The organism is Olleya sp. AS48, from assembly GCF_038900355.1.
GTDB lineage: Bacteria > Bacteroidota > Bacteroidia > Flavobacteriales > Flavobacteriaceae > Olleya.
Genome location: NZ_JBBMRD010000005.1, coordinates 169,529 through 227,199 on the forward strand (window position 1 = coordinate 169,529; position 57,671 = coordinate 227,199).

The 57,671-nt window shown below is 30.5% G+C and carries 60 protein-coding genes and 1 riboswitch (2 of these 61 running past the window's edge); of the genes, 26 read left to right on the top strand and 34 right to left on the bottom strand.

From position 1 onward, the window contains the following. The 5 genes from WNY60_RS08215 to WNY60_RS08235 all read left to right on the top strand — a co-directional run. Positions 1–901 carry the 3' portion of a YHYH protein gene (locus tag WNY60_RS08215; protein ID WP_342862074.1) on the top strand. The gene continues 242 nt to the left of window position 1, outside the view, so 901 of the gene's 1,143 nt are visible here — the last part of the coding sequence; the start codon falls outside the window, past its left edge; its stop codon occupies positions 899–901. Between the two features lie 74 nt (positions 902–975). Continuing rightward, the gene (locus WNY60_RS08220) at positions 976–1,773 is read left to right on the top strand and encodes a YHYH protein (protein ID WP_342862075.1); all 798 of its coding nucleotides are present in this window, start codon (positions 976–978) and stop codon (positions 1,771–1,773) included. Positions 1,774–1,784: 11 nt separating this feature from the next. Then, a complete protein-coding gene (locus tag WNY60_RS08225; protein ID WP_342862076.1) occupies positions 1,785–2,411 on the top strand; it encodes a toxin-antitoxin system YwqK family antitoxin in 627 nt (208 codons plus the stop codon). Then, positions 2,408–3,076, top strand: a complete 669-nt coding sequence (locus WNY60_RS08230) for an SCO family protein (RefSeq protein ID WP_342862077.1) — start codon at positions 2,408–2,410, stop codon at positions 3,074–3,076. The genes WNY60_RS08225 and WNY60_RS08230 overlap by 4 nt, the downstream gene beginning before the upstream one ends. Before the next feature lie 79 nt (positions 3,077–3,155). Further along, positions 3,156–4,253 carry an oxidoreductase gene (locus WNY60_RS08235; protein ID WP_342862078.1) on the top strand — a complete coding sequence of 366 codons (1,098 nt, stop codon included), beginning with the start codon at positions 3,156–3,158 and terminating at the stop codon, positions 4,251–4,253. A gap of 130 nt (positions 4,254–4,383) precedes the next feature. Here WNY60_RS08235 and WNY60_RS08240 read toward each other — a convergent pair whose 3' ends face one another. From WNY60_RS08240 to WNY60_RS08270, 7 genes are all read right to left on the bottom strand, one after another. Beyond that, positions 4,384–4,833, bottom strand: a complete 450-nt coding sequence (locus WNY60_RS08240; RefSeq protein WP_145002160.1) for a glycosyl transferase family 90 — start codon at positions 4,831–4,833, stop codon at positions 4,384–4,386. Positions 4,834–4,844: 11 nt separating this feature from the next. After that, positions 4,845–5,327, bottom strand: coding sequence for a hypothetical protein (locus WNY60_RS08245; RefSeq protein ID WP_342862079.1), 483 nt, complete (start codon positions 5,325–5,327; stop codon positions 4,845–4,847). 33 nt (positions 5,328–5,360) lie between these two features. Continuing rightward, positions 5,361–5,906 (bottom strand): RNA polymerase sigma factor, encoded by a 546-nt coding sequence (locus WNY60_RS08250; protein WP_145002158.1) that lies wholly within the window; start codon positions 5,904–5,906, stop codon positions 5,361–5,363. 274 nt (positions 5,907–6,180) lie between these two features. Further along, a complete protein-coding gene (locus WNY60_RS08255) occupies positions 6,181–8,019 on the bottom strand; it encodes an ABC transporter ATP-binding protein (RefSeq protein WP_339808799.1) in 1,839 nt (612 codons plus the stop codon). A gap of 4 nt (positions 8,020–8,023) precedes the next feature. Then, positions 8,024–9,751 (bottom strand): phospho-sugar mutase, encoded by a 1,728-nt coding sequence (locus WNY60_RS08260; RefSeq protein ID WP_342862081.1) that lies wholly within the window; start codon positions 9,749–9,751, stop codon positions 8,024–8,026. Positions 9,752–9,822: 71 nt separating this feature from the next. Then, entirely contained in the window at positions 9,823–10,776 is a 954-nt protein-coding gene (locus WNY60_RS08265) for a glycosyltransferase family 2 protein (protein WP_342862082.1), read from the bottom strand. A 36-nt stretch (positions 10,777–10,812) separates the two neighbouring features. Next, entirely contained in the window at positions 10,813–11,343 is a 531-nt protein-coding gene (locus WNY60_RS08270) for a DUF4199 domain-containing protein (RefSeq protein WP_342862083.1), read from the bottom strand. Positions 11,344–11,503: 160 nt separating this feature from the next. Here WNY60_RS08270 and WNY60_RS08275 point away from each other — a divergent pair, with 160 nt between their 5' ends. The 4 genes from WNY60_RS08275 to WNY60_RS08290 all read left to right on the top strand — a co-directional run bounded on the left by WNY60_RS08275 (position 11,504) and on the right by WNY60_RS08290 (position 14,615). Continuing rightward, complete coding sequence (locus WNY60_RS08275; protein ID WP_145002153.1) at positions 11,504–11,755, top strand: type B 50S ribosomal protein L31; 252 nt, start codon at positions 11,504–11,506, stop codon at positions 11,753–11,755. Positions 11,756–11,899: 144 nt separating this feature from the next. Continuing rightward, positions 11,900–13,075 carry a GlmU family protein gene (locus WNY60_RS08280; RefSeq protein ID WP_145002152.1) on the top strand — a complete coding sequence of 392 codons (1,176 nt, stop codon included), beginning with the start codon at positions 11,900–11,902 and terminating at the stop codon, positions 13,073–13,075. 110 nt (positions 13,076–13,185) lie between these two features. Beyond that, positions 13,186–13,908, top strand: coding sequence for a lysoplasmalogenase family protein (locus WNY60_RS08285; RefSeq protein WP_342862084.1), 723 nt, complete (start codon positions 13,186–13,188; stop codon positions 13,906–13,908). 2 nt (positions 13,909–13,910) lie between these two features. Next, on the top strand, positions 13,911–14,615 hold the full coding sequence (locus WNY60_RS08290) for a lysoplasmalogenase (RefSeq protein WP_339808800.1): 705 nt from the start codon (positions 13,911–13,913) through the stop codon (positions 14,613–14,615). A gap of 16 nt (positions 14,616–14,631) precedes the next feature. Here the strand turns inward: WNY60_RS08290 and WNY60_RS08295 are convergent, their stop codons facing one another. Together WNY60_RS08295 and WNY60_RS08300 are read right to left on the bottom strand one after the other, a co-directional pair. Continuing rightward, entirely contained in the window at positions 14,632–16,200 is a 1,569-nt protein-coding gene (locus WNY60_RS08295; RefSeq protein WP_342862108.1) for an ABC transporter substrate-binding protein, read from the bottom strand. Positions 16,201–16,474: 274 nt separating this feature from the next. Then, positions 16,475–16,771 carry an N-acetyltransferase gene (locus WNY60_RS08300; protein WP_186439197.1) on the bottom strand — a complete coding sequence of 99 codons (297 nt, stop codon included), beginning with the start codon at positions 16,769–16,771 and terminating at the stop codon, positions 16,475–16,477. 124 nt (positions 16,772–16,895) lie between these two features. On the opposite strand from WNY60_RS08300, the gene WNY60_RS08305 reads away from it, so the two are divergent. From WNY60_RS08305 to cls, 3 genes are read left to right on the top strand one after another with little or no spacing between them, the layout of a single operon-like run. Then, positions 16,896–17,555, top strand: coding sequence for an alpha/beta hydrolase (locus WNY60_RS08305; protein WP_342862085.1), 660 nt, complete (start codon positions 16,896–16,898; stop codon positions 17,553–17,555). 51 nt (positions 17,556–17,606) lie between these two features. Continuing rightward, the gene (locus tag WNY60_RS08310) at positions 17,607–18,536 is read left to right on the top strand and encodes a lytic transglycosylase domain-containing protein (RefSeq protein ID WP_145002147.1); all 930 of its coding nucleotides are present in this window, start codon (positions 17,607–17,609) and stop codon (positions 18,534–18,536) included. Next, positions 18,537–19,994, top strand: a complete 1,458-nt coding sequence (gene cls / locus WNY60_RS08315) for a cardiolipin synthase (RefSeq protein WP_292946552.1) — start codon at positions 18,537–18,539, stop codon at positions 19,992–19,994. A gap of 59 nt (positions 19,995–20,053) precedes the next feature. Here cls and WNY60_RS08320 read toward each other — a convergent pair whose 3' ends face one another. Then, complete coding sequence (locus WNY60_RS08320) at positions 20,054–20,632, bottom strand: DUF2892 domain-containing protein (protein WP_145002145.1); 579 nt, start codon at positions 20,630–20,632, stop codon at positions 20,054–20,056. 211 nt (positions 20,633–20,843) lie between these two features. Between WNY60_RS08320 and rpmH the strand changes: the two genes are divergently transcribed. From rpmH to WNY60_RS08335, 3 genes are all read left to right on the top strand, one after another. Then, complete coding sequence (rpmH, locus tag WNY60_RS08325) at positions 20,844–21,005, top strand: 50S ribosomal protein L34 (RefSeq protein WP_028281753.1); 162 nt, start codon at positions 20,844–20,846, stop codon at positions 21,003–21,005. Between the two features lie 101 nt (positions 21,006–21,106). Beyond that, positions 21,107–23,959 (top strand): carbamoyl-phosphate synthase large subunit, encoded by a 2,853-nt coding sequence (gene carB, locus WNY60_RS08330; RefSeq protein WP_342862086.1) that lies wholly within the window; start codon positions 21,107–21,109, stop codon positions 23,957–23,959. 65 nt (positions 23,960–24,024) lie between these two features. Further along, positions 24,025–24,654 (top strand): T9SS type A sorting domain-containing protein, encoded by a 630-nt coding sequence (locus tag WNY60_RS08335; RefSeq protein WP_145002143.1) that lies wholly within the window; start codon positions 24,025–24,027, stop codon positions 24,652–24,654. A gap of 52 nt (positions 24,655–24,706) precedes the next feature. Here the strand turns inward: WNY60_RS08335 and WNY60_RS08340 are convergent, their stop codons facing one another. From WNY60_RS08340 to WNY60_RS08370, 7 genes are all read right to left on the bottom strand, one after another. Then, positions 24,707–25,261: an acyl-CoA thioesterase gene (locus WNY60_RS08340; protein ID WP_145002142.1), complete on the bottom strand. Its 555-nt coding sequence runs from the start codon at positions 25,259–25,261 to the stop codon at positions 24,707–24,709. Next, a complete protein-coding gene (locus WNY60_RS08345; protein WP_145002141.1) occupies positions 25,261–25,512 on the bottom strand; it encodes a hypothetical protein in 252 nt (83 codons plus the stop codon). Before WNY60_RS08345 ends, WNY60_RS08340 begins: the two co-directional genes overlap by 1 nt. 2 nt (positions 25,513–25,514) lie before the next feature. Continuing rightward, positions 25,515–25,880 (bottom strand): 6-phosphogluconate dehydrogenase, encoded by a 366-nt coding sequence (locus WNY60_RS08350; RefSeq protein WP_145002140.1) that lies wholly within the window; start codon positions 25,878–25,880, stop codon positions 25,515–25,517. A 12-nt stretch (positions 25,881–25,892) separates the two neighbouring features. Continuing rightward, a complete protein-coding gene (rmuC, locus tag WNY60_RS08355; protein ID WP_342862087.1) occupies positions 25,893–27,278 on the bottom strand; it encodes a DNA recombination protein RmuC in 1,386 nt (461 codons plus the stop codon). Positions 27,279–27,499: 221 nt separating this feature from the next. Next, positions 27,500–28,294 (bottom strand): ABC transporter ATP-binding protein, encoded by a 795-nt coding sequence (locus tag WNY60_RS08360; protein WP_342862088.1) that lies wholly within the window; start codon positions 28,292–28,294, stop codon positions 27,500–27,502. A 1-nt stretch (position 28,295) separates the two neighbouring features. Continuing rightward, the gene (locus tag WNY60_RS08365) at positions 28,296–29,327 is read right to left on the bottom strand and encodes an iron ABC transporter permease (protein ID WP_099569681.1); all 1,032 of its coding nucleotides are present in this window, start codon (positions 29,325–29,327) and stop codon (positions 28,296–28,298) included. Then, a complete protein-coding gene (locus tag WNY60_RS08370) occupies positions 29,324–30,481 on the bottom strand; it encodes an ABC transporter substrate-binding protein (protein ID WP_342862109.1) in 1,158 nt (385 codons plus the stop codon). The genes WNY60_RS08365 and WNY60_RS08370 overlap by 4 nt, the downstream gene beginning before the upstream one ends. A 182-nt stretch (positions 30,482–30,663) precedes the next feature. After that, a riboswitch (cobalamin riboswitch) is annotated at positions 30,664–30,888 on the top strand. Positions 30,889–30,918: 30 nt separating this feature from the next. On the opposite strand from WNY60_RS08370, the gene WNY60_RS08375 reads away from it, so the two are divergent. Further along, positions 30,919–32,769, top strand: coding sequence for a TonB-dependent receptor (locus WNY60_RS08375; protein ID WP_342862089.1), 1,851 nt, complete (start codon positions 30,919–30,921; stop codon positions 32,767–32,769). An 8-nt stretch (positions 32,770–32,777) separates the two neighbouring features. Next, positions 32,778–33,824 carry a YncE family protein gene (locus tag WNY60_RS08380; protein WP_342862090.1) on the top strand — a complete coding sequence of 349 codons (1,047 nt, stop codon included), beginning with the start codon at positions 32,778–32,780 and terminating at the stop codon, positions 33,822–33,824. A gap of 89 nt (positions 33,825–33,913) precedes the next feature. On the opposite strand, the gene WNY60_RS08385 is transcribed toward WNY60_RS08380, so the two are convergent. Further along, complete coding sequence (locus WNY60_RS08385) at positions 33,914–34,633, bottom strand: ATP-binding protein (RefSeq protein WP_342862091.1); 720 nt, start codon at positions 34,631–34,633, stop codon at positions 33,914–33,916. 16 nt (positions 34,634–34,649) lie between these two features. Continuing rightward, on the bottom strand, positions 34,650–36,086 hold the full coding sequence (locus WNY60_RS08390; protein WP_342862092.1) for a S41 family peptidase: 1,437 nt from the start codon (positions 36,084–36,086) through the stop codon (positions 34,650–34,652). Between the two features lie 109 nt (positions 36,087–36,195). On the opposite strand from WNY60_RS08390, the gene WNY60_RS08395 reads away from it, so the two are divergent. The 4 genes from WNY60_RS08395 to WNY60_RS08410 are packed head-to-tail and all read left to right on the top strand — an operon-like array spanning position 36,196 to position 38,306. Next, positions 36,196–36,705, top strand: coding sequence for an RNA polymerase sigma factor (locus tag WNY60_RS08395; RefSeq protein WP_145002130.1), 510 nt, complete (start codon positions 36,196–36,198; stop codon positions 36,703–36,705). Beyond that, positions 36,692–37,168: a hypothetical protein gene (locus WNY60_RS08400; RefSeq protein WP_145002129.1), complete on the top strand. Its 477-nt coding sequence runs from the start codon at positions 36,692–36,694 to the stop codon at positions 37,166–37,168. The genes WNY60_RS08395 and WNY60_RS08400 overlap by 14 nt, the downstream gene beginning before the upstream one ends. 24 nt (positions 37,169–37,192) lie before the next feature. Further along, positions 37,193–37,759: a DUF4252 domain-containing protein gene (locus WNY60_RS08405; RefSeq protein WP_145002128.1), complete on the top strand. Its 567-nt coding sequence runs from the start codon at positions 37,193–37,195 to the stop codon at positions 37,757–37,759. 4 nt (positions 37,760–37,763) lie between these two features. Next, positions 37,764–38,306 carry a DUF4252 domain-containing protein gene (locus WNY60_RS08410; protein WP_342862093.1) on the top strand — a complete coding sequence of 181 codons (543 nt, stop codon included), beginning with the start codon at positions 37,764–37,766 and terminating at the stop codon, positions 38,304–38,306. A gap of 51 nt (positions 38,307–38,357) precedes the next feature. Here the strand turns inward: WNY60_RS08410 and WNY60_RS08415 are convergent, their stop codons facing one another. From WNY60_RS08415 to WNY60_RS08440, 6 genes are all read right to left on the bottom strand, one after another. Next, positions 38,358–40,994, bottom strand: coding sequence for a carboxypeptidase-like regulatory domain-containing protein (locus WNY60_RS08415; protein ID WP_342862094.1), 2,637 nt, complete (start codon positions 40,992–40,994; stop codon positions 38,358–38,360). A gap of 2 nt (positions 40,995–40,996) precedes the next feature. Continuing rightward, positions 40,997–41,761, bottom strand: a complete 765-nt coding sequence (locus WNY60_RS08420) for a GLPGLI family protein (RefSeq protein WP_342862095.1) — start codon at positions 41,759–41,761, stop codon at positions 40,997–40,999. 54 nt (positions 41,762–41,815) lie between these two features. After that, on the bottom strand, positions 41,816–42,115 hold the full coding sequence (locus tag WNY60_RS08425; RefSeq protein WP_342862096.1) for a hypothetical protein: 300 nt from the start codon (positions 42,113–42,115) through the stop codon (positions 41,816–41,818). Between the two features lie 271 nt (positions 42,116–42,386). Beyond that, on the bottom strand, positions 42,387–42,590 hold the full coding sequence (locus WNY60_RS08430) for a hypothetical protein (RefSeq protein WP_339808813.1): 204 nt from the start codon (positions 42,588–42,590) through the stop codon (positions 42,387–42,389). Position 42,591: 1 nt separating this feature from the next. Next, positions 42,592–43,935 carry an adenylosuccinate lyase gene (gene purB, locus WNY60_RS08435; RefSeq protein ID WP_145002122.1) on the bottom strand — a complete coding sequence of 448 codons (1,344 nt, stop codon included), beginning with the start codon at positions 43,933–43,935 and terminating at the stop codon, positions 42,592–42,594. A 93-nt stretch (positions 43,936–44,028) separates the two neighbouring features. Further along, positions 44,029–44,592 carry an adenylosuccinate lyase gene (locus WNY60_RS08440; protein WP_342862097.1) on the bottom strand — a complete coding sequence of 188 codons (564 nt, stop codon included), beginning with the start codon at positions 44,590–44,592 and terminating at the stop codon, positions 44,029–44,031. A 35-nt stretch (positions 44,593–44,627) separates the two neighbouring features. Here WNY60_RS08440 and WNY60_RS08445 point away from each other — a divergent pair, with 35 nt between their 5' ends. Beyond that, positions 44,628–45,101: a heme-binding domain-containing protein gene (locus WNY60_RS08445; RefSeq protein ID WP_292946610.1), complete on the top strand. Its 474-nt coding sequence runs from the start codon at positions 44,628–44,630 to the stop codon at positions 45,099–45,101. A gap of 26 nt (positions 45,102–45,127) precedes the next feature. After that, positions 45,128–46,372 carry a glycosyltransferase family 4 protein gene (locus WNY60_RS08450; protein ID WP_342862099.1) on the top strand — a complete coding sequence of 415 codons (1,245 nt, stop codon included), beginning with the start codon at positions 45,128–45,130 and terminating at the stop codon, positions 46,370–46,372. Between the two features lie 100 nt (positions 46,373–46,472). On the opposite strand, the gene WNY60_RS08455 is transcribed toward WNY60_RS08450, so the two are convergent. The 3 genes from WNY60_RS08455 to WNY60_RS08465 all read right to left on the bottom strand — a co-directional run bounded on the left by WNY60_RS08455 (position 46,473) and on the right by WNY60_RS08465 (position 48,131). Continuing rightward, the gene (locus WNY60_RS08455) at positions 46,473–46,919 is read right to left on the bottom strand and encodes a KTSC domain-containing protein (protein WP_145002118.1); all 447 of its coding nucleotides are present in this window, start codon (positions 46,917–46,919) and stop codon (positions 46,473–46,475) included. Positions 46,920–47,044: 125 nt separating this feature from the next. Then, a complete protein-coding gene (locus WNY60_RS08460; protein WP_342862100.1) occupies positions 47,045–47,233 on the bottom strand; it encodes a hypothetical protein in 189 nt (62 codons plus the stop codon). A gap of 34 nt (positions 47,234–47,267) precedes the next feature. Next, a complete protein-coding gene (locus WNY60_RS08465) occupies positions 47,268–48,131 on the bottom strand; it encodes an RluA family pseudouridine synthase (protein ID WP_342862110.1) in 864 nt (287 codons plus the stop codon). A 124-nt stretch (positions 48,132–48,255) separates the two neighbouring features. Here WNY60_RS08465 and WNY60_RS08470 point away from each other — a divergent pair, with 124 nt between their 5' ends. Further along, complete coding sequence (locus tag WNY60_RS08470) at positions 48,256–49,893, top strand: ABC-F family ATP-binding cassette domain-containing protein (protein WP_339808817.1); 1,638 nt, start codon at positions 48,256–48,258, stop codon at positions 49,891–49,893. Here the strand turns inward: WNY60_RS08470 and WNY60_RS08475 are convergent, their stop codons facing one another. From WNY60_RS08475 to WNY60_RS08485, 3 genes are all read right to left on the bottom strand, one after another. Next, positions 49,894–50,901, bottom strand: a complete 1,008-nt coding sequence (locus WNY60_RS08475) for a hypothetical protein (protein ID WP_342862101.1) — start codon at positions 50,899–50,901, stop codon at positions 49,894–49,896. 117 nt (positions 50,902–51,018) lie between these two features. Next, on the bottom strand, positions 51,019–51,945 hold the full coding sequence (locus tag WNY60_RS08480) for a DUF4421 family protein (protein ID WP_339808818.1): 927 nt from the start codon (positions 51,943–51,945) through the stop codon (positions 51,019–51,021). Between the two features lie 2 nt (positions 51,946–51,947). Beyond that, positions 51,948–52,619, bottom strand: a complete 672-nt coding sequence (locus WNY60_RS08485; protein ID WP_145002112.1) for an NAD-dependent deacylase — start codon at positions 52,617–52,619, stop codon at positions 51,948–51,950. A gap of 105 nt (positions 52,620–52,724) precedes the next feature. Here WNY60_RS08485 and WNY60_RS08490 point away from each other — a divergent pair, with 105 nt between their 5' ends. Both WNY60_RS08490 and WNY60_RS08495 read left to right on the top strand, forming a co-directional pair. Beyond that, on the top strand, positions 52,725–53,552 hold the full coding sequence (locus tag WNY60_RS08490) for a hypothetical protein (RefSeq protein ID WP_339808819.1): 828 nt from the start codon (positions 52,725–52,727) through the stop codon (positions 53,550–53,552). 62 nt (positions 53,553–53,614) lie between these two features. Next, positions 53,615–54,274 (top strand): RNA methyltransferase, encoded by a 660-nt coding sequence (locus tag WNY60_RS08495; RefSeq protein WP_339808820.1) that lies wholly within the window; start codon positions 53,615–53,617, stop codon positions 54,272–54,274. Between the two features lie 79 nt (positions 54,275–54,353). Here WNY60_RS08495 and WNY60_RS08500 read toward each other — a convergent pair whose 3' ends face one another. The 3 genes from WNY60_RS08500 to WNY60_RS08510 all read right to left on the bottom strand — a co-directional run. After that, positions 54,354–55,199 (bottom strand): carboxypeptidase-like regulatory domain-containing protein, encoded by an 846-nt coding sequence (locus WNY60_RS08500; protein ID WP_145002109.1) that lies wholly within the window; start codon positions 55,197–55,199, stop codon positions 54,354–54,356. 114 nt (positions 55,200–55,313) lie between these two features. After that, positions 55,314–57,191 (bottom strand): DEAD/DEAH box helicase, encoded by a 1,878-nt coding sequence (locus WNY60_RS08505; RefSeq protein WP_342862102.1) that lies wholly within the window; start codon positions 57,189–57,191, stop codon positions 55,314–55,316. Between the two features lie 318 nt (positions 57,192–57,509). Then, positions 57,510–57,671: the 3' portion of a non-canonical purine NTP diphosphatase gene (locus tag WNY60_RS08510; protein ID WP_339808821.1), read on the bottom strand. The gene runs 414 nt beyond the window's last position; only the last 162 of its 576 coding nucleotides appear in the window; its start codon lies off the right edge, out of view; the stop codon is at positions 57,510–57,512.

Here is a 57,671-nt window from a genome sequence, read left to right on the forward strand (position 1 = left end):
ACCAAACCATGACACAGGAGCTTTTCCTAATCCAGGTAATCCAAATACTATCGCGCCTCAGGATATCACTTATTCATTTCCGGTAACACCAAAGTATACAGGAAAAGCGCAATGGATGAGAGAACCAGGAATAGCTTTAAACGGAATTAAGTTTGAACCTCAAACAGCAGAGGTGGTTGTTTGTGATACGGGAGAAAATTACCGTGTAGAGGCTATTCAAAATGTTATAGATCTTGGTTTAGATTTTAATCATGCACATGTACAACCAACCGGAGCGTATCATTATCATGGGACACCAACATCAATGATATCTAAATTTGATAGCGGACAAGATTTAGTTCATATTGGTTTTGCACATGATGGTTTTCCTATGTACTATTCTAAAAGCGGACAATACAAGCCAAGCTTTAAGTTATTAGATGGAACAAGAGCAGGAGAAGATTGTTCTTATGATAATCCTCATCAACATATGGATATTGCTGTTGGTGGTCATCATGATGGGACATATGGATCTGATTACGAGTATGTAGCTGGTTATGGAGATTTAGACGAGTGTAATGGTATTACTGTTGATGGTAAATACATGTATTTAGTAACTAATCAGTTTCCTTATGTTGGTCGTTGTGTTATGGGAGAAGTAGAAGCAGAACAACAAGGACCGCCAAATGGACAACCAAATGGTCAAGGAGAACGACTAGATCCATCTCAAATAATAGAAAAGATGGATGCTAATAATGATGGTAAATTATCTGTTAACGAAGCTAAAGGGCCTTTAAAAGAAGACTTTTCTAAAATTGATAGTAATAGTGATGGTTTTATTACAAAAGAAGAATTAGAAAAAGCCTCAAAAAATGGAGGACAAAGACCACAAGGCGGACGTCCTCAAGGCGGAAGAAATTAATTTATATAAAATAAAAAGCAAGTTTTTTTGATAACACGCATCTAAACTTTAAATAACCTTAAAACGCTAATAGTATGAAACTTATATTTAAACCTTTAACGTACATTTCAATTGTTGCTTTAGCATTATTTGCTTGTAATAGTGATGATTCAGTAAGTGACGTTTCAGTAATTAATGGTACTAATGATGATGAGGAGGTAGCTGTAACAGAATTACATGCAGCGTTTTCAGCATTTAATTCGGATGCTGTTACAGTACTACTATCTGATGATGGTACTCAAGTAAATATTGAAACGACAGGGTTTCCTGATCATACTTCAATTTATTGGGAACCTGATAATGCACTTTATATTGATGAACCTGGCGTAACTAAAACAACTCAAAACACATATATTGGCGGAGGCCAAGGAGAAGCTGCAAGTTTTACAGTGGATGCGACACCAAATTTAACAGGTGCCTCCGTTACTACACAATTAAACACTATTGGTATTGCTGTTAGTGGTGCGTCTATTTTTAATGATCAGGAAGGCATGGGAGATTTAGATCAAGCAGCTGGAAGTTTAGATTGGGCTGGCGCACATAAAGGTCCTGGTGTATATCACTATCATTTAGAGCCTACACCAATTACTAGCAACGACGATAGTTTAGTTGGAATATTATTGGATGGTGTGTTTATTTATGGTAGACAATGTAGTGCTACAGGTACACATCCTACAGATTTAGATGCTTCTGGTGGTCATACATCTACTACACAATACACAAATGGAGTAGAGGAGTATCATTACCATATAATAAACGAAGTATATCCGGCTAGCAATTATGCATACGCACCAGCATATGTATTATTTGCAGGACCATTCCAAGGTTACTAAAATATAAAAGCATGAGACCAATTCTTTTTTTTATAGTTATAGTATTTACAATATCAGGTTGTAAAGACGCTTCTGATAGTACAAGTAGTAATACCGTCACTAAAGAGGAACAGCTAATAGTTATAGGTAATGTAGAATTATTAAAGGAAGCATTGGTGCTTAATGGTAATAAAGGAAGATGGTATTACAAAGACAAACCGTATACTGGTTATTCTTTAAAATATTATCCAAATGGCGTTTTAGAAGAAAAATTAGGTTTTTTTAATGGAAGAAGAGAAGGTGTAGCAAAACGTTGGACTAAAAATAAAAAACTACAACTAGAATCTTATTATAAAAATAATAAGTTAGACGGTGTTTATAAAACATGGTGGGAAAATGGTGAGTTATCTGGGCAGTCGTTTTATGAAAACGGTGTAAAGCAAGGTGAAGAAAAACAATGGTTTCCTGATGGGCAAATGTTTAAATTAAGAAATTTTGCGGATGGAAAAGAGCATGGTTTTCAAAAAGCGTGGTTAGCTAATGGCAAATTATATGTTAATTACGAAGCAAAAAATGGACGTATTTTTGGTATGAGACGGGCTAGTTCATGTGTTAGATTAGAAGATGAAGTTGTAATCAGAAAAAAAATAGTTTTATGAAATACTTATGCATCATAGTAGTGTTAATTTTTACTAGTTGTAAGAAGGACGTTAAAAAAGAAAACATTAAAGTAATTGAAAACAGCAGAGTAGAGTATCTGCCATATTACAAAGATGACTCGTTTACACCGCACTGGTTAACACCTAATACTAAAGAGGAAAGTGCGTTTCATAAAATCCCTGACTTTTCTTTACAAAACCAATTAGGAGAAACGGTAACGCAAAGCACGTTTGATAATAAAATATATATTACCGATTTCTTTTTTACAACCTGCCCAGGTATTTGTCCTAAAATGACAGGTAATATGGCCAAAATTCAGGAAGAATTTAAAAACGATCAGGACGTTTTATTATTATCTCATTCGGTAATGCCAAGTACAGATTCAGTTTCTGTTTTAAATGCTTATGCTACCAATAATAACGTTATAGCTAATAAATGGCATTTAGTAACAGGCGATAGACAACAAATATATGATCTGGGAAGAGATCACTATTTTGTAGAAAGTGATTTAGGAGAAATAAAAAGTATTGATGACTTTTTACACACCGAAAATTTTTTACTAATAGATAAAAATAAACACATAAGAGGTATCTATAATGGATTAAATAGAGCTTCCATAGCGCAATTAATTATAGATATAAAAGCATTAAAAATAGAAGGGTAAATAATTTTGGTTGATTATTTTTCAGGAAAGCTTCGCTGTAATGGTGGAGCTTTTCTATTTTTATAGAAAATTAATAATCATGAAAAAAATAATATATCTAATATTTAATATTTCGCTTATAATTGGATTAGGTAGTTGTGGTATTGGTAAATATAAAACGGTACCAAAACCAATCAAAACCACTTTTACAACTGTTGAGATAGAAACATTAATAGAAGATGATGCTTTAAATGTAAGAGCTATTGAAATTATTGATACTGTTGGTTTAGCCTACTTAACTTCTGAAGGTAAATTTGGTATGTATTTTCATAGTGATTTACCAGGAATTAATGCGATTAAAAAGGTATTCCCCATTCAAATAAAACACGATAGCATTATTCCAAATTTTAGAGCATTAGCTGTTACTAGTAATAAAGGTTATGGGTTAAGTATAGGGTCACCTGCTTTGATTTTTAATTTAGATGTTGATTTACATAAAAACACAGTCGTGTATCAAGAAAATCATGAAAAAGCTTTCTACGATGCTATGGAATTTTGGAATGACCAAGAAGGTATTGCAATTGGAGATCCAACAGATGATTGTTTAAGTGTAATTATAACACGAGATGGAGGAGAGTCTTGGACAAAACTATCTTGTGATGTGTTACCAAAAGCAAAAGATGGCGAAGCTGCATTTGCTGCAAGTGATACTAATATAGCTATTGTAGGCGATAAAACGTGGGTAGCTACAGGAGGTAAATCTAGTCGTATTTTATATTCTCCAGATAAAGGAAACACTTGGGAGGTCTTTGAAACACCAATTATACAAGGCTTAGAAACTACAGGTATTTATAGTATAGATTTTTATGATGAAAACAATGGTTTTGCAGTAGGAGGAGATTACACCAAAGCAGATGATAATGTGGCTAATAAAATAAAGACTATTGATGGCGGAAAAACATGGCAACTTATGTCTGATGGTACTGGACCTGGTTACAGAAGCTGTGTGCAATACGTGCCAAATAGCAATGCGCAACAATTAGTTGCAATTGGATTTAAAGGAATAGATTACAGTAGTGACGCTGGTAATACGTGGACGCATTTAAGTGATGATGGGTATTATACTATTAGGTTTATAGATGAAACAACAGCGTATGCTGCAGGAAATAAAAAGATTAGTAAATTAACCTTTAAATAGATTGTTTTAATAGTAGAAATAGCGTCATTCTGAATTTATTTCAGAATCTCATAATTATTCAATCAAAGAATTTAAAATCAAAACAAGTTAAGTTTTATGCAAAAAAAAGAAGCCTATTGGCTTCTTTTTTTTAGTCTTTTTTATTGTCTTTGTGTCTTCCTCTAAACTCTTCAATCATTTTTCTTTTAAAGGAGCGCTCAGCATTAAATAGTAATACAATTTTTTTGTAACTAATTATTTTTGAAAGCTTATCAACGTATATTTTATAGCTTTTTACTCTAGCGTCTTCCAAATCTTGCATGTCCTTAATTAGGGTTTCAGCTTCTTTGTTAGTTAATTTTGTAACATCAATATCCTTACGTTTGATGTCAGATGCTTCTCTTAATTTGCTTTTTTGTTCTTCAAAGTCATTGTAAATAGGCCAAAAAGCTTCTGCTTCCTTGGAGGAAAAATCTAATTGCTCTGTAATGTGTGCTACTTTTAAAGCTTTAAGTTTTTCGTGTTGTTTTATTTTTTCTTTTTGTGCAATTGCACTAAAAGAAAACACTAAAACTAGTAATGTTATAATATGTTTTTTCATTGTAATATGTTTTATTCTTGGTATAAGTCGTTTAAATCTATATCGTCAATATAGTCTTCAACTTCAATTAAATTATAATCTATAAAATCTGTTTGTGATAATTCCGAGTCATTAATTAACATATTAAGATCGTTAATTTCTATTTCATCTAAAATATAGTTTTCTACGGTATCTGTATCTAAGCTGTCTAATGTAGGAGCTGCTTTAAATAGGTTTAAATTAAATAATAGTACTATGGCTGCAGCAACGCTAGATAATGATACAATAGTTTTTTTGTTAAACAGATTAAATACTTTAGGTTCTGGCTTATCTAATTTAGATAAAATATTGTTTTCTAAAGTTTCAAAATAACCATCTGGAACCTTAAAACCAGACGTTTTCGGAAGCCCTTCTAATGTTGCTTGCGCTAGAATGGCATCTTCTAATCCTTCAAAGTAGTCCTTAGGGATTTTAAATCCTGAAGTCTTGATTGTATTTAAGCTTTCTTTTTTCATTGTATAGTTAAGACTAAAAAAAACGTAAATGGTTTAATGTTCTTTTAAATAGGCTTCTATTTTTTTAGAAGCTAAATGGTAGGATGCCTTTAAAGCTCCTTCACTGGTGTCAAGTATTTCTGATAGTTCGCTGTATTTTAAATCTTGAAAATATTTCATATTAAACACTAATTGTTGTTTTTCAGGAAGTGTTGCTATTGCTTTTTGAAGTTTAAGCTGTATGGCTTCTCCTTCAAAGTAAACGTCCGATTGTAAATTGTTTATTGCTAAATCCTGAGTATCGTGACTAGCAGTGTTTTTTAATTTTGCGTTTCTTTTTAAATGCGTTAAAGCTTCGTTAGTTGCTATTCTATAAATCCAAGAGTATAATTGGCTGTCGCCTTTAAATTTATTAATGTTTTTAAAAACCTTTATAAACGTATTTTGTAAAACGTCATCCGCATCGTCATGAGATTTTACTATATGTCTAATGTGCCAATACAATCGCTCTTTGTATAGCGTGATTAGTGTTTTAAAAGCAGCGTTTTTTTCTGATTCAGATTGTAATTGCTGCACTAAAAGTGTTTCGTTCTCTGACATATTAATTATTAGACTCTAATTTAAGCTAATAGTTTAAAAGTTTTATTAGAATTTTTAATGATTATTAAAAGTCTGTAAATCATGGTTTTACACAAAAATAAACGATTAAATGTATGTTTTATCGGTTTAAAAACAAATTTTACTTGTTTTTTAGTATTATTTGCGTTAGATTTATATTATTAAATTTAGTTATGTTGTTGGCCCCAAATCTAGCAATGCACAAAAAAAAGGATAAACCAAGTTTATCCTTTTTTTAATTTATTTATTGTTTTAATTATTCAAAGCTTTGCATTTCTACTAGTTTTTTATACATACCGTTTTTTTCTAATAGTTCTGTGTGTGTACCTTGTTCTACAATTTCACCTTTTTGCATTACAATAATTTGATCTGCATTTTGAATAGTAGATAGTCTATGCGCAATTACAATAGATGTTCTGTTTTTCATCATGTTTTCTAATGCAACTTGCACTAAACGCTCGCTTTCAGTATCTAAAGCTGAGGTTGCCTCATCCAAAATCATAATAGGAGGGTTTTTAAGTACAGCTCTAGCAATACTTAGACGTTGTTTTTGTCCACCTGAAAAATTGTTCCCTGCATCTCCAACATTGGTTTCAATACCTTTTGGTAACTCACTAACAAACTCCCAAGCATTTGCAATTTTTAAAGCGTCGATAATTTGGTCTTCGGTTGCATCAGGTTTACCTATTAAAATATTATTTTTTATGGTGTCATTAAATAGTATAGAATCTTGTGTTACTAATCCCATTAGATTACGTAAAGACTTTTTTGTGACTGTTTTTATGTCATTACCATCAATAGTAATATTACCTTCATTTACATCATAAAAACGGGTCAGTAAATTAGCTATTGTACTTTTTCCACTTCCAGATTGTCCTACAAGAGCAACAGATTTTCCTTTAGGTACTTTTAAGCTGAATTTTTTAAGCACATTTTCTTCTTCGTATCTAAAATTGATGTTTTCGATATTGATTTCGTGTGAAAAGCTTGTTAAGTCAATAGCATCACTGTTTGAAGTTATAGTTTCTTCTTGTTCTAAGATTTCAAATACACGCTCTGCAGCTGCTAGTCCATTTTTTACAGAGTAGGATGCTTTAGATATTGCTTTTGCTGGTGTTAAAATATTATATGCTAATAGTAGATATACTAAAAATAATTCGCCTTCTAGTGTTTTTTCAACTAATACTAGATTACCTCCATACCATAAAAGAATAGCAATTGTAACAATACCCATAAATTCACTCATTGGTGAGGCTAGGTTGTTTTTGTTACCTATACTATTTGATAATTTTAATAAACGGTCAACAGAATTATTGAATTTTTTTGTAAAACTAGATTCTGCATTGTAGCTTTTAACAACCTTTAATCCTGTTAGGCTTTCTTCTACAATTGATATGAGTTTTCCTGATTCTTCTTGAGCTTTTGTTGATTTTGATTTTAAATTTTTACCGATTCTAGAAATTATAAAACCAGAAATAGGCATGAAAACAAAAACAAAAAGTGTAAGATTTACACTAATTTTTAGCATGGCATAAATCGTAAATAGTATTGTTAAAGGCTCTCTAACAATAAGTTCTAAAATAACAAAAAATGACGATTGTACTTGGCTAATATCACCTAACATTCTAGCCATTATATCTCCTTTTGTGCGATTTGAATAAAAAGGTATTGATAAGCTTATAATTTTTTGATACATTTTTTTACGCAGATCACTTAAAACTCCATTTTTTAAATGCATCATATGAAAGGACGCTAAATAGTTAAATAAGTTTTTAAGTAAAAATGTAGTAATTACTAAACCAACAGCTAACAATAATGAATATTGAGGACCATGGATTTCATTAAGGTTACCAATTTCATAGAAAAATAAATCTTTTAAATAATCAGTAATATTCCAAATGTCAGTGTACACAGGTTTTTTTAGAATAGTTGTAGGCTCTGCGTTTTTTTGAAATAGCACTTCTAACAACGGAAACATTGTTATAAATGATAATGTGCTAAAAAGCGCGTATAGAATATTAAAAATAACATTCATCACTATATTAAACTTATAAGGTTTAATATATGGGATTATTTTTTTTAGGTTTTGATCCATTTAATTATAACTGCATATCTTTTAATATAGCATCAATCTTGCTTTCCAATTTCTGTTCCGTAGCTTCAAATTCTGACACATTGTCTAAAGTTGTATTAACGCTAATGTAGAATTTTATTTTAGGCTCTGTACCACTTGGTCTTAAGGCTATTTTACTTCCGTCTTCCGTATAATAAATTAATACATTAGATTTAGGTACATTAATAGTACTTGTAGTATTGTCTATTGTATTTTTTGCTTCAGATAATTGATAGTCTTCAATCTTGATAACTTTTGACCCATTAACTGTTGTTAGCGGGTTTTCTCTTGCATCAATCATCATTTGTTTGATTTCTTGGGCACCTTCTATACCTTTTTTAGTCATGGATATTAAACGTTCTTTATAAAAACCATGTTTAGTGTACAGTTGTATTAATTCTTTGTAAAAACTACTGCCTTTAGCTTTTGCTTGAGCTGCAATTTCGCAAGCAAGTAAAGCAGATGTTACAGCATCTTTGTCACGTACAAAATCACCAACCATAAACCCAAAACTTTCTTCTCCACCACCAATAAACTCTTGGTTTGGAAAGTCTTTAATCATTTTAGCAATCCATTTAAATCCAGTCAGACCAATTTTACATTCTACCTTAAAGGCATCTGCTAAAGCAGTCATCATTGGCGTAGATACAATGGTGCTTCCTATAAATTGATTGTCATTTATTTTGTTGTTATTTTTCCATTGTTGTAATAAAAAATTAGTCATCATGACCATGGTTTGATTTCCGTTTAATAAAATCATTTTATTATCTAAACCTCTAACAGCAATACCAACTCTGTCGCTATCAGGATCTGTACCTATAACAATATCTCCATCTACTTTTTCTGCTAATTCTAAAGCCATCTTAAGTGCTTCAGGTTCTTCTGGATTTGGAGATTTTACAGTTGGGAAATCGCCATTAGGCTCACGTTGTTCTTCAACAATATTTACATTATTGTAACCTGCACGTTTAAACGTTTCTGGTATGCTAGTAATGGAAGTTCCGTGTAAGGATGTAAAAACTATATTTAGATTATCCTTGGCAGCTTTGGGTGTATCAAAACTTCCGTTTTTTACTGCTGCATCAATAAAAACATCATCAACTTCTTTTCCTATATATTCTATTAACTCCGGCTTTGCTTCAAATTTTATTTCGGCATAGTCTAAGGCATTTATTATTTTAATAATTTCGGCATCTTGAGGTGGTACTAATTGTCCTCCATCTTGCCAATATACTTTGTAACCATTATATTCTGGTGGATTATGTGAAGCAGTTAAAACAATACCACAATGACAGTCTAAATGTTTTAAAGCAAAAGATAGCTCTGGAGTAGGACGTAGGTCTTCAAATAAATAAACTTTGACATTGTTTGATGAAAACACGTCTGCCACAACTTTTGCTAAACTTTTACTGTTGTGTCTACAGTCGTAAGCGATAGCAACTTTTAAGTTTTCTCCTTGGAAAACAGTTTTCATGTAATTACAAATACCTTGTGTGTTTTTTCCTAAGGTATATTTATTAATTCTGTTTGTCCCAATTCCCATTACACCACGCATACCTCCAGTACCAAACTCTAAGTCTTTATAAAAACTTTCTTTAAGCTCAGTAGGCTCTAAAGCAATAAGATTTTTTATATAATCTTGTGTTTCATTGTCAAAAGCTGGAGTTAACCAAGTATTGACTCTGTTTAAAAGTTCTGGTTCAATATGTCTCATAGGTTGTAGTCTTAAATTAAGATAAATAATTACTTAAAGGTAGTTATTTGTTTTGTTATTAATTAATAAGTTTAGTCCTTTAAATTTAAGGATTCTTTAATTAAATATCGTTTTTTGTCTGATTTTTGACGTAAAATTATTTCGCCTAAAAAACCAGCAACAAAAAATTGTGATCCTAAAATCATGGTTACTAATGCTAGATAAAACTGAGGTCTTTGGGTGATTAGCCTACCTGAGGTATTAAAAAATAGTTTGTCTATTCCTAAATACAAAGCAAAAACAAGTCCTAAGCCAAACATAATAACGCCTAATGCACCAAATAAATGCATAGGTCTTTTGCCAAATCTGGATAAAAACCAAATGGTAATTAAGTCCAAAAACCCGTTAACAAAACGTTCCATTCCAAATTTGGTTTCGCCATATTTTCTAGCTTGATGTTGTACAATTTTTTCACCAATGTTAGAAAATCCAGCATTTTTGGCTAAAACTGGAATGTATCTGTGCATTTCGCCATTTACATCAATGTTTTTAACAACATCTTTATTGTAGGCTTTAAGTCCGCAATTAAAGTCATTAAGTTGGACACCTGAAGTTTTTCTTGCTGCCCAATTAAATAATTTTGAAGGTAAGTTTTTAGTTAACTTATTATCGTAACGCTTTTTTTTCCATCCAGAAACTAATTCAAAACCTTGATTAGTAATCATGTTGTAAAGTTCAGGTATTTCCTCTGGATTGTCTTGTAAATCGGCATCCATAGTGATTATTACATCTCCTGTTGCTGTAGCAAAACCAGCGTGTAATGCTTGGGATTTTCCAAAGTTTTTTAAAAATCTAATACCTTTAACGTTATTGTCCGATTCTTGGATTTTTTCAATAATTTTCCAAGAATTATCTGTACTACCATCGTCTATAAACAATAGCTCATAAGAAAAACCATTGGTTTGCATCACATTTGCAATCCAATGGTGTAATTCTGTTAATGATTCTTCTTCGTTAAGTAGTGGTATGACTACTGATATGTTCATAATTTAATTTGAAATATATTTTCAAATATAAAACTATTATAGGTCTTCGTTAGTTTTTTTCATTATTAATGAAACAATAAGTCCAATAACAGCTTGTATTACTAAAAACATGGCTGTTGATTGTATTTGTGGCATTAACGCGAATTGGTTTTTTTGCGCTTCCATAAGATCTAAAGTTTTAGCGATTTCTTCTTCAGGAGCGTTAAAATTTTTCATGATTTGTAATGTTGCTTCAATTGTTTTTTCTTTTAAAGCAACAGCAGCTTCAGGGTCGATAAAATTAAAAACAAGTACACTTACCAAAGTGCTAATTATTACACCTATTGCAACCGTAATAAAATAGGAGCTAAAACTTTCTTTAAATGAAATATAACCACCTAATGATTCTTTAGATTTTGATACAGAAATAATTCCGTAGACAATAATTATAACAAATAATAAAATACCTAACCACCATTTAGTTAATAGGTCTAAATACAAAGCATAGGCTAATACAGTGATTCCGCCTAAGGTTGCACCAAGGTACAGACCAAAATTAATTGCGATTGATTTTATAGTTTTTTCCATAATTTTGTTGAGTTAATTAGTTAATAATCTATTAGTCTTAAAGTGCAATAATATGTTACAATATTACATAATTAATTTTTTTTCATAAATTAGTTGCTCATTTGTAAAAAATACTTAAATTTGCACCTCGAATTTAGTTAAGATAAAAAAGCATTTAGCGATGAAAAAAGGTATACATCCAGAAAATTATAGAATGGTAGCATTTAAAGACATGTCAAACGATGACGTATTTTTAACTAAGTCTACTGCAAACACTAGTGAAACTATTGAAGTTGATGGTGTTGAATATCCAGTTATTAAAATGGAGATTTCTAGAACGTCTCACCCATTTTATACAGGTAAGTCTAAACTAATTGATACTGCAGGACGTATCGATAAATTCAAAAACAAATACGCAAAATTTAAAAAATAATTTTAGCGTTAACTATATTTTAAAAGCCTTTCATTTTTATGAAAGGCTTTTTTTGTTATCTTATTTTCAACTATTTTTGAATGCTAAACACAAAAGTAAAATGCTTAATTGTGTTTTGATGTTTAAATTTAAAATAAAACCACAATGAATTATATCCTTTTTGATGGACCAGTACGCAACCAATTACTTCCATTTACTTATACTAGACCTGTTGCAGATATCAGAGTTGGTATACTGACTATTAGAGAGAAGTGGGAGATGTATTTACAAACGACAACTACAACAGTAACAGAAGATTATTTGGCAGATAAATATCCTATGGTTGAGTTAGAAGAAAATGTTATGCTAAATGCATCTTATTTACCAAATAATGAATTAGTTGAATTGATTATAGGGTTAGAAAAAAATCAAGCCATTTTTAAAGATGAGGATATAATTGCTTTTTATACAACAGATACTCAGGAAGACATAGATTTTGATACGTATGAAGCTATTGAGTTTGATAACGATATTACTAAAATTGAACACACTTGGGAGATATTTTCTAAAAACGGAGAAGCTATACAACAGGATTTTGAATTGTTAACTAAAGACAGAAAATCTGAACCAATACCTACAAGTAATAATATTATTGCACCAGAAAACATTTTTATTGAAGAAGGAGCAGTTGTCCAGTTTGCAACATTAAATGCTAGTGCAGGACCAATTTATATTGGTAAAGATGCAGAGGTAATGGAAGGGAGTTTGGTTAGAGGTCCTTTAGCTTTATGTGATCATGCAACTTTAAAATTAGGAGCAAAAATATATGGACCAACTACCATTGGACCACATAGTAAAGTAGGAGGCGAGGTTAATAACTCAGTGTTATTTGGGTATTCTAACAAAGGACATGATGGGTTTTTAGGGAATTCCGTAATAGGAGAATGGTGTAATTTAGGTGCAGATACTAATAATTCTAACCTTAAAAATAATTATGTAGAAGTTAAACTATGGGATTATGAAACAGAACGTTTTGCTAAAACGGGATTACAGTTTTGTGGTTTAATGATGGGAGATCACAGTAAATGCGGTATTAATACAATGTTTAATACAGGAACCGTTATTGGTGTTAATGCCAATATTTTTGGTAGTGGTTTTCCAAGAAATTTTGTGCCAAGTTATAGTTGGGGAGGCGCTTCTGGTTTTACAACCTATTTAACGTCTAAAGCTTTTGAGGTTGCTAAAGTTGTTATGGCAAGAAGAGGTGTGGAATTTTCTAGTCAAGACGAAGCTATTTTAACTCAAGTTTTTGAAGATTCTAAAAAGTACAGAAAAGAGTAATCATTATTTAGTACAATCTATTGGTGATCAAAGGTTATTCGTCGAAATTGTAAGTTTTTATGGGTTAATTCTGAATTAAATTTTTATATTAATTAGGCTTAATAATCAATATGAGTTTTATTTTTAAAAATACGCTTAGATTTACCATCTTATATCTTTTTCTATACGTTTTAGATTCTTTTTTTAAGAATAATGAAGCGTTATATTCCTATAGATACTTTACTAAATTAGCTCTAGGCATTACTTTATTAGTTTTTTATTTATTTAAAACTAAGCAAAAGGACATTTCTAAAAAACGACTGGTAATTTATGCTTTATCTTTATTTATAATTGGAGATGTTTTTTTTATTACAGGAAATTCTGGCGAAATGACTCATTTTGTATTTGCAGCTTTCTTATTTATTGGAGCTAAAATTTGTTATTCGATACGATTTTTAAATAGTAAAGATTTCAAAATTTCTAAATTAATTCCTTTTTTAATACTTGGTTTTGCTTACATGACTATTATCACAGATTTGGTGTATAATAATTTAGGTCATTATTTTTTTCCATTTTTAATCTACTTATTTGTAGTACTGTTATTAATGCAATTTGCTTATTTAAGAAAAAGTGAGGTCAATGGATTAAGTTTTTGGTTAGTCTTATTTGGTGTGTTTTTCTCAATGATAGCAGATAGTATTAATATCCTTAAAATATTTTATGACCCATTAATTGCTTATAATAAAATTACTGTTATGTTTTTTTATTGTTTGTCTCAGTACCTGATTATATTGGGAGTACTAAAAGAAAGTAGAGCTATCGATAATAATGAAATACTGAAAGTGAATACATAATTATGGATAAATTAATACGCTATTTTACACCTGTATTTTTGGCTTTGTTATTTTTAGATATTTATGTAAAAACTAATTTACCTATAATTCCTTACAGGTATTATTCTAAAATATTTGTGCTAGTCACTCTTATAATATTTACGGGTTATTGTGTTTACAAGAAAAACAAGTTGAACAATAGGTATGTTTTTTATGGATTAATTATTTTTTTTATAGGTGATATTTTAATTATTGACCACTTAAATAAAGTAAAGTTTATTATTAGTTTAATACTTTTTGTAGTTGGTAAATTAATCTACATTTTTAAATTTACACACAAGGAAGACTTTAGTAATAAGCGTTTGCTACCATTTTTAGTAGTTTGTTTTTTGTTTGTTGCGTTTTTGTATAATCTAATTTTTGTAAACCTTAAAGGGTATTTTATACCAGTAACGTTGTATTTTTTTATATCCTTAGTCATGACTCTTTTTGCCTATCTTAGAAAAGATGTAGCAAGTAACAAAAGCTATTATACAGTTTTATCTGGTGTAGTTTTATTTGTATTCTCTGAGGCTACAATGGTAGTTAAAACATTTTATGGAGACATCCTATTCCAGGATTTTATAGTAATGTTTGGTTATGGATTTGGACAATATCTTATAATTTTAGGTTTAATGATTGACAAACCTAACTATGTTGAAAATAGTGAACTTATCTCTAAAATATAAAAATCAAATCGATTAACTATTGTTTCTTAACAAGCTTTAATTCTAATAAATTGATAGGATTATTGCCTAGTCCAATAACATTTTTTTGAGTAAATCTAATCACTTCATCATAGTATAAAGGCACTATAGGAGCATTTTTTATAACCAAACTATCCATTTTGGTATACAATTTAGTTCTTTCAGATGCCTCAGTAGTATTAAAAGCTTGGTTGTACCATTTATCAAAATCAGTATTGCTAAAATGAGTATAATTTGGACCATTTGGCGCAAAATTTTCTGAATAAAATAATGATAGATAATTTTGAGCGTCTGGATAATCTGCAACCCAACTAGCTCTAAATAAATCTAATTTTCCGTTGGCTTTACCTTCTTTTAAAGTTGATGCAGGAATGACATCTACCTTTATAATTAAACCAATTTTAATAAGCTCGCGTTGTATGTATTCGCAAAAGTTAAGATAATTACTAGTTGTAGTAATTGTTACTTCTGGCGTTCTATTATTGTTTTGTGCTTTGTATTCAGCAATAAGTTTTTTTGCTTTTACGGGTTGGTAAGTGTATCCAATATTAGCATTGTAACCTGGTAACCCTTTTGGTATAAATCCACCATTTGCAGCTATTCCAATTCCGTTACGTAAATAGGTCATCATTTTTTTTCTGTCAAAGCCATAATTTATAGCTTCACGTATTTGTTTGGATTGGATTTCATTTAAATCAGAATCCATATAAAAAGCCAAATATTCTGTATTTAAGTAAGGACCTCTATTTATGTTTATAGTATTAATATATTTATCTCTTAATTCTCCATTTGTAGTCAATATTTCATCTTGATAAGAGGCGTCTAAGCTGTTTAAAAAGTCTAAATTACCTTGAATAAATTGCATAAATTCACTCTGCTTATCAGGTAAAAAGGTAATAGCTACAGCTTCCAAATGTGGTAGTTTTTGACCATCTTTAGTAGTTTCAAAATAGTTTTCATTTTTTCTAAAAACCAGTTTGATGTTTTCTTCCCAGCGCTTAAATTTAAAAGGACCTGTGCCTATTGGATTTGATCTATAATCACTACCATAATATTCTGTTATTTCTTTAGGGACGACACTGCAATACTTCATTGTTAACAAACCCAAAAATGCAGGAAAAGGTTGTTTTAAAGTAATATTAAAAATGGTGTCGTTTATCGCTTTAAAGGTGTCTACTTTATTAAAAATCCACTGACCTGACGACGCTATATTTTTATCCAACAATCGGTTAAAACTATATTCAAAGTCAGAAGCAGTAACTAGTCTGGTAGAATCCTTACCAAATAATTTATGTTTATGAAAATAGACATTGTTTTTTAGTACAAAATTATAGCTTAAACCATTATCTGATAGTGTCCAGTTTTTAGCAATGCAGGGTTTAACATGTAAACTGTCATCCATTTGAACCAATCCATTAAATAATTGATGGATTGCCCAAATATCTGCGTTGTCTTTTGCAAATGCAGGATCTAGTGATCCTATGTTTTTGTGTTCGTTATATCTAAAAACTAAATGATCATTGTTTACGTTTTTAGTATCCTTACAAGATACTAAAAATGTAAAAATAAAAATGAAGCTATATATAGGTAATGCTTTGTTAGTTATAATAGTTGTCAAGGTGCTGTTATTACTGTTTCTTTTTTTTTTAGTGTAAAGAAAAGTGCTTTTTTTAAACTAAAATTATATAGTGTAAATATACACAATATAGCTAATTCTTTTTTTTATAGTTTTAGCATAGTTTAATTGTTTTTAGTAGCATAATTATAATTAGTATAATGTTTATTTCAAAAAAAAACCGAAGGTATTAGCTTCGGTTTTAATTATGTTTTTATTGTAAAAGTTAGATTCTGACACCTACAGGTAAAAGTTTTTTATATTGCCTATTGCGCCTCATAAATTTTGCTATTTCTGGACTGGTAGGCATTACGCTTAAATTACGTTCTTCAATATTGTCAAAAACAATTTTTAAAAACTCGTTTACAAAATCTTCATTATCCTGCTCCTCAGGCACTATTAATTTAGTTAAAAAGATTTTTCTTTCTTGTAAAGAGTATTCTATTTTAGCGAAATGATTATCAATTTTCAGTTCAAATTGACGTAAAAAATCATTGTCAACTAACTCAGCTGCATCAATCATAATGTATAAAGTTTTATTAATTATTAGGGGAGTTTCAAAAATAGTACCAAACTATTTTATAGCTTTACAGCACAAAGATACTCAAAAATCTAATAGCACTGTGTTTGTTTATTGTTAAAAGCTTATGAATCAAGAAGTAATACCTGTTTATCTAATGCCTGGTATGGCTGCTAATCCTACGATATTTGAGCACATTAAATTACCGGAAAATCAATTTAAAATTTACTGGTTAGAATGGAAATTACCCAATCCAAATGAAACATTATCTAGCTATGCAAAACGCATGTGTGAAGATGTAAAACATGATAATCCAGTACTTTTAGGTGTATCTTTTGGAGGGATTTTAGTGCAAGAAATGAGTAAGTATATTAAGTACAATAAAATTATAATAGTATCCAGTGTAAAGACCAAACACGAGTTGCCTAAAAGAATGCGTCTGTTGCGTATGACAAAAGCATATAAAATATTACCCACACAATTACTTAGTAATGTTGATTTGTTGGCTAAATATGCGTTTGGTAATACTATAACTAAACGTATTGAGTTATATAAAAAATATTTGTCGGTAAGCGATAAAATGTATCTGGATTGGGCAATACAGCAAGTGGTTTGTTGGGATCAAGACCAAGCATTAGATAATGTAATCCATATTCATGGTGACAATGATAAAGTATTTCCTTTCGCTAATTTAGGAGCATGCCTAAGTATAAAAGGAGGTACGCATATCATGATTATTAATAAATATAAATGGTTTAATGAAAACTTACCAAAACTAATCGCTTAAATATTAAGTGGTTTGAATAAAAAATTTTAAATTTAAACAAAAGATAAGAAGATGAAGATTGTACAAAAAAGTTTAGCTATTGTTGGCTTAGGCGTTTTAGGATTGTTATTTATTAACGCCTATCAAGACGCTCCTACTGACGAGAATTTTGAGAAAAAAATAATAAACGATTATAATGTATACGCAATTCAAATGCCAAGCTATTTGGAGTTTGCAGGAGAAGCTGTACCATTATCAAATCCAGATATTTATGAGCGCATGGATAAAGAGCTTTTAGTTAATACCTATTGGCAATCTAATGGTTTGTTAATGTTTAAGCGTGCCAAAAAATATTTCCCTATTATCGAGCCTATTTTAGCAAAAAACGGGATACCAGACGATTTTAAATATTTGGCAGTTATTGAAAGTGGTTTAACAGATGCACGTTCTCCAGCAGGAGCAAGTGGGTTTTGGCAAATCATGAAAGCAACAGGTCGCGAACATGGATTAGAAGTAAACGATAATGTAGACGAACGTTATAATTTAGAAAAAGCCACAGAAGTAGCTTGTGATTATTTAAAAAAAGCTAAAGAAAGTTTAGGATCTTGGACATCTGCAGCAGCAGCATATAATGCGGGTAATTATGGTATTTCTAGACGCTTAAAAGAACAAGATGTGACTAGTTATTATGATTTGCTTTTAGGTGAAGAAACAGGAAGGTATGTGTTTAGAATAATAGCTTTAAAAGAAATTTTATCTAATCCAGATGCTTATGGATTTAATTTTAGAGACAAAGATTTGTATAAAGCAGTGCCAACCTATCAAGTAGCTGTAGATACTGCAGTAACTGACTTTGCCGGTTTTGCTAAGCAATTTGGCATAAACTATAAAATATTAAAATTACACAACCCTTGGTTAAGAGAACCTCATTTAAATAATAGTTCTAGAAAACAATATTTTATTGATATCCCAAGAGAGGGTTACTACCAAACTAATCCGTAAATGCTTGATTTTTTTACTCAAAATTGGTGGACTATAGCAATTGTTATCAATTACATATTGGTAATAATTGCAGTTGCCACTATTTTATTTAAATCAATAAATCCAACAAAAACACTAACGTACATCATTGTATTGTTAGTGTTTCCTTTTTTTGGATTAGTAGTTTATTACTTTTTTGGTCAAGAGTATAGAAAGGATAAGATTTTTAATCGAAAAGACGTGTTAAATAACCATTTAATACAATCTATTAATAAAGATTTAAAGATTCAGCCAGAATCCTTAACGCAATACGAAGCTAAAATTGACGAAGATCAAATTAGATTAATTCATCTGCTTCAAAAAAATGATAAATCACCATTAACTAAATTTAATGATGTAGAAATCATAATTAATGGCGAAAATAAATTTGAGAAGCTTTTTAAGGATATTGACACTGCTAAAAAACATATTCATATTGAATATTACATTTTAAAAGACGATAAAATAGGTACTAGATTTTTAGATCTATTGTGTAAAAAAGCCAAGGAAGGCGTAACGGTAAGACTTAGTTTTGACGATGTAGGTAGTAAAATTTCTTCTAAAATGAAGAAAAAACTAACCAATGCTGGAGTACAATATTTTGCTTTTATGCCAGTATTGTTTCCTAGATTTACAGGTAAAATGAATTATAGAAATCACAGAAAAATTGTGATTATAGATGGTGAAATAGGTTATGTAGGCGGAATAAATGTATCTGATACTTACGTTAATTATCCCGAAAATAAAGACTATTGGAGAGATACACATTTAAAAATTATTGGCGAATCTGTTTTTACCTTACAAACTCAATTTTTAACCAATTGGAATTTTGTAGCAGATACTAGCTTGACATTAAACCGTTCGTTTTTTCCGCAAAACAAGGTTAAAACAATTACTCCAGTACAAATAGCAGCAAGTGGTCCAGATACAGATTGGGCTAATATTATGGAAGCTATATTTTTTGCAATTGTAACTGCCGAAGATTACGTGTACATAACAACGCCTTATTTTATTCCTAATGATCAAATCATTACAGCTATGCAAGTGGCATCAAAAAGTGGAGTAGATGTCAAGCTTCTAATTCCAGATAAATCGGACTCGTGGACAGCAAAACATGCCACAAACTCATATCTAGAACAATTATTAGAAGCTAATGTCAAAATTTATAGATATGAAAAAGGTTTTATTCATGCTAAAACTATGGTTGTGGATGATGTCTTTACAACTATAGGAACCTGTAATATGGACTACAGAAGCTTTAATATTAATTTTGAAATCAACGCGCTTATCTATAATAAAGAAAAAGCAATTGAAGCTAAAAGCATATTTAATAATGACCTAGAAAGTGCTATCCAAGTTAATCTAGAGCAATGGACAGAGCGATCTAATATTAAGCGTATACAAGAAGCCTATTGTAGACTTTGGGCGCCTTTACTGTAAAAAAAAAGGGTCAAACTAGTTTTAATTAGTTTGACCCTTTTTAATTTATAAAAGAATAATTATCTACTACGTCTTTTTTGTGCACGTATTGATCCACCTTGACCAAAGTGTTGTTTAGGTGCTTGTGCGCGTTTCATGTTTTCTTTCATCATTTTTATTTGATCAGTTAACATACCTTGTTTATCAAGCTTTTGTGCTTCGGCTAATAATGTAACTGCTTCTTGCTTTCTTCTTTTAGACATTGCAACTCCAGCTAAATTAAGTTTAACCATTGCCATATCATGATCCATAGATAAACCTAATTGCTCTGCTTTTTTAAAATAACGTTCAGCTTCAGTCATATTATCCTGAGAAACCATAATACCATTTAAAAAGTTATAATACCCTTGTTGCTTTTTAACTAAAGCAGTATCTGGATTTTTAATTTTATCTAACCATTTTTTAGCACCAGGAAAATCTTGTTTTCTTAATCTTAAAAAAGCTAATAAAATAAATTCATTTTTAAAATATAAGAAGACAAATATTAGGGCTAAAAAGATGTACATGATACCATTACCGATGTTTCCTTCCACAAATTGCCAGATGGCTACACCAAAAATTCCGATTGCTAATATTAGTTTTATTACTTTATTGTACATTTTTTAAATTTTAAAAGTCTTGTATTACTTGATTTGTAACGTTTTTAAGCGTTATTTTTATTGGAGTACAAAGAAACTAAAAAAATCTTTAAAAATATTTTTTAAATTAGGTTTGTGAAATAAAAAACTCGTTGTATATTTGCGCTCAGTTTTACGTAAAGCATAAAACTAAATAAAACATATACTATTCAGATTTTAAAAAAATAAGACAATGCCAAAAAGAACGTTTCAGCCATCAAAGAGAAAAAGAAGAAATAAACATGGTTTTAGAGAAAGAATGGCTTCTGCTAATGGTAGAAAGGTATTAGCTCGTCGTCGTGCTAAAGGAAGAAAGAAAATATCTGTTTCATCTGAAACTAGACATAAAAAATAATGTTTAACAATTGTTAACATTTTAAAGGCGTTACTTAGGTGTAACGCCTTTTTTTGTATCTAATAATTACTATTTTTGATAATCGAAAAAAACAAACTAAAATGCCAAAAAATCCTAAGTTAAAGTCTATTCTTATTATTGGTTCAGGTCCTATCGTTATTGGGCAAGCCTGTGAGTTTGATTACTCTGGTACGCAAGCACTAAGATCTTTAAGAGAAGACGGAATCGAAACTATTTTAATCAATTCTAATCCAGCAACAATCATGACAGACCCAAGTATGGCTGATCATGTATATTTGTTGCCTCTTAATACAAAGTCTATTGTTCAAATTTTAAAAGAACATCCTCAAATTGATGCAGTACTACCTACAATGGGTGGACAAACTGCACTTAATTTATGTATTGAAGCAGATGAAAAAGGAATTTGGAAAGACTTTGATGTAGAGATTATAGGTGTCAATATTGACGCTATTAATATTACAGAGGATAGAGAACAGTTTAGAGAGTTAATGCTTAAAATAGGTGTGCCTATGGCTCCTCAAGCAACTGCGACATCATACCTTAAAGGTAAAGAAATTGCCCAAGAGTTTGGGTTTCCATTAATTATAAGAGCTTCATTTACATTGGGTGGAGCAGGAGCTTCTTTTGTATATAAAGAAGAAGATTTTGACGAGTTATTAACACGTGGATTAGAAATTTCTCCAATTCACGAAGTCATGATTGACAAAGCCTTAATTGGCTGGAAAGAATACGAGCTTGAATTACTAAGAGACTCTAATGATAATGTAGTAATTATTTGTTCTATTGAAAATATGGATCCAATAGGGATCCACACAGGAGACTCCATTACTGTTGCTCCTGCAATGACATTAAGTGATAAAACATATCAAAAAATGCGTGATATGGCTATCCATATGATGCGTAATATTGGTGACTTTGCTGGTGGTTGTAACGTACAATTTGCAGTTAGTCCAGATGAAAACGAAGATATAATTGCTATCGAGATTAATCCTCGTGTATCTCGTTCTTCAGCTTTAGCTAGTAAAGCAACAGGATATCCAATTGCAAAAATAGCTGCAAAATTAGCTATAGGTTATCATTTAGATGAGTTAGAAAACCAAATTACTAAATCTACATCAGCATTATTTGAGCCAACTTTAGATTATGTAATTGTTAAAATACCACGTTGGAATTTTGATAAGTTTGAAGGAAGTGATCGTACACTAGGACTGCAAATGAAGTCAGTAGGAGAGGTTATGGGTATTGGACGTTCTTTTCAGGAAGCACTTCATAAAGCAACACAATCTTTAGAGATTAAACGTAATGGTTTAGGTGCTGACGGTAAAGGTTATACTAATTACGAACAAATTATTGAAAAGCTAACCTACGCAAGTTGGGATCGCGTGTTTGTAATTTATGATGCCATTCAAATGGGAATTCCTTTAAGTCGTATACATGAAATTACTAAAATTGATATGTGGTTTTTACGTCAATATGAAGAATTGCACCAATTGCAAAAAGAAATTTCGACCTTTAAAATAGACACCATCCAAAGAGATTTACTTCTAGAAGCTAAACAAAAAGGGTATGGAGACAGACAAATAGCACATATGTTAGGCTGTTTAGAAAGTCAAGTATATAATAAAAGGGACGAGTTAGGTATTAATCGTGTTTACAAACTTGTAGATACTTGTGCTGCCGAGTTTGAAGCTAAAACACCTTACTATTACTCAACATTTGAAAATGATGTAGAAACAGCTGATGGAACACGTTATGCGCATAATGAAAGTATAGTTTCTGATAAGAAAAAAGTTATTGTTTTAGGATCAGGACCAAACAGGATTGGACAAGGTATCGAGTTTGATTATTGTTGTGTACATGGTGTATTAGCTGCTGCAGAATGTGGTTATGAAACCATCATGATTAACTGTAATCCAGAAACAGTATCTACAGACTTTGACACAGCAGATAAATTATATTTTGAACCCGTTTTTTGGGAACATATCTATGACATCATTAGACATGAAAAACCAGAAGGTGTTATCGTGCAATTAGGTGGACAAACCGCTTTAAAACTTGCTGAAAAACTATCTAAATACGGAATTAAAATTTTAGGAACTAGTTTTGAAGCTCTAGATTTAGCTGAAGATAGAGGGTTGTTTTCTAACATGCTTAAAGAAAACAATATCCCTTATCCAGAATTTGATATTGCTACAACTGCAGATGAAGCAGCTGCAATTGCAGACGTGCTAGATTTTCCAATATTAGTTAGACCTTCATACGTACTTGGAGGACAAGGGATGAAGATTGTAATTAATAAACAAGATTTAGAGGAGCATGTCGTTGATTTATTAAGACGTATGCCTGGAAATCAACTGTTATTAGACCATTATCTTGATGGAGCTATTGAAGCTGAAGCAGATGCTATTTGCGACGGAGAAAATGTTTACATCATTGGTATAATGGAGCATATAGAGCCTTGCGGAATCCACTCAGGTGATAGTAACGCAACATTACCACCTTTTAATTTAGGAGAGTTTGTAATGCAGCAAATAAAAGACCATACCAAGAAAATTGCATTAGCATTAAATACGGTTGGGTTAATTAATATACAGTTTGCTATTAAAGATGATATAGTTTACATCATTGAAGCTAATCCAAGAGCATCACGTACAGTTCCATTTATTTCTAAAGCCTATGGAGAGCCTTATGTAAATTATGCAACTAAAGTTATGTTAGGCGAAAAGAAAGTTACTGACTTTAATTTTAACCCACAGTTAAAAGGTTATGCTATTAAACAGCCAGTGTTTTCTTTCAATAAATTTCATAATGTGAATAAAAAACTTGGGCCAGAAATGAAAAGTACTGGAGAAAGTATTTTGTTTATAGACGATTTAAAAGATGATCAGTTTTACGATTTATATGCAAGACGAAAAATGTATTTAAGCAAGTAATAAAAATAATTAATTGGTTTTTAGGAGGTTATAATTAATTTTTGTATTTTACAATAAAAGAGATTATGACAAAAAAACTACTATTTATTTTATTTGCTTTTGTAGCTTTAAGCGTATCAGCTCAAAACCAAACAGTTAATATAGATTGGAGTTTCGGCTCTAACTCTAATGCAACAGGACCTAATAATAATGCAGATCGCACTATTGAGGTTGGAGATACAGTTATTTGGGATTGGTATTCTACTGGTACGCATAATGTAGAAAGAACAGGAGGTACATCCTCAGATAATTTTGTAAGTGGTTTTATGACTACAGGAGCAACGTTTTCGCATACGTTTACATCTGTAGGTACAAATACATACCAATGTAATCCTCATCCAACAAGTATGTTTGGTGTTATTACAGTAGTACCAGAAGGGACTTTAAGTGTGCCTGATTTTGCAACACGTTTATCTGCGATAAATCTGTATCCAAATCCTGCATCATCGACTTTAAATGTCGAAATACCTTCTCAGTTTAAAGAAGATTTGACTATTGAAGTGTATAATGTTTTAGGTAAAAAAGTACTATCAAAAACAATTAGTCAATTAAAGACTAGTTTGTCTATTTCTAATTGGAATGATGGTGTGTATTTAATAAAAATAACTTCTGTTAGTTCAGGGACCACAATAACTAAACGATTTGTAAAAATTTAATACAAGCCTTTTAAAATAAAAAAGCCTTCATTTCTTGAAGGCTTTTTTTATTTTAAAAATTATCAGGTAAATCTATTCTAACTTTGTAATCTTTTAATATTGGAAGATAATCTGTGTGCGAAAAATCTTCATGATCAAACTCATATTGTCGTTGTTTTTTAGTCTCCATTCGCTTAATAGCTTTTAAAAAACGTTTGACTTCTACCTTATCATTTAAAATAAGTCCAGCAACTTCCATGGATTGTCCATTATCATCTTTGGCAACCATTGTAAAGTAAGACGAGTTACAATGTTTTACAATACCAGTTTGTATATTTTCAGCCTCTACACGTATACCAACAACCATAGATGTGTTTCCAACAAAATTTACAGAAGCTTTCATGGTTACTAGTTCGCCAACCTCAATAGGACTTAAAAAATCTACAGTATCTACACTAGCAGTCACACAGTAGGTTTTAGAATGTTTAGAAGCACAAGCAAAAGCTATTTGATCCATCAAATTTAGTATGTAACCACCATGTATTTTTCCACTAAAGTTAGAGTGTGAGGGTAACATTAATTCGGAAATACTAATTCTAGAATCGTCTGCTTTTTTATATGCTTTCATTATAGTTTTTGTTGTTGTATGTAATATTCAATTTGGTTTTTTCTGTAAAATCCGACAATAATTAAAGCCAGTCCAAAAAAGAGACACATGATAATAATAAAGTTATTTAATTCTTCTCTTTTACTAAATTTTCCTGGCTCTATAAGCGTATCAAAACCAAAAGACAGTAGTCCTGCTCCTGCAATAAAGATAAAAATATATTTAGCTCTTAAGCTCCATTTGTATATTACATTTTGAGTAGAATCTGTCATAATTAATAATTAGAACGTCGTTCTTTATCTTCTTCTACCTTAGTAATAAAGTACTTAGTATCACCTAACCAAAAGAAGGTTTTGTAACGTTCAAAATACGAAAGTTTTACAAATTTACCTTGTAAACGATTTAAATCATTAATAACCTGTTTCTCTTTATCCTCTACAGAAAATTCAAAAAGTTGAGCTTCAGACACACCTTGACTGACCTCGCCTTCCCAGGTTTTAAACATAACACCTTTACTGCTAAATTTAACTAATTCTCCTGCTCTAACACCTTCACTGTACGTTGCAAAGTATATAAAACAAAAATATCCTACTAAAATTAGGACTATAATAACTAAGGCTTTTACTAAAAATTTTATCATAATTGTTTTGTGTTAATCGTCAAATTCTGCTCTTTTAATAATGGTTTCGGGTAATGCTTTTTTAGCTTTAGCACCTAATTTTTTCAATTTTTCAACACTTGTAATTAGGTTTCCTTTTCCTTCTACTAATTTATTCATTACAGAGGAATAATCCTTTTTAGCATCGTCTATTTTTTTTCCAACACCAGTTAAGTCTTTAACTAAACCTTCAAATTTATCATATAAAGCGCCAGCTTGTCTTGCAATTTCGATAGCATTTTGTTGCTGCTTTTCGTTATTCCACATGCTGTCAACTGTTCTTAAAGTTGCTAATAACGTGGCAGGTGTAACAATAACTATGTTTTTTTCGAATGCTTTATTGTATAAACTATTATCAGCATTTATAGCAACTGCAAAAGCAGGCTCAATTGGAATAAACAATAAAACAAAGTCAGGACTTTCTATATCATATAAATCTTCGTACTTTTTATCAGATAATTGGTCTACGTGTCGTCTTATAGAATTGATGTGGGCTTTTAAATATAACTCACGCTCGTCATCTTCAGCATTCACGTAACGCTCATAATCTGTTAAAGACACCTTACTGTCAATAATCATTTTTTTATTGTCAGGTAAGTGTAATACTATATCTGGCAACACTCTAGAGCCATCCGCTCTGGTAAAATTTTGTTGTACAAAATACTCTCTATCCTTTTCTAATCCAGATTTTTCAAGGACACGTTCTAAAACTAATTCTCCCCAATTTCCTTGCATTTTACTATCACCTTTCAATGCTCTAGTTAGGTTGGTGGCTTCTTTAGTCATTTGCTGATTTAAATCCTTTAAACCCAATAATTGTTCTTTTAAAGCACTATGCATACTAATACTTTCCTTTTGAGTATCGTCTACTTTTTTCTCGAAGGTTAGTATTTTTTCTTGAAGTGGATTTAAAATATTTTTGATATTTTCTTTATTCTGAAGGGTGAACTTTTCGCTTTTTTCGTCTAAAATTTTAGTTGCTAATAACTCAAAATCTTTACGAAGTTGTTCTTGACGCAATTCGACTTCTTCCTCACGTTTAAGGTTTAATTGTTGTAGGTTTTCAAAATCGGCATTTTTTCTAGCTAAATCTTCATTTAAAATATCCTTTTCACGACGGATGCCTTCGCGTTCTATTTCAATTTTAGAAATAGTTTGTTTCAACTCTTGTAATTGGGTGTTAAATGTCGCGTGTTGTCTTTCGCTTTCTGCGGAATAAAACTGTTTTAAGTCAGAGAGTTGCTGTTGTAAATTGGTGTTTCTTTCTTCTAAAGTACTTTTTTCGCTTTTACTTTTAAGTTTAGTGAAAAGCATACCTAAATAACCACCAATAGCAGCAGCAATTACAATAGCAAGTATAAGGATAATGTTGTCGTTCATTTAATGAAAACGTAGTTTGTTCAAAGATAGTTAATTTGTTTCTCAGTGAGAAGTTAAGTATTTATATATGCTGAATGTTTGATTTTGTTAATTTAGAAATTGATTATTGGTTTTTTTTAAGTATTACGATAGATGTTTTAAAAGCTTAATTATTATGAAATACTGAAACAAGTTCGGTAAGACGTGAATTGTTCCTTTATGATTTTGAGTTTGACGTAAAACTACTTTTTAACCCTAAAACTGCCTGTTTTTTCATCAAAAACAATCATATCTGCAGGAAACAGGTTAGAAAACGCACCTTTTTCGATTAAATTACAAGGTGAGTCACTAACTATTCCATGGTTTGACATGACAATCATATTATCGCATAATTGGATAGCTAGATCAATTTCGTGAGATGAAAATAAGATGGTTTTTCCAGTATCTTTAGCTAGTTTTTGAAGCAGTTTTAGGATGTATGCTTTGTGATACATGTCTAAATGCGACGTAGGTTCGTCTAGAATAATTAAATCGGTATCTTGTGCTAAAGCACGAGCTATCATTACTTTTTGAAGTTGACCATCACTAAGCTCGAAACATTTTTTATGTTTCAAATCTTCAATAGTCGTTTGCTTGATTGCTTTATTAATAATGGTTACATCTGTGTCAGATAAATTACCAACCCAATTGGTGTAAGGTTGACGTCCAAGAGCAACCAATTCAAAAACGGTTAAATTTTTTGCAGCAATAGGCTCTGTTAATACTAAACTTAAAGTTTTGGCAAGTTCTAAATTAGAATAGTTATCTAAATTTATATTATTTATTAATACATAACCACTTAAAGGTGTTATAACCTTTGTTAATGTTTTTAAAAGTGTGGATTTACCAATCCCATTACCACCAACCAAACCAATTAATTCGCCTTTATTTATAGCAATATTAATGTTAGATGCTACAATAGTTTTGTTTTTTTTAGACTGATAACCTACAGTTAAATTATCAGTTTTTAGGATGGTATGTTGGTTGTTTTTTTTCATTTTAAAACACCATTTTACGTTGTCTTACTAATAACCAAACTACAATTGGTGCACCAAATAAGGAGGTTATAGCATTTATAGGTAGCATATAATCTGTATTTGGTAATTGGGCAATACTGTCGCAAATTAGCATAATAATGGCACCAAATAAAAATACAGCAGGTAATAATATTTTATGATTGGACGTATTAAACACTTGTCTAGTAACATGCGGAATTGCTAAGCCAATAAAGGCTATTGGTCCTGCAAAAGCAGTAATAGTACCTGCTAGTAGGCTAGTGGCAATAATAATTAATAATCGACTTTGTTTAATGTTTAAACCTAAGCTTTTAGCGTAATTTTCGCCCAATAATAAGGTGTTAAGACCTTTAATTGATAGGATACTAAACAGGATACCAATACAATAAATGATGGCAAAAATAGTAACCTCGTTCCAGTCCAAATCTCCTAAACTACCAAAACCCCAAAAAATGTATTGCTGTAATTGTTCTGCACTACTAAAGTAGGATAGTACACTAACTATTGCAGCTGTAATACTACCAAACATTAATCCGATAATTAAAATAGCCATAGTATCTCTAACTTTTGAGGATACAATTAGGACTAATAATAACACTAAAAAACTACCTAAACTTGCAGCAATAACTAAGCTCCATTTGGTAAGTAAAAAAGTAGCTAAAAATCCACCAAAAATACTACTACCTAAAATAACCAATGCGACACCTAGACTTGCTCCAGAGGTAATCCCTAAAACAAAGGGACCAGCTAAAGGGTTTCTAAAAAGGGTTTGCATTAATAACCCAGAAATACCTAAACCAGAACCTACCAATACAGCAGTAATTGCTTTGGGTAAACGATAGTTTTGGATTATATATTGATGATTGTTTAAATTATCCGAATTTGTAAAAAAACTGTCTATAATAGTATTAAAAGCTATGGATACAGATCCTAAACTAATGTTTACCATAAATAATAGTAAAAGCAAAACTGCTAATACTATAAAGGGAATGGTATAAGATTTGGATGTTATCACTTTAACGGTTTAAAAAAGTAAGTTTGATACTCTGGCAATAAGTCTGGATGACAAATTTTAATGATGTCTTTTAATACTAAATCAGGTCTAGATAAACCAAGTTCATAATACAAAACACCTCCTGTTTTTCCGGTTGTATTTGCAAAAGTATAGATAGCATTATTTTTAAAAGCATCAAATTGCGTGTAATGCGTATTAGCGGTTTGTAAAGCTTCCATGCTACTATAATAAGATGGACTTAACCATAAATTAGCATGTTTTGCTTTTTCAAAAACAGCTTCAAAACTTAATGCTAAACTGCCTTGAGATTTAGTGTCTGCATATAAATAATCGACATTTGCGTCTTTTAAAAATTGAGCTTCGGTACTGGTTCCATTTGGCAAATACCATACATCCTTATACATTGCACCACTAATTACTGTTGGTCGCTCAGTGACGGTTTGCGCTAATTGTTTTGCTGCTTTGTAATTGGTTTCGATAGTTTTAAATACAGAATCTGCTTGTTTTTCTTTATTATATAGTGCACCAAAAAACTTAATCCATTCGGCTTTAGCCAAAGGTGTTTTTTCTACCCAATCACCATTATAAATTACAGGTATTCTAGCATTACTTATTGTTTTTAAAGATTTATTTGTGCCATCAACACCAAATCCAACGACAACATTTGGATTTAACTCTAATAAAACTTCGGTGTTTAAACCTTCGTTTTTACCTAATTCTCTTACGTGTCCATTATCAATACGCTGTCTGATTTTTTCTGAAGAAATATAATCACTGCCAGGAAAACCAATTAATGAGTTTTCTTCATTTAAAAGTTCTAAAGCAGGAATATGAGTTGTAGAGGTTACTACTATAGATGTTACAGGAGTAATAATAATACCATCATATTCATCTTTCATAAACGATGTTTTTGCAGCGTCTTCTTTACTAATTAAAACGTACTTATAGGTTTTTTCTGCTTTAGGCCAAGGGTTGTTAACGGTTAACACTTTAAAATTACTATGATTTGTAATACTAAATCCTTCAGCGTAAGCGATACTATTATCCTCTTGTATTAAAGCAGGAAGTTTCCTGTCAATACCTGGATCTTCCTTGCAATTTAGAAATAATAAAAATGAAAGTAATAGTAATAAAAAAGCTTTGTTTTGTAACATTAGTAGCGCTTTAGCGGAAAATTTTCCTTTAAATTTATATAAAATTTTAGTCATGAGAGACGGTTCAAATTTAACAATATATATAGTAGGAGGAATTATATTATTACATTTTTTAATTGGCTTTATTTATTTAATCTATAAAATGAATAAGAAAAATGAAGAATGAATTAATTTAAAATAGTACATTCGCGCTGAATTTTGGTTTGACTTTGTGCTAATGCAAAGTCGATTAAAAGGGAATTTGGTTTAAATCCAGAACTGTTCCCGCAACTGTAAGTTTATGTTCAACATTGGTTGGACACCTTTTAAAGGATGTTATTCAAACTTAGACCACTGTTTTATTAAAAATGGGAAGGTAGAGTAACATATAACAAGTCAGGAGACCTGCCAGAATTTGTCATCTAATATGATCTTCGGGAGAAAGGTCTTTAAGATTTATGAAAAAAACTATTGGATTACTAATTGCTGTATGTTGTAGTGTTGTGTCTTTTGCACAAACACAGCTGGACTCTGTCCAATATTTAGATGTTATTGAGCTTAGTGATATTAAGTTGAAACAAAATGCTGCAGGATTTAAAGTTACTGTTTTAACCGACTCTGTTTTAAGTAAAAACACTTCTAATTTTACGGATTTATTACGATTTAATTCTAATATTTATTTTAAAGAAAACGGTTATGGGATGGTGTCTTCACCATCGTTTAGAGGGACTAATGCCTCGCAAACTGCTGTGATTTGGAATGGTATAAACATTAACTCTCAGTTAAATGGTCAAACGGATTTTAATACCATAAATACCAATAACGTTAATAAAGTAGTTATTAGAAATGGTGGAGGTAGTGTGCAATACGGAAGTGGAGCAATTGGAGGTAGTGTACACTTGGACAATACATTAAGTTTTACTAAACATTTAAAAAATGATGTCAAATTTAACTATGGTAGTTTTGAGAGTAAAAACATTAGTCTAGTTACAGATTATGGACAAAATAAATTTGCTTTTAATTTAGGGGTAAATTATCTAGATTCTGATAATGATTATAAATATTTAGACTCTGATAAAATTAATGAAAATGGTGATTTTAATAATTTAAGTCTTAATGCTAATTTAGGTTATTTTATTTCAGATAAAGATGTGCTAAAATTATACCATCAGACTTTTTTAGGTGATCGTGAGTTTTCTGGTACAACTGCTACGCCATCAAATAGTAAATATAAAGATGAGAACTCAAGGTCAATGTTGGAATGGGTTAGGACTGATCAAAAGTATACATCCAATTTTAAACTTGCCTATTTAAAAGAGTCTTTTGAGTTTTACCAAAACAAAAATTCTGAGTTTTTTACTTTTGGACAAGTCAATACTTTTCTGGCAAAACATAATTTTAATTATAAATTATCTAAACAGGTAAGTGTTACTAGTATTTTAGATTACAATCTTTTTAAAGGTGAAGGCAGTAGTTTTGGTAATCCAGAGCGATCTATATTTTCTGCTACAGGATTATTACAATATAATCCAAGCACTAATTTAAATTTAGGTTTTAATGTAAGACAAGATGTGACTTCTGATTTTAGTAGTCCATTATTGTTTTCAATGGACGCTTTGATTGGGATTACCAAATTTTATAAGGTCAAAATTAATGGGTCAAAAAATTATAGAATTCCGACATTTAACGATTTGTTTTGGCAACCTGGAGGTAATTTGAATTTAGTACCAGAATCGTCTTATCAATTTGATTTAGGTCATGTTTTAGACTTTAATTGGTTGCAACTACAGTTGAATACCTACTATATTAAGTCGCAAGATTTGATACAATGGAAACCAAATATCTCTGGGTTTTGGTCGCCACAAAATATAGCTGAAGCCCATAGTTATGGAGTAGAAGTTGGGTTAACTATTTCTAAAAAAGTTAATAATCACCAATTGACGTTTAGCTCAAATTACTCTTACACAGTTTCAGAAAATTTAGAAACAAATAAGCAATTAATTTATGTGCCTTTTCATAAAGCTAATGCCACATTAGCTTATAGCTTTAAAAGGTTTAGCGCACATTATCAGCAGCTATTTAATGGAGACGTCTTTACAACTTCCGATAATTTAAAAGGTCCATTTTATAGTTTACAATCTTATAATGTAGCCAACTTAGGCGTTAATTATAAAGTATTACAACATTTTAATCACGAATTAGAGTTGGGATTAAAAGTAAATAATCTATTTAATAAACTATATCAAAACGTAGCATTTAGACCAATGCCAAACAGAAATTTTAATATTCAATTACACTATAAATTTTAAATCAAATTATGAAAAAAATTATTTACTCAATTGTAGCTTTATCATTATTAGTCTTTTCTTGTTCTAATGATGACGATGCATTTACACAACCAGAACCATTAGGAGCTTATGAAAATGGGATTTTAGTAAGTGCAGAAGGTGGACCATCTTCAATTTCTTACATATCTAATGATTTTTCTGAAACAGAAAATCAAGTCTATTTTAATGTTAATAATGAAAACTTAGGCGTGTATTTACAATCTGTAGGTTTTAATGGAGATAAGGCTTATATCGTTGTTGATGCAGGAACAATAACAGTTGTTAATCGTTATACCTTTGAAAAATTAGGAACGATAGACACTGGTTTAACGTTACCACGATATATTGCTTTTGATGGTGATACTGCTTACGTGTCTGATTGGGCTGATCCAAATGATACTACAGATGATTACATTGCTGTAGTAGATTTGAATGCTAATACTGTAACATCTACCATAGCTGTAGCTGAAGGTCCAGAGCAAGTTTTAGTTAATTTGGATAAAGTATTTGTATCACATAAAGGAGGTTATAATACTAACAATTTGATAACAGTAATAAATACTGAGGATAGTACAACAGACACTATTACTGTACAATCTAAACCAGACGAGATGGTGATTAATAATCAAGGTAATTTGGTTGTGCTTTCTGGAGGTAACGAACCATGGACAGGTAACGAAACACCAGCAGCAATAACAAAAATAAATGTTACAGATAACTCAATTGTATCCTCTTTTGTTTTTGAAATAGGTCAACATCCAGGTTTAATGAGTTATAGTGATGGTAATACTTATTACATTTTAGATAATACAGTATATGGATTGTCAGATACAGATACTAGTTTACCAACAGCTTCATTATTTGACATTACTGCTACTAGTGCTTATGGAATGGCAGTAAAAAATAATTTGCTATATGTAACAGATGCAGGAAACTTTTCAGGAAATAGTACTTTAAAAGTATATGATTTGTCTTCAGGATCAGAAACCAATAGTTTTGACGTTGGTGTCATAGCTTCTAAGATTTATTTCAACTAAAAATAGTAATTAAACCACAAACCAACCAACAAATAAAAAGCCTCTAAATTATTTAGAGGCTTTTTTATGCGTTATAATTTAGATAATTGTTATGGTATTAAATCACAATACCACACACCATAAGTTTCGGCATCACTTTTACAGATATCATTATCATTGGTTTTAGGTGCTTTGTATTCGCGATATACTTTTTCTCCAATAGTAAACGGGATTGGGTTTTTAAAGATTGGCCCATCAAAACAAAAGGTATGGAATTCGCCATTTTCTCCGCAAGGATCAACACCTTCGGGTAGATTGTCAATAAAATGTTTATCTATAATAGTTCCAACAAAATCTTGGTCAAAGTATTTAGAATTAGCACAAACCACAATGGTTTTAAAACCAAGCGCTATAAACTCAGTAATAAGCTGTTTTGTATTGCGTTTCCATAACGGAAATATAGCTTTTATGTTTTGTGAGGCTAGTTGGTTTTCTCTGTATACTTTTAAGTCCTCTAAATAGATATCGCCAAATGCACTATGTGTAAATTTGTCATCCTTTAACGTGGTTACAGCCTTTAGCATAATGTCTTCATAAGTATCCATGCTTGGCATTTCAGGAAGCTCTATTAGACTGGATTTAATACCTAAAGCTTCGGTTTGTGCAATTAACAATGCTTTACGTAAACCATGCATAGTTACACGATTATAGTGTGTATTTACTGTGGTAATTAATTGTTCAACAGAATAATTTTCGTCTTGTTGTAAATAATATAAGGCTAAAGCCGAATCTTTACCTGAACTCCAGTTAAAATAAGTTTTATGTCCCAATAGTTTTTGCGTTTCTTTATTTAAATACGTTTAATCCTTCACTATTAATGTACATATTGTCTTTTGTAATTGTGTTAAGCTTAGAGTAATCTTCTATTTTTAAGTTATTTAACATAGGTTGGTTACTAAAACGTCCATTACCAGTTATATGCTGTATGGCTCTTGCTAGAAGTGGTTCGTCTTGTTGCCCTAAAATACCGTAGTTTGCTACGTTTTCTTCTAAAGTTAATGTTGGTATCAAACCAGTTTCGTATTCAAAAAAGCCATTAGCATTCTCACTTTTTCCAACTAGAGGCTGCATTGCCCAAGTATGATTTGGATTGATACCTGTGGTGCAATTATAATTACAACTTGGACTATCATATAAAGTGGTTGAAAACTCATTTTTACCAACAGTTACATCTCCAATATGTATGACGTCAAGGTAAGGTCTTAAGCAATTTATAACCAACTCGCTAGCAGAAGCAGAGCTACCTTGCGCTAAAATGTATACTTTATTTAAGTTTAAGGTATTAATAGATGTACCATCAGAGAGTTGATTGGTAAAGTATTTGTTAACCTGAGTATCACTAAGGGTTGCTTGTATTTTATTATTCCATTGTTGTTTTAAAAATAGTGCAGTTGTAGGTTCTCCAGCAATCATACTTCCTAAATTAATAGCACTATTAACGCTACCTCCAGGATTGTAACGTAAATCTAGGACCAAGTCTTGGACACCTTCGGCAATAAACTGGCCAAAAATGCTATTAAGCTGTTGATCATAACCACTTGTAAAACGATTATACATTAAATAGCCAACCTTAATACCATCTACTGTAAAGGTATTTGATATTAAAATTGGATTTTCTTCATATACTTGTTTTGTAAGTGTAACGGTTTCACCTGTTAGAACAAGATTGTCGGATGCATCTAATTCTGCAAGACCAATAGTATAAGTATCGCTTCCAAAAAATAGTAAGTTTCTGTAATTGTTTTCAGTTAATTGTGTTCCGTCTACGGTTAAAAAAAAGTCTCCACGTTGTAAGTTGTTTGTAGATGCGCTTGTATTTGGTAATATATATTGTACAACACCAAAAGCATTACTGCCACCATCAATTAAACCAACACCAAACTCCATTCCGTTGCTTTTAGATACACCATTTAAAGCGTTGTTTAAAGCAAAATAATCGTCTACAATCCAACTAAAACGGTCTTGATCAGATAATAAGCTATAAAACATTTGATCAGGCGTATCAAAACTATTTAAAAACTGAGTATAGTTTGCAGTGTCTAAAAATCGGTCATCTGCTAAGTCCGTAACTTGATCTTGCCAGTAATACCAAGTATTTAATCCAGACCAAATAAAATCTTTAATCTCTGTGTCAGAGATTGGGTTGTCGTCCATATCTTCATAACAACCTAAAATAATAAACGGAAGTAAAAGTACTAGGTGTTTTATATTAATAATTTTCATAGCGCTAAAGGTTCTTTTTCAATATAAAAGTACTTACTTTATTTTATATTGAAAATAAATTGTAACAATTATAATAGTTGTTCGTCGTAATAGAAACCAACCAACCAAAATGACGCAGTCAGAGTTTTTAAAATTAGTAATGCCTTTTAAAGATAAGGTCTTTCGTTTAGCAAAACGATTGCTAGTCTCTAGAGAGGAAGCAGAAGATGCCACTCAGGAGGTATTGTTAAAATTATGGCGAAACAAAGGTCAAATAGAAAATTATAAAAATGTAGAAGCATTTTCTATGACCATGACCAAAAACTTTTGTTTGGATAAATTAAAATCCAAGCAATCGCAAAATTTAAAAATAGTACATAGTAATTATCAAGACCACAATGTAGCACTACAAAAACAAATAGAATTAAATGATAGTTTACAATGGGTAGCAAAGATTATTGAAGATCTACCAGAACAACAAAAAATGGTAGTACAATTAAGAGATATTGAGCAATATGATTTTGACGAAATAGCAAAAATGTTAGATATGAATCCTACAGCAGTACGTGTAGCACTATCTAGAGCTAGAAAAATAATAAGAGAAAAATTAACAAGTACACATAATTATGGTGTTAAATAATATAGAAGACTTACTAGAAAAGTACGAGAATGGTCAAACCACTCTACAAGAAGAAGCACAGTTAAAAGACTATTTTAACCAAGAGACTGTCGCTCCGCATTTAGAGTATTATAAAGCAATTTTTGGGTATTATACGGTAAACCAACAGGAGACTTTTACTAAACACGTACCACTAAACACTAAAAAGAAAATTAATTTTAAGTGGTTAAGCGTTGCAGCAGTAGCAGTGTTAATGGTTGGTATTTATCTGACTAGACCAAAAGAAGAGGTAATTACAGAAGCTGATAGGATAGCCTATAATCAAGCTAAAGCTTATCTAGAGTTGGTCTCCAAAACCTTTAATAAAGGAACTGCACAAGTTAGTTATTTAGGTGAAATTAATAAGGCTGGCACACAAGTTGACTATTTAAAAGAAATGGAAAACCCAATAGGACGTATTTTAAAAATTAGAAACATAAAATAATATTAAAATTTAAAACCAAATACAATGAAAAAATATATAACAATTACAGTATTAGCCATATTATTAATGCCATTAACAGGTATGGCTCAGGATATTTTTGAAAAATATAGTGATGATGACAAAGTAAGTTATGTGTCCATCAAACCTAAAATGTTTCAGATGTTAGCAAAAATAGATATTAATACAAATGATGCTGAAGCTAAAGCTTATATGGATATGGTAAATAGTATTACCAGTTTTAAAACTATGGCAACAGGTGACAAAACTATAGCTAAGGACATCACTAAATGGGTTGCAACACGCAGCGCTGTTTTAGAAGAATTAATGGAGGTTAAGGACAATGGAGTGGTCATGAAGTTTTATGTAAAAGAAGGTAAAGACAGTGACCATGTAAGTGAGTTGTTAATGTTTATTAATGGATTAGAAGCAGCAATGAAAGATTCTGATATTGAAATTAATGGAGAAAAGCGTACTATCGAAACTGTAGTAATCTCTTTAACAGGTGATATTGATTTAAACCAAATTTCTAAATTAACTCAAAAAATGAATCTTCCAGGAGGAGAGGAGTTAAAAAAGAAAAGTAAAAAATAAACCCATGAAAAAAACCTTCCAAACCGTAATAACATTTATTGCTTTAAGTATTGTTCTAGTAAGTTGTAAAGACCAAAACTCTATACAAACCTATTTTGTAGATCATCAAGAGTTACCAGCTTTTATGTCCTATGACGTATCTGCAGATGTAATAGATTTTTCTAAAGCTAACTTAAATCCAGACGAGCAAAAAGCATATCAATCTGTAGATAAACTAGACATTTTAGCTTACCGAATTAAAGATAATAACCTAGAAAGCTATAAAACAGAGTTACAAAAAGCTAAAAAAGTTTTTAATAACGAAAAGTATGAAGAGTTAATGGAGTTTAAAGACAAAGGTGTTAATGTAAAAGTTAGTACATTAGGTAACGCAGATGCAATTGACGAGTTTTTAGTACTTGCAAGCTCCAATGATTTTGGATTTACTATCGTTAGAATTTTAGGTGATAACATGAAGCCTGAAGAGTTAATCAAGCTAAGCGACAAACTTAAAAACGCAGAAGTAGATCAAGCACAACTTAAAAGCTTAACTAACTTTTTTAAATAATAATTACATTACTTTTAATAAAAAAGGCTTATCCATTGGATAAGCCTTTTTTTATAATTTAAATCTAATTGACAGTAAAAAGTATCTCTCTAATAAAGTTTGTGTACTTAAAGTTGTAGAGTAGTCAGTAGAATTCAATTCTTCAAAAAACTTTTTGTTAAGCAAATTATTAAATCGTAGTTCATATTCTATTTTCTCATTTTTTTGAACATAATTAAAGATGGCATCCAAGAAGGTAAAACTGTTATTTCTAGTTTTTAAATTTGAATCAAAATATTTTGCTTCAATAATAAAATTAAATCTGTCATTAACAAATTTAGTCGAGAAGTTATTTTGAAAAGTTGAAAAATTCACTTGGTCTAAACCTTCTGTTGAAAATGAATTATTTTGAAATACAATCGAATTTTCAAAGTTTAGTTTATTATTAAAGCCAGTTCTAATGTCTAGTTTTAGCAATAAAGATTGACTTTTGTTATCTCTTATATCATTATTATTTATAGTGTTTTTATAATTATTGATTGTTAAAGTACTTTTTAAATCTATAGTAGATTTAATAAAATTAATATATTTTTCAGTTTCAATTCCAAATCGATAATTACTATTATCTAATTTTTCTAAATTAGTTATGTTTAGTGAAGTGTCTTCCTCGATAAATAACGTGTTTAGATAGTCATAATTTACTTTCGAATAGTTTAAATAAGAATTAAATTGAAATAAATTATAAAAATCATTTATTTTATATCCTATAGATACATTTTCACTTCTTATACGATTAAAATCAAAAGTGTTAGATAGTATGCTTCTATTTCCAATTTGAATAAGTCCAGAATACATTTTATCCAGTTCTGGTAATCTGTTGTTAATATTATAATTAATATAGATATTAGAGTGTTTAGTTAAACCCAAATAAGTCGTTAGTGATGGATTACTAATAATCTTTTTATTTTTTGTTAAGCTTGAATTGTTATTTATTTTTACATCAGAATAAAATAAGCTGTTTTCAAAAACAAATCTCCATTTGTTAATTTTAAATAGATAGTTAAAGTCAAAATATAAATTATTATCTCTAAATGTAACATCATTATTATTACTAAAATGGTTAAAGTTAACAATGTCATTATTAGATGTTAATAAGTTGTTTTCGTTTTTAATACCTAACGATAACGAATAATTTCCATTTTTTAGTTTAGATAAATATTTTGAAGATATATTAAAAGAGTTTTTAATAAATTTTGCGTCTTGATTTATGGAACCACTAGATGTTACGTCTATATTATTGAAGTCTAATTCTTGAGGAATGGTATTTTTTGATAGATTACCAACCAATTGAAAAGCACTATTATTATTTAATTTATTTGTGTACTCTATGTTTTGATTAATAAATAAATCTTCACTCTTTTTTATTTCCCTAAATACTGAATTATTATTTGTACTAAATGAATTTATATCTAAGGTAGTATAATCTATTTTACCTTTAACATTTAAAATAGAGTTTTGTTTAGGTCTATGTATTAACTCATAATCTAAAACATTTACTTTTGGTTTTTTATTTTGGTCATAAATATTTGTAATTGATAAATCAATATTATTAAAATTTGTTTTAGTTGTATTGTTTAGTTCTAAGTTATCGGTTAAATAATTTGCATTAATCCTTAATGATGTTTTGTTTGAAAATTTATTTAAAACATTAAAACTGCCAAATAAGTTGTTATTTGATCCAATATACTCTTCGGGTATAAGAATATTAAAATTGTTTGATGCTAAATAATTATTAGTTCTAAACCTAAGCTCATTAATTTTTGATAAGTCAAAATTATTCGAGATAAAATTATAAGGACTAACATTTTGATTAATGTTATTATAATTAAGTAATCCAAACCCTTTTATTTTTTTTGAAATAGAAAGAATGTTAGACATTAATCTATATTTATTTTCAATACCTAAGCCAATATTAATATCTCCAGAGACATCCGTTTTACCTCTTTTAAGTGTTAAATTTAATGCTACATCCTCTGTGTTTTTAATACCTTTTAATAATGGGTTTTTTTGGTAATCTTCAATAGCTTCAATTTCCTCAATAATTTCCGGATCAATGTTTCTTGTACCTATTGTATAATTATCATCAAATAAATTATCATTATCTAAAAGTACACGTATTACACGTTTGCCTTTAAAAGTTATAGACCCGTTTTTTGCAATATTTATTCCTGGTAGTTTTCTTAATAAATCTTCAACGTCTCTTTCTGTTCCATCTTTAAAATTATTTGGTCTAAAGACTGTAGTGTCGTTTTTTATTAAAATTGGTTTTTTACTTTTAACAATGACTTCTTCTAAAGTAGATATGGTTTCTTCTAGCTCAAAATCTACAATATATGATTTTTTAGAAATTTTCTCTTTTTGAAGTTTTTTTAAAGAAGATTTATGACTTAATATTGATGTTTCTATTATTATTTCATCATATTCGGAAGGAAACTCGATTAAATAAGTCCCATTTTCATTACAAGTTGTATATGATAAAATAGTATTTTCATTATTCTTTATCAAAATATTTACAAAAGGTAATTTCTCATTGGATTGATTGTCTATAATAATGCCAGAGATAAAATGTTGTGAGAATAAATTATCACTATTTAAAAATAAGAAAACCATAATAAATATGGCTTTAAAGGTTGTTTTTATAGTGTTCAAAATCAATCTTTGATATATGGAGCGGTTTCTAATATTATCGTTTCAATTTTCTTTTTTGGTAGTGATCTTGTAGTACCATTTTCTCCTCGATAATTTTTTAATTCATAATATTTTTTTTCATATTCTTTTATGTAGGATTCCCAAGTTATGGGTTTTAAAACAATTTCGTCAAATGGGTTGCTAATAGTTTCATTTGTTTTTTTTATAACAATCTGGTTTGCATTCATTTTAAAAACTTTATCTGTAGATTCTACAGATAAAATAACTCCAGGTAATCCATAAAATTTCCATGGTCCTGTTGGATATGGTATTTCTAAAGTGAAATATGCAATATATTCTCTTCCTCTAAAATGGGTTTTCGCTTTCTGACACTTGTAACCTAATATTTCTCTTTTTGAAGTATCAATTTTCCAATCAAAAATATTCATAGTGTCTTTTACGTAAAATGGTTTCATTGAAACTCTTTCAATACTGCTTATTTTTTTTTCTATAAAATTTTTAAAAATATGAGGATTTTTTTTTGCCTTTATCGCATAAACAGAGCCACCTTCTTTACCTGCTTTTTCTTCCTCAAAGTTTAAGTTTCCAACAAAGTCCATTTCGTAATTTGATACAGTATCGTTAAAAGTTAATCTAGCATCAACAATTGTTGCTGAGGGTAATTCTTTCATATGAATATGATGCGTATAATCAATTATGATAATATTTTCTTGTGAAAAAGATACTTGTAAAAAAAAGAAAAGTAAAATTAAAAGTTTTTTTTTCATAGTGCGATTTTTAAACTCAAGGTTTAATATTTTAAACCTTGAGTAAGTGATTTATTAAGGGTAAGTACCACCTTGTTGTTCGATATAAAGTACTGCTGCCATAGTAGCAAACAAACATGCTGTTTCAGGAGTAGTCCCATAGCCATAAACTGTTTCAACAACTTCTCCATTATAAGTTATTTCTGCTCTACATCTATAACCTTTGTTGTCATGATAATTGTGTACTACAAAATTAAAGTCAGATGTTTTAGAGTTTAAAGTGTCAATAGTTGCATTTTGTTTTTCTATCACTTCTGCTTTAGAAAAAGAAAATAGTCCCAAACTAAGGACAAATAAAAAAAGAAATTTTTTCATAACGGTTTAAATTTTTGTTAAAAAAATTGCTTGTTTATATTTATGTCAAAATATCATTAATAAATTTTTATTTATATAATATCTTTTTTAAAAATTTAATAATCATTAGTATTGGTGAGAATATAAAAAAGAAAAACTAACGCAGACATAGATCAAGCACAACTTAAAAGCTTAACTAGCTTTTTTAAATAATAATTACATTATTTTTAATAAAAAAGGCTTATCCATTGGATAAGCCTTTTTTTATATTATAACAATAAACGTGTTGTTATTACTTTTTAATTTTTGTTTCAAAAAAGTCATCGTCTCCATTACTGGATTTTTTAACTAGCACAAGGTTTAAAATAACGGTTAAATAAACAATAACAATCAACCCAACGTAAATCGGATTACTTAATAAGTCTGTAATACCTCCAATAAATAAAAGTAAAACGGTTACAGTGCAAAGTATTAAAGATGTCTTGTCATTAAACATGTTATATTCCTGTATAATTACTTGGTGATATGGCTTTTAATTCTGTTTTAATAGCTTCACTCACGTCTAAGGTATCAATAAAATTTGAAATAGAGGTTTTATTAATCGCTTCATTAGTTCTAGTTAATCCTTTTAAAGCCTCATAAGGATTAGGATAACCTTCACGTCTTAAAATAGTTTGTATAGCTTCTGCAACGACAGCCCAATTGTTTTCTAAGTCAGCTTCAAATTTAGCTTGGTTTAATAATAATTTACCTAAACCTTTAAGTGTTGATCCAAAACCAATTAAAGTATGACCAAAAGGGACACCAACATTACGTAAAACAGTACTATCAGTTAAGTCACGTTGTAATCTTGAAATAGGTAATTTTGCAGATAAATGTTCAAAAATAGCGTTAGCTATTCCTAAGTTACCTTCACTGTTTTCAAAATCTATTGGGTTTACTTTATGTGGCATAGCACTACTACCAACTTCTCCAGCTTTAATTTTTTGTTTAAAGTAGTCCATAGATACATAGGTCCAAATATCTCTATCTAAATCTATAATAATGGTATTAATACGTTTTAAACAATCAAACAACGCAGCCATATGGTCATAATGCTCGATTTGTGTAGTTGGAAACGAGTGGTATAAACCTAGTTTTTCTTGTACAAATGTACCTCCAAAAGTTTTCCAATCTATACTAGGATAAGCCACTTTATGTGCATTAAAATTTCCGGTTGCACCACCAAATTTGGCAGCACTTGGGATATCATTTAATAAGTTAAATTGCTCTTCTAAACGTACAGCAAATACTTCAATTTCTTTACCTAAACGGGTTGGAGACGCTGGCTGACCATGTGTTCTAGCTAGCATTGGTATATCTTTCCAATCTTTAGCAAGACGCTTTAATTCTTTTAAAACATTTAAGTATTCTGGTACGTAAGCCTCATTCATAGCATCCTTAATACTTAATGGGATTGCTGTGTTGTTAATGTCCTGAGACGTTAATCCAAAGTGTATAAACTCTTTAAATTCGCTTAAACCTAAAGCATCAAATTGTTCTTTTATAAAATACTCAACCGCTTTAACATCATGGTTGGTAACCTTTTCAATATCTTTTATAGCCTGAGCATTTTCAGTAGTAAACGATTTGTAAATGTCACGCAATGCTTCAAATTTACTAGAATCTACACCTTTAAGTTGTGGTAGTGGAACTTCGCATAAAGCAATAAAGTATTCAATTTCTACTAAAACACGGTATTTAATTAGTGCTTCTTCAGAGAAAAAATCTTGTAGTTTTTCAATTTTATTTCGGTAACGACCATCAATTGGAGAGATCGCATTAAGTTGATTTAAAGACATAAAAATAGTTGTTTTTTAACAAGCTATAAATATAGTTTTTTTAACGGGAAGACTAAAGGATTACGCTTTAAGAATTAATTAAAATAACAATTTTTATTTTTTAGTTTTATGTAAAATTTGCTTTGCTCTGGCTTTAAAAGCAGCACTTTGAGAAGCAAAATCACGTTCCAAAATGGTTGTTAATTCTGGATGGACCCAATCATAGTCCTTACCAAACAAAAATAAAGTATTCATGCTATACGCTTTTGCAGCAACTTTAGCATCTGTAATTAACCAATCAAAACAAGCTTCAATAATTTTTTCCCGATGTCTCGGAAGTAAGGCATCTTTTAATTTAGAAGGCGTTTTACCATAGTAGGCAATAGCAATATATTCGCAAATTTTTGCAACAGGTCTTTCTGCCGAATCTATATGCACACGACCCATGTTTTCTGTAAATGTATCCAGATAAGGGATTAAAGCTTCTAGGTTTTCTTTACACATAAACTCTAAAACCCAAGCAGCACGTGGAGATATTTTGTCGTCAACCATAAACATAATATCTAAAATCTTAGGTATTAAATTAGTGTTAGCTAACAGCAGGTGTGCATAATACAAACGTTTTTCACGAGAATGATTAACATAATTTAATTCTTGATATAAAGCGTCAGTCGTCAAAGATTTATTATTTTTAAAGTCTAAAAATAACTAAAATGAAATTACTTAAAAAGATTGGACTAGTTTTATTACTGGTTTTTATAGTTGCACAATTTTTTTCGCCTGAGAAAAACCAAGGTAATACTGAAGATTTAACCGCTTTTTTAAACGAAACAAAACCTTCTCCAGAAGTTAAAACCATTCTTGAAACCACATGTTTTGATTGTCATAGCAGTAATACTAAATATCCATGGTATGATAAAATTACACCAATAAATTTTTGGTTGAATGAACACATTGAAGACGGTAAAAAACATTTAGATTTTTCTAAATGGTCAGATTACTCTATAAAACGTAAAGACCATAAATTTGAAGAACTTGCAGAAGAAGTTGAAGAAAAGAAAATGCCTTTACCAAGTTATACTTGGACGCATGGAGACGCTAAATTATCCGATTCGCAAATAAAAGCAGTAGTGGATTGGGTAAATCAAGTTAGGATGGGCTATGCATTAGCACCAAAAGCAGAATAAATTTTAATATCTAAAATATCCCTCAATTGGCACCTAAAGTTTTAATAATTGGATTTGTTTGGCCAGAACCTAAAAGTTCTGCAGCAGGAAGTAGGATGATGCAATTGATTGAAGTATTTCAATCAGCTAATTATGACATTACTTTTGCTAGTGCTTGTGCTAAATCGGATAATGCATTTGATTTATCAAGTATTGGTGTTACCATAAAAAACATTGTATTAAACGATGCTAGTTTTGATACATTTATAAAAGACCTAAATCCATCCATAGTTATTTTTGATAGATTTATGGTGGAGGAGCAGTTTGGTTGGCGTGTGGCAGAACAATGTCCTGATGCCTTACGTATCTTAGATACCGAAGATTTACATTGTTTGCGTAAAGGACGTGAGCAAGCGTTTAAAGATCAAGCTATTTTTGATAAAAATTACTTGCAAAATGATACTGCTAAACGCGAAATTGCAAGTATTTTACGTTGCGATTTATCATTTATTATATCACAAGTTGAGGTAGAGATATTAGTAAATCAATTTAAAATAGATGAGCATCTATTATATTATTTACCATTTTTATTAGATCCTGTATCGCCAGAAGCCCAAAGAAATAGCCCTAAATTTAAAGACAGAAACCATTTTATTACCATTGGTAATTTTATGCATAAACCTAATGTTGATGCAGTCATGTTTTTAAAATCTAATATTTGGCCTCTTATTAAAAAGGAATTACCTAAAGCCGAAATGCATGTGTATGGATCCTACGTGTCAGAAAAAGCAATGCAATTACATAATCCAAAAGAAGGATTTTTAATAAAAGGTTTTACGGACAATGTTAATCAGGTTATGCAAGACGCTAAAGTCTGTTTAGCACCTTTACGTTTTGGTGCAGGACTTAAGGGTAAATTAATAGATGCGATGTTAAATGGTACACCATGTGTTACCACAACTATTGGAGCAGAAGGTATGTACGGAACCTTAAAAGATACTAATGCTTTTATTGCTGATGAACCTGAGAATTTTGCCAAACAAGCAGTAGAGTTGTATTCTAATAAAATTTATTGGAATGGGAAGCAAAAAAATGGATTTATGATTATTAATACATTGTATGATAAAGCTATTTATACCAAGGATGTTTTATATAAAATAGAATTGCTTAAAGCAGGATTAAAAGTGCATAGGCAGCAACATTTTTATGGGCAAATGCTAATGCATCATACCATGCAAAGTACTAAGTTTATGAGCAAATGGATTGAAGAAAAAAATAAACCTAAGGACTAAAGACTAAAGAGTTAAAAATTAGTAGTTATATAATATTAAATAAAAAAGAGCTAAAATTTAAAATTTTAGCTCTTTTTTTATGTGTATTAAGTATTAGCAATTAAGCTGTAACTTCACTCTTTTTAATTTTTCTGTAAGGAAAAGAATTAAAAATACTACGTTTAGCAAAACGTGTTTGCTTGTCGCTTTGAGAAAACTTAATGTATAACGCTTTATTTACACCAAAGTACTCATAAGTATCTCCATTTAAAAAAGTAACTTCTAATAACAATCCTTTATGCTTCCAATCCATAATAGGACTAGTAACCGTTACTGCATATTCTTCTTTGTTAGCCTCAATAGTTTCTGGAGAGATACTAACTAAAAAGTGGTATCCATCAATAACCTTACGACTCATTAATTCTGCTTCTTGCGCTTTTTCATCACCTGCTTGAAACTTATCAGGATGCCATTCTTTAACCAAATTACGGTAAGACGATTTTAACGTTTTTAAAGATAAATCTTGATCTACGTTAAATAGTTTTTTGTACTCATTAATACGCTTCATAACAGATGCTTTTTTTAAATAAGGCGCGAAAGTACTATTTTGTTTTGAATTGAGTGCTAGAAAGTTATAATAAATTAACGTATTTGTAATTTATAGTCTCTAAAACAGCTAATTAGTCTTAAAAGTTAGTTTTTGCTCTCTCTTTTTTTAATATCTCTCCTGGTAAGTATCATGGCTATAATTAGAAGAAGATTAGATACGATTCCGCTAAATGGTCCATTTTTAATATTATTAAAATCTAAATCATAAATATTAATAATTAATAATACAGTAGCAGCTATAATAATAAAATTTGTAAAATGGAAGCGTGTCATTTGTGGGAGGTTTCTTTTTTAAATTTAATAAAAATTAAATGTCAGCAAATAACTTTTTAAAACGTTTAGGTAATTGGTCCTTTAAATATAAGCTTTCATTTGTAAAAGGATGGATAAATTGTAAAGAATAAGCATGTAGATATAGACCTTTTCCGTTTAATATTAAATTTTCAAAGCCATAATCTTTGTCACCTAAAATAGGGTTGCCTATACTAAAAAGATGTTTGCGTAATTGATGTCTTCTTCCAGTAAAAGGCTCTAATTGGACTAAATTTAATTTTCCAAAACGTTTAGAATCTATCGTTTGATGTACCTTATATTTTGATTTTGAAGTTTTACCATCTACAGTAGTGGTAATAAAACCTTCGTGTTCCATAGTACCTATAGTTACTGCGTAATACGTTTTTTTTATCGCTCTGTTTTTAAACAAAGTATTTAAGGCACGTATGCTACTACTAGTTTTACCAACTAGTAAAATACCAGTGGTTGGGAAGTCTAATCTATGCACAGGCTGTGGTTTTGCAACGTCGCTAAGTGTACTTCTAGTTATATTTTGTGTTAGTGCATTGGCTATAGTTTTAAAGCTATTACCATTAACCAAAATACCTGCTGGTTTGTGTATAGCAGCTAGATAATCATCTTCAAATAAAACCTCTAATTTAAACGTTAGACTTTTTCTTGGAGGTGCATCTTGTGTTATTGTTAAGCAAATAGTTTCACCTCCATTAATATAAGTTGCAGACGTTGCAATGTTACCATTTACAGTTATGTATTGCTTTTTTAAAACTTTTTTTAAAGCAGATTTTGTTAATGCAGCTTCAAAAATACCAACACCATAATCTTGAAGTCTTATTGGTACATGTTGTTTAGGTACAATATGGGTTTGAGATAAATTGATAGTTGTCTAAATTATAAAAGGGTTAGAATATTATCGAAGGTACTTACAATAACAGACAAAATCAAATATTAAATAGAAGTAAATCCACACTTTTTATTACTTTCGCAACTTTAAAAAACAGACTATGATTTCTATAGATAATTTAGCAGTAGAGTTTAGCGGAACCGCCTTGTTTAGTGATGTGTCTTTTGTAATTAATCCAACAGACAAAATCGCTTTAATGGGTAAAAATGGTGCAGGTAAGTCAACCATGATGAAGATTGTTGCAGGCGAACAAAAGCCTACAAGAGGTCATGTAAGAGCACCTAAAGACGCTGTTATTGCTTATTTACCGCAACATTTATTGACAGAGGATGATTGTACTGTTTTTCAAGAAGCAGCAAAAGCGTTTAAGCACGTTTATGCTATGCGTGACGAAATGGAAGCGCTTAATAAAGCTTTAGAAACTAGAACAGATTATGAAAGTGATGAGTACATGGCTATCATTGAAAAAGTATCAGATTTAGGCGAAAAATATTATGCTTTAGAGGATGTTAATTACGATGCCGAAGTGGAAAAAGCACTTAAAGGCTTAGGTTTTAAACAAGAAGATTTTGCGCGTTTAACTAACGAGTTTTCTGGTGGTTGGCGTATGCGTATTGAGCTAGCTAAAATTTTATTACAAAAGCCAGATTTAATTTTATTAGATGAGCCAACAAACCATATTGATATAGAATCTGTTATTTGGTTAGAAGACTTTTTAGTTAATAAAGCTAATGCAGTAATGGTAATATCGCATGACAGAGCTTTTATTGATAATATAACTAATCGTACTATTGAGGTAACAATGGGTCGTATTTACGACTATAAGGCTAATTATAGTCATTATTTACAGTTAAGAGAAGATAGACGTAGTCATCAAATTAAAGCCTATCAAGAGCAACAAAAATTTATTGCAGACAATATGGCTTTTATTGAGCGTTTTAAAGGGACTTACTCTAAAACAAACCAAGTCACATCACGAGAGCGTATGCTTGAAAAGCTACAAATTATAGAGATTGATGAAGTTGATAACTCAGCTTTAAAACTTAGCTTTCCGCCAGCACCAAGATCAGGAGATTATCCAGTATCTGTACAAAATTTGACAAAAAAATATGACGATGTCGTTGTGTTTAGTGACGCTAATATGTCTATTAAAAGAGGCGAAAAAGTTAGTTTTGTTGGACGTAATGGAGAAGGTAAATCTACTATGATTAAAGCTATTTTGGGTCAAATTGATTATGATGGAGCGTGTAGTCTTGGACACAACGTGCAAGTCGGTTATTTTGCACAAAACCAAGCAGCTTTGTTAGATAATGATTTAACGGTTTTTCAAACTGTAGATGAGGTTGCTAAAGGTGACGCTAGGACTGGAATTAAAAATATTTTAGGTCGTTTTATGTTTAAAGGCGATGATATTGATAAAAAAGTAGGTGTGCTATCTGGAGGAGAAAAAACAAGATTAGCAATGGTTAAGTTATTATTAGAACCTGTTAATTTATTAATACTAGATGAGCCAACAAACCACTTAGATTTAAAATCTAAAGATGTTTTAAAAGAAGCATTAAAATCTTTTGATGGTACATTAGTTTTGGTGTCTCACGACAGAGATTTTTTACAAGGTTTATCAGAAAAAGTTTTCGAATTTAAAGACCAGCGTGTTATTGAGCATTTTGAAACTATTGATGCCTTTTTAGAACGAAACCGTATTAAAAGTATTGCAGATATTAATTTAATGAAATAGCTATTTTAGCTTATAGTTTTTAATAGAAAAGACTTCTTTTATAGTTAGAGCATTTAAAGGAAACTCTAAAAATACGTGCAAAAAACTTAAAAAGAATAAAGCAACTAATCCAGTTTTATAGTCATATAAGTATAATGCAACAGAAGCTATCCATATACCTAATATTAAAAACCCTTTTTTAACAGAAATAGCTTTTTGCCAACCTATTATTGATGTTTTTGAAAACCAATTTAAATAATGGTAGGTATACGCAAAACCTATAAATATTTGGATCTTTAAACCTACTTCAGATAGTGCATAAAATTTTCCGTTTTCAAATAGATTTAAAAAGCCAGCTATAGTACTGTTTACTCCCATCATGTTACTATCTACATAAGTGTCAATAGCACTTTGTGACAAATTATAACCTTTGGCATTTATCGGAATTTGCCAAATAATAATAGGAACGCACAATAATATAAAAGCCAATATAAATCCATACTTGCTTTTAGCTTTTAAAGCTCCAAAAATTATAAATAAAAAAGTAAACAGATACACATGTATAAGCGTTGGTAAAAATAGCCCAACAAATAACAAGTATTTTGGCACATACAATGTTAAAGTAAAGGCTATTACTATAGCAATAAATAATATGAGTATTAGATGTTTAACCTTGCTAACAAATATTAATCCTACAGCAAGAAAAAATCCTATTAACAGTAAAGCGTTTGTGTTTTGGTTTATTAATTTTAAAAGATCATTAAAGCTATTATTTAAGCCTAAATCTAAAAATTTGTAAACAGGATATATAGCCAGTATTATGGCAAAAACAGTAAAAAAATACGTCCACTTTATATTTTTCTGTACAAAGTAATTACGTTCTTTTAACCAATTAATTTCGGTTAAATAGTGTAATGGTCCTAAAATAGCATAAGAGAACAAAAACAATTCAAAAGGAATTTTTATTGCAATCAATAATGATATGGTAATAAGTCCAATATTAAGAAGGTCTATCTTCTTAGTATTCATATTTATGTAGTGGTTGGTTAATAGCGATTATTGATTAAATATATAACACCTTAACCATAATAACTAATTTGATTAAATATATTTAACCTGTTGGTTTTCAAATTGTTTGATTGTTTTTTATAAGCCTATGGTGGATTCTATTTGTTCTACCGTTCGTTTTAAAAAATTTGGAGGCGTAAACCTATAACCAAAATAAAGACTAGCATAACTTTTATCGTTAACCATACTTTGTGTCAGATCCTTATTAATAGCATTGGAGTCAAAATTAAAACTAGCTCCTGCACTTATCGTTTCAGAAGTATATCCAAATTGTAATGTTAAATCTAATGCTCGCGATATAAAAGTGTCTTTATTTATAGCAGTGTTTAGTTTTTCGGTAGTAAACCTAACACCTACAGCTGGAGCGATAGATGAGGATATAAACCAATGATCCTTGAAGGCCCAAGTATAATAGTAAGCAGGAGCAAAGGAAAGGTCAAAACTATTTTCTGCGACTTTTTGATAATCAATAATATTACTTAATCTATTAAAACCGTATTTTAAAGTTGGGACAAAACTACCAGCTGTTTCTCGTTGCCATTCATTTAGATGTGTTAAATGTTTCAACGAAAAATTATCATTTAAAACATAAGAGGTTGTACCAAGCCAACTTGTTGTTTTTAAATCAGGAAATTGAGCCAACAACTGCGCATTGTTTTCTTGATAAAAACCTTTTACTTTTCTATACTCAAAACTTTGTATCCACTGTTTAATAAAGATATTTAATTGCGAATTCAAAAATTTTGATTTAAAATCAGAAGATCTGCTGCTTGGCGAAAATCCGATTTTTAATCCTAAAAATTTATAGTTAGCACCAACTTCTAACCGATAGGTATTGTTAGCATTAACAAGAATAGATTGGTTGTTGTTTTGTATTGAAAAGGATTCGTTTTGCGTGTTAATATTTGATTTTAGTAATAGATTTTCTCTAAATGAAAGTACTGTGTTTTGACCAACTACAATTGTACATAAAAACAAAATTAATACTACAAGCCAATATCTCATAATTATAAAACAGAGATAAATGTGTCAATACCCTTAGTAGCAGTTTCTGCAATGACAGTTAAGTTTTTTGTGCTAGAAATTGAAGGGTCAGGATCTATAAAAAAAGTAGGTGTATTTTCTGGGACATAATGCATTAAACTGGCAGCAGGATATACTTGTAAAGAGGTACCAATGATTAGCAGCTTATCTGCAGTAGCGCAAACCTCTACAGCTTTGTCTATTAAAGGTACAGCTTCTCCAAACCATACAATATGTGGTCGTAATTGATGACCATTACTGTCTAAATCACCAAGGTTTAAATCTTTTTTCCAATCTAAAATGTTAGTTTCGGTTTTAGTACTTCGCACTTTTAATAATTCGCCATGTAAATGGATAACATTTGTACTTCCAGCACGTTCATGTAAGTCGTCAATATTTTGAGTAATTATAGTAATTTTAAAATGTTTTTCTAAGTTAGCCAACTCTAAATGTGCTTTATTAGGTTTTACTTGTAATAGTTGACGTCTACGTTGGTTGTAAAATTCTAGGACTAATGCTGGATTATTAGCAAAGCCTTCTGGAGAGGCTACTTGCATAACGTCATGACCTTCCCAAAGCCCATCTGCACCTCTAAACGTTTTAATTCCGCTTTCAGCACTAATACCTGCACCTGTAAGTACTACTAGATGTTTCATTTTTTTTACTACATTTGAATTTCGATTATAAACTTAAGATTAATTCCCTTTAATATCTTAAAGCTTAGTAAAAAATTTAAGTTATTCATTTTAAAAAATTAATCCATGAAAACCCTCAAGTATCTTTTTCTTTGTATTTCTATTACATTATTTACCAATTGTTCTGATGATGATGCTTCAGAACAAATAACATCTATAGCTTCAGAAATTTTTAATATCGAAGCATTTGGTGATTCTAATATCTTTGGAACAATAGAATATTTTAAAAATTCCAACAGTACAATAACTATCGAAGTTAATTTGGTTGGAACCGAAACTAATCAGTTTTATCCTGCCAAAATCGCTTTTGACACAGCAGCAGATTATGATGGTGCAAATAGCCAAGTAGCAATAAATCTAGTTCCTATTGATGGTAATTCTGGAAAAAGCAGAACCACCTTTTCTACACTAGAAGATGGTACCACGATATCTTATGAAGCCTTATTAGACTTTGATGGAAATATTGTGATCAATCAAAGCGAAACAAGCAACGTTATTGTAACACAGTCAGATATTGGTCAAAATATATTAACAACAAATACTTTTAGTTATCCTTTAAGCGAAGTTGATGTGAGTGATATTTCTGGAACCATAACCTTTACTGAACGCGTTAATGGAGAAGCTCTTGCTGAAATATCTTTAATAGGAAGTCCTGAAGGAGGTGTACATCCAGCACATATCCATTCAGGAAGTGTAGCAACAGCACCAGGAGCTATTGCTTTTACATTTAATCCTGTAGTTTCTAGAATTAGTAAAACTAATGTGGCACAATTAGATAACGGTACACCATTTGGGTTTGACGATGTTTTTACTGTCAATGGATACGTTAATGTGCACTTAAGCGCAACTAATTTAGGGGTTATACTAGCACAAGGTAACATAGGAGCCAATTAATTATAATATTAAACTATTTAAAAACCTGATGCTAATACCATCAGGTTTTTTATTTTTATACCATGATAGACTTACAATTATTACAACATCTAGAGACCTATTTAACAGACCATAGATTAGCACGTTTTAAACAAGTTTTAAATCAACGTACAAAACATTTTACTGTCGCAACAGAGGATGTTTACCAATTACACAATACTAGTGCTGTCATGCGTACTTGTGATGTTTTTGGCTTACAAGAATTAAATATTGTAGAAGAAACTAATAGTAAAAGTATTGATGGTGAAATAGCCATGGGAGCGCAAAAATGGGTAGACTTAAACCGTTTTGATACTGTAACAGATTGTATTAAAAACTTAAAACAAAAAGGGTATCAAATTGTAGCAACAACACCACATACAGATGATTGTGATTTGTATGATTTTGATGTCACTAAAAAAGCGTGTTTTTTCTTTGGAAGAGAAACTGAAGGCTTATCTGATGCTGTTTTAAATCAAGCAGATAGCTTTTTAAAAATACCAATGGTTGGTTTTACTGAAAGTTTAAACATATCTGTTAGTGCTGCAATTATTTTACAACATGCAACATCTAAATTAAAAAAAACAGATATTAATTGGCAATTAACTGAAGATGAAAAGTTAGAAAAAAGACTAGATTGGTGTAAAAAAACAATTAAGAGTTATGACGACATAGTTGCGCGATTTTACAGCGACAAATCGTGATTGACTTTGATTTAGTATATAAAAAAAGCTCAAATTAATTTAATTTGAACTTTTTTGTATTTCTTGTATAATAGTTTAATTATAGTCTTTTTTTACGACCACGATTTAAAACCTTATATTCTTCATAACACTCACTAATAGCATCTAATATTTGTAAGTCATTAGCTGTTGTTACAAACTCTTCAGAGTAGTTACATTGGCTAACAATTTCGTCTAAATCAATTTTATTAACACCAAGTAATGCTATCAACATTTCTCTGTCAAAGCGTGTAGCTAACGTGTTGCGTATATTATCATCCTCTTTCATTTTTTTTAGCTTTCTAAGCTCTTTCCCTTTATTACTAAAGGTGTTGTATAAAAAGTCAAGCGGATTAAATATTGATCCTAAAACCTTAGTTACAGCACTAGGTTGCTTTTTTCCGGCTTCATAACCATTAGAAAGACCCGAAATACTATATCTATAATTTGTGTTTATATTTACTTGCTTAATGTCTACTTCTAAATAACCTGTTAACTTTAATCCAGTAACAACAACTTCTTCTAGAGCTAAAGCTAACTCTGTTAGTGTAATAGTAGATTTTTCGATTTGATCAACCCAGTCATTGGTTACTTTAACTTTAATGGATTTAAAACCTAAATAGGATAGGTGAAGGGTGTCATTTGCTTGTGCACGCAATTCAAATTCACCTTTATCATTTGTAGCTGTACCTATAACTTGATTTAGATTAACAATGTTTACGTTTTCTAAGGGTTGTCTTGAAGTGGCATCAATAATGATACCTTTGACAGTAGATTCTGCTTTTACAGCAGTAGAGTCAATACTTTTTTTGATAGAAGTTACTGCTTTTGTGTTTTCTTTTTTAGTTTGTGAAAAACCAAAAGTTGTGCTTAAACCAACTAGTAAAATAAATAAGTAGTACTTCATGTATGAAATTTCAGTTATAAAAATAACAAAGAAAACGCTATAAATAGCGTCTTCTTTTATTTTTGACTAAATATTAACAAAAAGGTTTAATTTTAAGTTAACTAGTAGGTTGTATTAATCTTTACGTCTAGAGCGTGTAGGTCTAGAGTGCGAGGTTTTAAACTCTGATTTATCTCTGTTAGAACGACTAGATCTCTCAGAACTACTATCGCTACTTCTGCGTCTGTCACTTCTGTTACCAGAACTGTCATCGCTTCTTCTAGACGATCGTCTTTCTCCTCTTGGTTTATCGTCACGACGTCTTCCGCCACCACTTCCACCATCGCGACGTCTTCCGCCACCTCCACGGTTTCTATCACGACCACCACGACTTCCGCCTCTGTCTTCTGTAACTTCTACATTAACATAACGTCCGTTGTCCTTGTAGTCTGTAAAGAATGCTAAGACTTTTTCTTGGTGTTCTTTTTCAGTATTAAAGAAAGAGAATGTTTCTTTAACATCAACTTTAAATACATCATCACGACCTAGATCTAAAACTTCTTTTAAGAAATCTTTTAATTTCATCCAGTCATAACCATCTTTTTCTCCAACGTTAATAAAGTAACGTGCAGCACTTCCAGAAGATTGTGATCTTCCTTCACGACCACCATCACGTCCAGAGTCTCCAGCTGTAACGTTTAGGTTTTTAGATTTTTGATAGTAATTAAAGAAACGTGTAAACTCTACAGAAAAGAATTTTTTAATTAACTCTTCTTTAGACGTATCAGCAAACAACGTGTTGATGTCCTCTAAATACTTGTCAATTTCGTGATTAATTTCTGTGTTATGTATTTTGTTTGCTAAAGACATTAATTGTACTTCGCAAATTTCCATTCCGTTAGGAATTTCTTTTAATTCAAATTTTTGATTGATAATACGTTCGATACTTTTTAAACGACGTACTTCACTTTTTGAAACAATTACCATTGATACACCAGTTTTACCTGCACGACCTGTACGACCAGAACGGTGTGTGTAAGTTTCTATTTCGTCACTTAATTGGTAGTTAATTACGTGTGTAATATCATCTACATCAATACCACGTGCAGCAACGTCTGTTGCAACAAGCATTTGGATTTGACGAGATCTAAATTGTTTCATGACAATGTCACGTTGGTTTTGTGATAAATCACCATGTAATGCTCCTGCACTATAACCATCTTCGATTAAGTTTTCTGCTACTTTTTGAGTATCACGTTTTGTTCTACAAAATATAACTGAAAAAATATCTGGATTAGCATCTGCTAAACGTTTTAAAGCTTGGTAGCGATCACGTGCATTTACTAAATAGTATTCGTGCGATACGTTATCTGTACTTTGGTTTTTATGACCAACAGTAATTTCTTGTGGGCTGTTCATAAAATCTCTTGCAATACTTGCCACTTCTTTTGGCATAGTTGCAGAGAATAACCACGTGTTTTTGTCTTCAGGAGTACCAGCTAGAATATCTGTAATATCTTCTTTAAAACCCATGTTTAGCATCTCATCTGCTTCGTCTAAAACAGAATATTGAATTTTAGTAATATCTACTAAACGACGGTTGATCATATCTTTCATACGACCAGGAGTTGCTACAATAATTTGTGCACCTCTTTTTACTTCTCTTGCTTGATCAGTAATGCTTGATCCTCCATAAATAGCAACAACGTTTAACCCTTTAAGGTGTTTTCCGTAGGCTTTCATCTCGTTAGCAATTTGTAAACATAGCTCACGAGTTGGAGATAATATCAACCCTTGTGTAGTACGACTGCTTACATCAATTTTTTGTAACATTGGAAAACCAAATGCTGCAGTTTTACCAGTTCCAGTTTGCGCTAACGCTACTAAATCTGTTTCTTGGTTTAATAAAATTGGGATTGCTTTTTCTTGTACTTCAGATGGTGTTTCAAAACCTAAATCTGCAATACCTTTTAATAGATCTTCGTTTAGACCTAAATCTTGGAATGTGCTCATTCTTTTATAGTATGTATTTCAATGTCAATCTGTTTGGTGTTACAAATAGAAGCGCATTGAATATACTTAACCTAAACTTCTAATAACACATCCTCTCTCTGAGGAATAAAATAACCCTCTTGGGTTTTTCAAGGTGCAAAGGTACGTTTTTATTTCTGATATTCAATTTTTATTATTTTATCCTCTTTAAGTGCTGTATATAAAAGGCGTAAGTGTATTTCTGACTATGATAAATGAATTGCAAACAGTAGTGAAGTTAACCTTGAAAAGATAATTATTGGCTTAATTGAATTCAATTTTTTAAATCTTGTAACCTGTTTAAAGATTATTAAGAAAATTGACTAATAATTGTACTGCTTTACCACGATGTCCAATGCTGTTTTTTTCTGTTAAATCCATTTCGGCAAAAGTGTATGTGTATCCATTTGGTTTAAAAATTGGATCGTAACCAAAGCCTTTTTCTCCATGCTTAACTGTAGT

Bases quoted from the DNA above. Each gene is read 5' to 3' on its own strand.
- WNY60_RS08220 (WP_342862075.1), top strand. From the start codon at position 976: ATGAAACTTATATTTAAACCTTTAACGTACATTTCAATTGTTGCTTTA.
- WNY60_RS08225 (WP_342862076.1), top strand. From the start codon at position 1,785: ATGAGACCAATTCTTTTTTTTATAGTTATAGTATTTACAATATCAGGT.
- WNY60_RS08230 (WP_342862077.1), top strand. From the start codon at position 2,408: ATGAAATACTTATGCATCATAGTAGTGTTAATTTTTACTAGTTGTAAG.
- WNY60_RS08235 (WP_342862078.1), top strand. From the start codon at position 3,156: ATGAAAAAAATAATATATCTAATATTTAATATTTCGCTTATAATTGGA.
- WNY60_RS08240 (WP_145002160.1), bottom strand. From the start codon at position 4,833: ATGAAAAAACATATTATAACATTACTAGTTTTAGTGTTTTCTTTTAGT.
- WNY60_RS08245 (WP_342862079.1), bottom strand. From the start codon at position 5,327: ATGAAAAAAGAAAGCTTAAATACAATCAAGACTTCAGGATTTAAAATC.
- WNY60_RS08250 (WP_145002158.1), bottom strand. From the start codon at position 5,906: ATGTCAGAGAACGAAACACTTTTAGTGCAGCAATTACAATCTGAATCA.
- WNY60_RS08255 (WP_339808799.1), bottom strand. From the start codon at position 8,019: ATGGATCAAAACCTAAAAAAAATAATCCCATATATTAAACCTTATAAG.
- WNY60_RS08260 (WP_342862081.1), bottom strand. From the start codon at position 9,751: ATGAGACATATTGAACCAGAACTTTTAAACAGAGTCAATACTTGGTTA.
- WNY60_RS08265 (WP_342862082.1), bottom strand. From the start codon at position 10,776: ATGAACATATCAGTAGTCATACCACTACTTAACGAAGAAGAATCATTA.
- WNY60_RS08270 (WP_342862083.1), bottom strand. From the start codon at position 11,343: ATGGAAAAAACTATAAAATCAATCGCAATTAATTTTGGTCTGTACCTT.
- WNY60_RS08275 (WP_145002153.1), top strand. From the start codon at position 11,504: ATGAAAAAAGGTATACATCCAGAAAATTATAGAATGGTAGCATTTAAA.
- WNY60_RS08280 (WP_145002152.1), top strand. From the start codon at position 11,900: ATGAATTATATCCTTTTTGATGGACCAGTACGCAACCAATTACTTCCA.
- WNY60_RS08285 (WP_342862084.1), top strand. From the start codon at position 13,186: ATGAGTTTTATTTTTAAAAATACGCTTAGATTTACCATCTTATATCTT.
- WNY60_RS08290 (WP_339808800.1), top strand. From the start codon at position 13,911: ATGGATAAATTAATACGCTATTTTACACCTGTATTTTTGGCTTTGTTA.
- WNY60_RS08300 (WP_186439197.1), bottom strand. From the start codon at position 16,771: ATGATTGATGCAGCTGAGTTAGTTGACAATGATTTTTTACGTCAATTT.
- WNY60_RS08305 (WP_342862085.1), top strand. From the start codon at position 16,896: ATGAATCAAGAAGTAATACCTGTTTATCTAATGCCTGGTATGGCTGCT.
- WNY60_RS08310 (WP_145002147.1), top strand. From the start codon at position 17,607: ATGAAGATTGTACAAAAAAGTTTAGCTATTGTTGGCTTAGGCGTTTTA.
- cls (WP_292946552.1), top strand. From the start codon at position 18,537: ATGCTTGATTTTTTTACTCAAAATTGGTGGACTATAGCAATTGTTATC.
- WNY60_RS08320 (WP_145002145.1), bottom strand. From the start codon at position 20,632: ATGTACAATAAAGTAATAAAACTAATATTAGCAATCGGAATTTTTGGT.
- rpmH (WP_028281753.1), top strand. From the start codon at position 20,844: ATGCCAAAAAGAACGTTTCAGCCATCAAAGAGAAAAAGAAGAAATAAA.
- carB (WP_342862086.1), top strand. From the start codon at position 21,107: ATGCCAAAAAATCCTAAGTTAAAGTCTATTCTTATTATTGGTTCAGGT.
- WNY60_RS08335 (WP_145002143.1), top strand. From the start codon at position 24,025: ATGACAAAAAAACTACTATTTATTTTATTTGCTTTTGTAGCTTTAAGC.
- WNY60_RS08340 (WP_145002142.1), bottom strand. From the start codon at position 25,261: ATGAAAGCATATAAAAAAGCAGACGATTCTAGAATTAGTATTTCCGAA.
- WNY60_RS08345 (WP_145002141.1), bottom strand. From the start codon at position 25,512: ATGACAGATTCTACTCAAAATGTAATATACAAATGGAGCTTAAGAGCT.
- WNY60_RS08350 (WP_145002140.1), bottom strand. From the start codon at position 25,880: ATGATAAAATTTTTAGTAAAAGCCTTAGTTATTATAGTCCTAATTTTA.
- rmuC (WP_342862087.1), bottom strand. From the start codon at position 27,278: ATGAACGACAACATTATCCTTATACTTGCTATTGTAATTGCTGCTGCT.
- WNY60_RS08360 (WP_342862088.1), bottom strand. From the start codon at position 28,294: ATGAAAAAAAACAACCAACATACCATCCTAAAAACTGATAATTTAACT.
- WNY60_RS08370 (WP_342862109.1), bottom strand. From the start codon at position 30,481: ATGTTACAAAACAAAGCTTTTTTATTACTATTACTTTCATTTTTATTA.
- WNY60_RS08375 (WP_342862089.1), top strand. From the start codon at position 30,919: ATGAAAAAAACTATTGGATTACTAATTGCTGTATGTTGTAGTGTTGTG.
- WNY60_RS08380 (WP_342862090.1), top strand. From the start codon at position 32,778: ATGAAAAAAATTATTTACTCAATTGTAGCTTTATCATTATTAGTCTTT.
- WNY60_RS08390 (WP_342862092.1), bottom strand. From the start codon at position 36,086: ATGAAAATTATTAATATAAAACACCTAGTACTTTTACTTCCGTTTATT.
- WNY60_RS08395 (WP_145002130.1), top strand. From the start codon at position 36,196: ATGACGCAGTCAGAGTTTTTAAAATTAGTAATGCCTTTTAAAGATAAG.
- WNY60_RS08400 (WP_145002129.1), top strand. From the start codon at position 36,692: ATGGTGTTAAATAATATAGAAGACTTACTAGAAAAGTACGAGAATGGT.
- WNY60_RS08405 (WP_145002128.1), top strand. From the start codon at position 37,193: ATGAAAAAATATATAACAATTACAGTATTAGCCATATTATTAATGCCA.
- WNY60_RS08410 (WP_342862093.1), top strand. From the start codon at position 37,764: ATGAAAAAAACCTTCCAAACCGTAATAACATTTATTGCTTTAAGTATT.
- WNY60_RS08420 (WP_342862095.1), bottom strand. From the start codon at position 41,761: ATGAAAAAAAAACTTTTAATTTTACTTTTCTTTTTTTTACAAGTATCT.
- WNY60_RS08425 (WP_342862096.1), bottom strand. From the start codon at position 42,115: ATGAAAAAATTTCTTTTTTTATTTGTCCTTAGTTTGGGACTATTTTCT.
- WNY60_RS08430 (WP_339808813.1), bottom strand. From the start codon at position 42,590: ATGTTTAATGACAAGACATCTTTAATACTTTGCACTGTAACCGTTTTA.
- purB (WP_145002122.1), bottom strand. From the start codon at position 43,935: ATGTCTTTAAATCAACTTAATGCGATCTCTCCAATTGATGGTCGTTAC.
- WNY60_RS08445 (WP_292946610.1), top strand. From the start codon at position 44,628: ATGAAATTACTTAAAAAGATTGGACTAGTTTTATTACTGGTTTTTATA.
- WNY60_RS08455 (WP_145002118.1), bottom strand. From the start codon at position 46,919: ATGAAGCGTATTAATGAGTACAAAAAACTATTTAACGTAGATCAAGAT.
- WNY60_RS08460 (WP_342862100.1), bottom strand. From the start codon at position 47,233: ATGACACGCTTCCATTTTACAAATTTTATTATTATAGCTGCTACTGTA.
- WNY60_RS08470 (WP_339808817.1), top strand. From the start codon at position 48,256: ATGATTTCTATAGATAATTTAGCAGTAGAGTTTAGCGGAACCGCCTTG.
- WNY60_RS08475 (WP_342862101.1), bottom strand. From the start codon at position 50,901: ATGAATACTAAGAAGATAGACCTTCTTAATATTGGACTTATTACCATA.
- WNY60_RS08480 (WP_339808818.1), bottom strand. From the start codon at position 51,945: ATGAGATATTGGCTTGTAGTATTAATTTTGTTTTTATGTACAATTGTA.
- WNY60_RS08485 (WP_145002112.1), bottom strand. From the start codon at position 52,619: ATGAAACATCTAGTAGTACTTACAGGTGCAGGTATTAGTGCTGAAAGC.
- WNY60_RS08490 (WP_339808819.1), top strand. From the start codon at position 52,725: ATGAAAACCCTCAAGTATCTTTTTCTTTGTATTTCTATTACATTATTT.
- WNY60_RS08495 (WP_339808820.1), top strand. From the start codon at position 53,615: ATGATAGACTTACAATTATTACAACATCTAGAGACCTATTTAACAGAC.
- WNY60_RS08500 (WP_145002109.1), bottom strand. From the start codon at position 55,199: ATGAAGTACTACTTATTTATTTTACTAGTTGGTTTAAGCACAACTTTT.
- WNY60_RS08505 (WP_342862102.1), bottom strand. From the start codon at position 57,191: ATGAGCACATTCCAAGATTTAGGTCTAAACGAAGATCTATTAAAAGGT.